The organism is Aeromonas sp. 102P (genome assembly GCF_051920345.1).
GTDB lineage: Bacteria > Pseudomonadota > Gammaproteobacteria > Enterobacterales > Aeromonadaceae > Aeromonas > Aeromonas veronii.
This window is the reverse complement of record NZ_JBQBCZ010000001.1, coordinates 15001-72018: the sequence shown is the minus strand read 5'-3', so window position 1 is coordinate 72018 and position 57018 is coordinate 15001. Positions and strand designations below refer to the sequence as shown.

48 protein-coding genes and 1 pseudogene (2 of these 49 cut by a window edge) are annotated in these 57018 nt (G+C 58.6%); 16 read left to right on the top strand and 33 right to left on the bottom strand.

What is annotated here, in order from left to right; translation table 11 throughout:
- The 5 genes from argH to argC form a co-directional block, all read right to left on the bottom strand.
- A protein-coding gene (gene argH / locus ACTG1K_RS00310) for an argininosuccinate lyase (protein WP_440004689.1) crosses the window boundary here: on the bottom strand, positions 1-235 show its start. 1151 nt of this gene lie to the left of the window's left edge; 235 of the gene's 1386 nt are visible here — the first part of the coding sequence; its start codon is at positions 233-235; its stop codon lies beyond the left edge, outside the window.
- A 210-nt stretch (positions 236-445) separates the two neighbouring features.
- Positions 446-1681, bottom strand: a complete 1236-nt coding sequence (locus tag ACTG1K_RS00305) for an argininosuccinate synthase (protein WP_440004688.1) — start codon at positions 1679-1681, stop codon at positions 446-448.
- Positions 1682-1749: 68 nt separating this feature from the next.
- Positions 1750-2661: an ornithine carbamoyltransferase gene (locus ACTG1K_RS00300; RefSeq protein WP_421388006.1), complete on the bottom strand. Its 912-nt coding sequence runs from the start codon at positions 2659-2661 to the stop codon at positions 1750-1752.
- Between the two features lie 25 nt (positions 2662-2686).
- Positions 2687-3466: an acetylglutamate kinase gene (gene argB, locus ACTG1K_RS00295; RefSeq protein ID WP_421388008.1), complete on the bottom strand. Its 780-nt coding sequence runs from the start codon at positions 3464-3466 to the stop codon at positions 2687-2689.
- 23 nt (positions 3467-3489) lie between these two features.
- Entirely contained in the window at positions 3490-4497 is a 1008-nt protein-coding gene (gene argC, locus ACTG1K_RS00290; RefSeq protein WP_440004687.1) for an N-acetyl-gamma-glutamyl-phosphate reductase, read from the bottom strand.
- A 271-nt stretch (positions 4498-4768) separates the two neighbouring features.
- On the opposite strand from argC, the gene argE reads away from it, so the two are divergent.
- Positions 4769-5914: an acetylornithine deacetylase gene (gene argE / locus ACTG1K_RS00285; protein ID WP_440004686.1), complete on the top strand. Its 1146-nt coding sequence runs from the start codon at positions 4769-4771 to the stop codon at positions 5912-5914.
- Between the two features lie 231 nt (positions 5915-6145).
- Positions 6146-8779: a phosphoenolpyruvate carboxylase gene (gene ppc, locus ACTG1K_RS00280; protein WP_440004685.1), complete on the top strand. Its 2634-nt coding sequence runs from the start codon at positions 6146-6148 to the stop codon at positions 8777-8779.
- 371 nt (positions 8780-9150) lie between these two features.
- On the opposite strand, the gene ACTG1K_RS00275 is transcribed toward ppc, so the two are convergent.
- Both ACTG1K_RS00275 and ACTG1K_RS00270 read right to left on the bottom strand, forming a co-directional pair.
- On the bottom strand, positions 9151-9726 hold the full coding sequence (locus ACTG1K_RS00275) for a hypothetical protein (RefSeq protein ID WP_236288798.1): 576 nt from the start codon (positions 9724-9726) through the stop codon (positions 9151-9153).
- A gap of 225 nt (positions 9727-9951) precedes the next feature.
- Positions 9952-10269, bottom strand: a complete 318-nt coding sequence (locus tag ACTG1K_RS00270) for a DUF6968 family protein (protein WP_005355042.1) — start codon at positions 10267-10269, stop codon at positions 9952-9954.
- A gap of 349 nt (positions 10270-10618) precedes the next feature.
- On the opposite strand from ACTG1K_RS00270, the pseudogene ACTG1K_RS00265 reads away from it, so the two are divergent.
- Positions 10619-11508, top strand: a pseudogene (locus ACTG1K_RS00265) (diguanylate cyclase).
- Positions 11509-11979: 471 nt separating this feature from the next.
- Positions 11980-13254, top strand: coding sequence for an amino acid permease (locus tag ACTG1K_RS00260; protein WP_101530032.1), 1275 nt, complete (start codon positions 11980-11982; stop codon positions 13252-13254).
- 66 nt (positions 13255-13320) lie between these two features.
- Here ACTG1K_RS00260 and ACTG1K_RS00255 read toward each other — a convergent pair whose 3' ends face one another.
- Positions 13321-13959: an exopolysaccharide biosynthesis protein gene (locus tag ACTG1K_RS00255; RefSeq protein ID WP_425854673.1), complete on the bottom strand. Its 639-nt coding sequence runs from the start codon at positions 13957-13959 to the stop codon at positions 13321-13323.
- A gap of 250 nt (positions 13960-14209) precedes the next feature.
- On the opposite strand from ACTG1K_RS00255, the gene ACTG1K_RS00250 reads away from it, so the two are divergent.
- Positions 14210-14833, top strand: coding sequence for an outer membrane beta-barrel protein (locus tag ACTG1K_RS00250; RefSeq protein ID WP_425854719.1), 624 nt, complete (start codon positions 14210-14212; stop codon positions 14831-14833).
- Between the two features lie 89 nt (positions 14834-14922).
- Here the strand turns inward: ACTG1K_RS00250 and ACTG1K_RS00245 are convergent, their stop codons facing one another.
- A complete protein-coding gene (locus tag ACTG1K_RS00245; RefSeq protein ID WP_440004684.1) occupies positions 14923-15846 on the bottom strand; it encodes a GGDEF domain-containing protein in 924 nt (307 codons plus the stop codon).
- Positions 15847-16351: 505 nt separating this feature from the next.
- Between ACTG1K_RS00245 and amt the strand changes: the two genes are divergently transcribed.
- On the top strand, positions 16352-17779 hold the full coding sequence (gene amt, locus ACTG1K_RS00240; RefSeq protein ID WP_440004683.1) for an ammonium transporter: 1428 nt from the start codon (positions 16352-16354) through the stop codon (positions 17777-17779).
- A gap of 83 nt (positions 17780-17862) precedes the next feature.
- Here the strand turns inward: amt and ACTG1K_RS00235 are convergent, their stop codons facing one another.
- The 9 genes from ACTG1K_RS00235 to ACTG1K_RS00195 all read right to left on the bottom strand — a co-directional run bounded on the left by ACTG1K_RS00235 (position 17863) and on the right by ACTG1K_RS00195 (position 25998).
- The gene (locus tag ACTG1K_RS00235) at positions 17863-18330 is read right to left on the bottom strand and encodes a glycine zipper 2TM domain-containing protein (protein ID WP_005340126.1); all 468 of its coding nucleotides are present in this window, start codon (positions 18328-18330) and stop codon (positions 17863-17865) included.
- A 97-nt stretch (positions 18331-18427) separates the two neighbouring features.
- Entirely contained in the window at positions 18428-18925 is a 498-nt protein-coding gene (locus ACTG1K_RS00230) for a GNAT family N-acetyltransferase (RefSeq protein WP_005356536.1), read from the bottom strand.
- A 112-nt stretch (positions 18926-19037) separates the two neighbouring features.
- Complete coding sequence (locus ACTG1K_RS00225; RefSeq protein WP_440004682.1) at positions 19038-19442, bottom strand: nitrous oxide-stimulated promoter family protein; 405 nt, start codon at positions 19440-19442, stop codon at positions 19038-19040.
- Between the two features lie 87 nt (positions 19443-19529).
- Complete coding sequence (locus ACTG1K_RS00220; RefSeq protein WP_440004681.1) at positions 19530-21332, bottom strand: aminopeptidase P family protein; 1803 nt, start codon at positions 21330-21332, stop codon at positions 19530-19532.
- A 33-nt stretch (positions 21333-21365) separates the two neighbouring features.
- On the bottom strand, positions 21366-22031 hold the full coding sequence (locus tag ACTG1K_RS00215; RefSeq protein ID WP_005340138.1) for a GntR family transcriptional regulator: 666 nt from the start codon (positions 22029-22031) through the stop codon (positions 21366-21368).
- A 193-nt stretch (positions 22032-22224) separates the two neighbouring features.
- Complete coding sequence (pckA, locus tag ACTG1K_RS00210) at positions 22225-23850, bottom strand: phosphoenolpyruvate carboxykinase (ATP) (RefSeq protein WP_005340139.1); 1626 nt, start codon at positions 23848-23850, stop codon at positions 22225-22227.
- Between the two features lie 149 nt (positions 23851-23999).
- A complete protein-coding gene (gene hslO / locus ACTG1K_RS00205) occupies positions 24000-24884 on the bottom strand; it encodes an Hsp33 family molecular chaperone HslO (RefSeq protein WP_335848673.1) in 885 nt (294 codons plus the stop codon).
- 77 nt (positions 24885-24961) lie between these two features.
- On the bottom strand, positions 24962-25360 hold the full coding sequence (gene hslR / locus ACTG1K_RS00200; protein ID WP_005340141.1) for a ribosome-associated heat shock protein Hsp15: 399 nt from the start codon (positions 25358-25360) through the stop codon (positions 24962-24964).
- A gap of 257 nt (positions 25361-25617) precedes the next feature.
- On the bottom strand, positions 25618-25998 hold the full coding sequence (locus ACTG1K_RS00195; RefSeq protein ID WP_005340143.1) for a hypothetical protein: 381 nt from the start codon (positions 25996-25998) through the stop codon (positions 25618-25620).
- A gap of 185 nt (positions 25999-26183) precedes the next feature.
- Between ACTG1K_RS00195 and ACTG1K_RS00190 the strand changes: the two genes are divergently transcribed.
- Positions 26184-27572, top strand: coding sequence for a phosphatase PAP2 family protein (locus ACTG1K_RS00190; RefSeq protein WP_440004680.1), 1389 nt, complete (start codon positions 26184-26186; stop codon positions 27570-27572).
- The gene (gene ydiK, locus ACTG1K_RS00185; RefSeq protein WP_167566667.1) at positions 27569-28654 is read left to right on the top strand and encodes an AI-2E family transporter YdiK; all 1086 of its coding nucleotides are present in this window, start codon (positions 27569-27571) and stop codon (positions 28652-28654) included. Before ACTG1K_RS00190 ends, ydiK begins: the two co-directional genes overlap by 4 nt.
- Before the next feature lie 176 nt (positions 28655-28830).
- On the opposite strand, the gene ACTG1K_RS00180 is transcribed toward ydiK, so the two are convergent.
- Positions 28831-29490, bottom strand: a complete 660-nt coding sequence (locus ACTG1K_RS00180) for a hypothetical protein (protein ID WP_440004679.1) — start codon at positions 29488-29490, stop codon at positions 28831-28833.
- A 150-nt stretch (positions 29491-29640) separates the two neighbouring features.
- A complete protein-coding gene (locus tag ACTG1K_RS00175) occupies positions 29641-30471 on the bottom strand; it encodes a TIGR02391 family protein (protein WP_440004678.1) in 831 nt (276 codons plus the stop codon).
- A gap of 470 nt (positions 30472-30941) precedes the next feature.
- On the opposite strand from ACTG1K_RS00175, the gene dhaR reads away from it, so the two are divergent.
- Complete coding sequence (gene dhaR, locus ACTG1K_RS00170; RefSeq protein ID WP_421284426.1) at positions 30942-32843, top strand: dihydroxyacetone kinase operon transcriptional regulator DhaR; 1902 nt, start codon at positions 30942-30944, stop codon at positions 32841-32843.
- A gap of 88 nt (positions 32844-32931) precedes the next feature.
- Here dhaR and ACTG1K_RS00165 read toward each other — a convergent pair whose 3' ends face one another.
- The 8 genes from ACTG1K_RS00165 to ACTG1K_RS00130 form a co-directional block, all read right to left on the bottom strand.
- On the bottom strand, positions 32932-34014 hold the full coding sequence (locus tag ACTG1K_RS00165) for a glycerol dehydrogenase (protein ID WP_167557495.1): 1083 nt from the start codon (positions 34012-34014) through the stop codon (positions 32932-32934).
- Positions 34015-34139: 125 nt separating this feature from the next.
- On the bottom strand, positions 34140-34856 hold the full coding sequence (gene dhaM, locus ACTG1K_RS00160) for a dihydroxyacetone kinase phosphoryl donor subunit DhaM (RefSeq protein ID WP_042032198.1): 717 nt from the start codon (positions 34854-34856) through the stop codon (positions 34140-34142).
- Between the two features lies 1 nt (position 34857).
- The gene (gene dhaL / locus ACTG1K_RS00155) at positions 34858-35487 is read right to left on the bottom strand and encodes a dihydroxyacetone kinase subunit DhaL (protein WP_021231630.1); all 630 of its coding nucleotides are present in this window, start codon (positions 35485-35487) and stop codon (positions 34858-34860) included.
- A 15-nt stretch (positions 35488-35502) separates the two neighbouring features.
- A complete protein-coding gene (gene dhaK / locus ACTG1K_RS00150; protein ID WP_005340163.1) occupies positions 35503-36573 on the bottom strand; it encodes a dihydroxyacetone kinase subunit DhaK in 1071 nt (356 codons plus the stop codon).
- A gap of 239 nt (positions 36574-36812) precedes the next feature.
- Positions 36813-38171 carry an NCS2 family permease gene (locus ACTG1K_RS00145; protein WP_440004677.1) on the bottom strand — a complete coding sequence of 453 codons (1359 nt, stop codon included), beginning with the start codon at positions 38169-38171 and terminating at the stop codon, positions 36813-36815.
- Between the two features lie 305 nt (positions 38172-38476).
- A complete protein-coding gene (cspE, locus tag ACTG1K_RS00140; RefSeq protein WP_005316548.1) occupies positions 38477-38689 on the bottom strand; it encodes a transcription antiterminator/RNA stability regulator CspE in 213 nt (70 codons plus the stop codon).
- A gap of 595 nt (positions 38690-39284) precedes the next feature.
- Positions 39285-39569, bottom strand: a complete 285-nt coding sequence (yjbD, locus tag ACTG1K_RS00135) for a DUF3811 domain-containing protein (protein WP_005340165.1) — start codon at positions 39567-39569, stop codon at positions 39285-39287.
- A gap of 146 nt (positions 39570-39715) precedes the next feature.
- A complete protein-coding gene (locus ACTG1K_RS00130) occupies positions 39716-40618 on the bottom strand; it encodes a cation diffusion facilitator family transporter (protein ID WP_440004676.1) in 903 nt (300 codons plus the stop codon).
- A 464-nt stretch (positions 40619-41082) separates the two neighbouring features.
- On the opposite strand from ACTG1K_RS00130, the gene ACTG1K_RS00125 reads away from it, so the two are divergent.
- Positions 41083-41205 (top strand): hypothetical protein, encoded by a 123-nt coding sequence (locus ACTG1K_RS00125; RefSeq protein ID WP_005306071.1) that lies wholly within the window; start codon positions 41083-41085, stop codon positions 41203-41205.
- Between the two features lie 72 nt (positions 41206-41277).
- Here the strand turns inward: ACTG1K_RS00125 and ACTG1K_RS00120 are convergent, their stop codons facing one another.
- Both ACTG1K_RS00120 and ACTG1K_RS00115 read right to left on the bottom strand, forming a co-directional pair.
- Entirely contained in the window at positions 41278-42021 is a 744-nt protein-coding gene (locus ACTG1K_RS00120; RefSeq protein ID WP_270820893.1) for a substrate-binding periplasmic protein, read from the bottom strand.
- A 149-nt stretch (positions 42022-42170) separates the two neighbouring features.
- The gene (locus ACTG1K_RS00115) at positions 42171-42758 is read right to left on the bottom strand and encodes a single-stranded DNA-binding protein (RefSeq protein WP_058059298.1); all 588 of its coding nucleotides are present in this window, start codon (positions 42756-42758) and stop codon (positions 42171-42173) included.
- A 370-nt stretch (positions 42759-43128) separates the two neighbouring features.
- Here ACTG1K_RS00115 and uvrA point away from each other — a divergent pair, with 370 nt between their 5' ends.
- The 5 genes from uvrA to ACTG1K_RS00090 all read left to right on the top strand — a co-directional run bounded on the left by uvrA (position 43129) and on the right by ACTG1K_RS00090 (position 52506).
- A complete protein-coding gene (gene uvrA / locus ACTG1K_RS00110) occupies positions 43129-45957 on the top strand; it encodes an excinuclease ABC subunit UvrA (RefSeq protein ID WP_005356491.1) in 2829 nt (942 codons plus the stop codon).
- A gap of 121 nt (positions 45958-46078) precedes the next feature.
- Positions 46079-47752 (top strand): diguanylate cyclase, encoded by a 1674-nt coding sequence (locus tag ACTG1K_RS00105; RefSeq protein WP_440004675.1) that lies wholly within the window; start codon positions 46079-46081, stop codon positions 47750-47752.
- Positions 47753-48210: 458 nt separating this feature from the next.
- On the top strand, positions 48211-48825 hold the full coding sequence (locus ACTG1K_RS00100; RefSeq protein WP_440006778.1) for an OmpW family outer membrane protein: 615 nt from the start codon (positions 48211-48213) through the stop codon (positions 48823-48825).
- A 223-nt stretch (positions 48826-49048) separates the two neighbouring features.
- Positions 49049-51028, top strand: coding sequence for a HAMP domain-containing methyl-accepting chemotaxis protein (locus ACTG1K_RS00095; protein WP_005341553.1), 1980 nt, complete (start codon positions 49049-49051; stop codon positions 51026-51028).
- 8 nt (positions 51029-51036) lie between these two features.
- Positions 51037-52506, top strand: coding sequence for an ABC transporter substrate-binding protein (locus tag ACTG1K_RS00090; protein WP_257688022.1), 1470 nt, complete (start codon positions 51037-51039; stop codon positions 52504-52506).
- Between the two features lie 74 nt (positions 52507-52580).
- Here the strand turns inward: ACTG1K_RS00090 and ACTG1K_RS00085 are convergent, their stop codons facing one another.
- A complete protein-coding gene (locus ACTG1K_RS00085) occupies positions 52581-53381 on the bottom strand; it encodes a GNAT family N-acetyltransferase (RefSeq protein ID WP_330125708.1) in 801 nt (266 codons plus the stop codon).
- A gap of 329 nt (positions 53382-53710) precedes the next feature.
- Between ACTG1K_RS00085 and metF the strand changes: the two genes are divergently transcribed.
- Positions 53711-54601, top strand: a complete 891-nt coding sequence (metF, locus tag ACTG1K_RS00080; protein ID WP_005340191.1) for a methylenetetrahydrofolate reductase — start codon at positions 53711-53713, stop codon at positions 54599-54601.
- A gap of 69 nt (positions 54602-54670) precedes the next feature.
- Here the strand turns inward: metF and ACTG1K_RS00075 are convergent, their stop codons facing one another.
- Positions 54671-55735 (bottom strand): DUF3103 family protein, encoded by a 1065-nt coding sequence (locus ACTG1K_RS00075; RefSeq protein WP_425854706.1) that lies wholly within the window; start codon positions 55733-55735, stop codon positions 54671-54673.
- 122 nt (positions 55736-55857) lie between these two features.
- On the bottom strand, positions 55858-57018 hold the 3' portion of the coding sequence (locus ACTG1K_RS00070; protein WP_440004674.1) for a benzoate/H(+) symporter BenE family transporter. 15 nt of this gene lie beyond the right edge of the window; the window shows 1161 of its 1176 coding nt (coding positions 16-1176); its start codon lies beyond the right edge, outside the window; it ends in the stop codon at positions 55858-55860.

The following is a 57018-nucleotide window of genomic DNA, read 5'->3' as shown; positions in this document are numbered from 1 at the left end:
AATTGAGGATCTGCTGGGGATCCTGCTGCACCGAGGCGAGAAGCACTTCCATCGCCTGTTGCAACTTGCCCTGCTCATCGGCGGTCAAGACGCCCACCTTGACCAGCGCTTTGGCCCAGGCCATGGAGCCTTGAATATCCTGCTCCGCCAGCCGGTAATCGAACCGCAGCGAATCGTTGAACTGCTTGAACCGGCTATCGGCTCCCTGACTGAAGCGTCCACCCCAAAGTGCCATACTGCTCTCCTTGAATGCGTTGTCGGCGGCGCCCTGGCCACCGAGCTTGAAATCGTGCCCTGTTTTTCTGCGAGTCTGTTATCTCACAGAAGCGGCCGGGGCGCTGCCGCTCTTGTCACACCCGCTGATGATGGGTCAGGGGCTATGCCCTCTGCCTGTAGAAGAGGGGGCCATGCCCCCTCAACGGAATCAACGGGTTATCTCGTTTGCTTAGCCGTGGGTATGGTCGCCACCGATGGCCTGATGCTGCTCCTTCATGGCGCGGATCCGGCTGGCCAGGGTGTAGAGACGGATAAAGCCTTCGGCATGGCTCTGGTCATACACTTCATCGGCGCCGAAGGTGGCGAAGTCTTCGGAGTAGAGGCTGTTCGGCGACTTCTTCTGCACCGCTGTGACCTGACCCTTGTACATCTTCAGCACCACTTCACCGTCCAGATCTTCGGCGATGGCGTTGGCCGAGGCGAGGATCGCCTTGCACAGCGGGGTGAACCAGCGACCGTCATAGACCAGATGGGAGAACTCGGCACCCAACTTCTCCCGCCAGGCGCGGGCCGGGCGATCCAAGACCAGCTCTTCCACGGCGCGCAGCGCGGCGACCATCACGGTACCGCCCGGGGTCTCGTAGCAGCCACGGGACTTCATCCCCACCATCCGGTTTTCGGTGATGTCGATGCGGCCCACGCCGTGCTTGCCAGCACGCTCGTTCAGGGTCATCAGGATCTGGTGCGGGCTGAGCGGCTGGTCGTCAACGGCCACCACTTCACCCTGCGCCACGGTCAGCTTGACGTACTCCGGCTGATCCGGAGCCTGCTCGGCCGGTACGGTCCACTGCCAGACCGCTTCGGAGGGCTCGTTCCAGGTGCTCTCCAGCTCGCCACCCTCGGTGGAGATGTGCCAGGCGTTGGCATCGCGGCTGTAGATCTTCTTCAGGGTCGCCTTGCAGGGGATGTTGCGGGTCTCCAGATAGGAGAGCAGATCTTCCCGGGAGCGCATGTCCCAGATCCGCCACGGGGCGATGACTTTCAGCTGGGGCGCCAGCGCAGCGACCGCACCTTCGAAACGCACCTGATCGTTACCCTTGCCGGTGCAGCCGTGGGAGATGGCATCAGCCCCTTCCGCCAGCGCCGCTTCGACCATCGCCTTGGCGATCACCGGACGGGCCATGGAGGTGCCCAGCAGATAGGTGCCCTCATAGACGGCGCCGGTCTTCAGGGTCGGGTAGACGTACTCTTTGACGAACTCTTCCCGCAGATCCTTGATGATGCACTTGGTGGCGCCGGAGGCGATCGCCTTCTGCTCGATCCCTTCCAGATCGTCGCGCTCCTGACCGACGTCGGCCACGAAGGCGATGATTTCGGCGTCATAGTGCTCTTTCAGCCAGGGAATGATGGCCGAGGTATCCAGTCCACCCGAATAAGCCAGTACGATCTTGTTGATTCCGCTCATGTTACTTCTCTCCGTGATGATTCGATGATGATTCAATAAAAGTGTCGTGATTCAGGTTGAGTACCGCGTTACTTGCCACCCAGAAGGGTCAGCAACACGGCGTTCTGGATATGCATCCGGTTTTCGGCCTCGTCCATGATGAGGGAGGCGGGGCCATCCATCACCTGCGAGGTGATCTCCAGCTCGCGATGGGCCGGCTGGCAATGCAGCACGTGCTGGATGCCGGTGCGGTCGAGCAGGGCCTGGTTGATCTGGTAAGGCATAAAGAGGTCTTTGACCTGCTCCATCGGGGTGTTGTCACCCATGGAGACCCAGGTATCTGTGTAGGCCACGTCGAACCCTTCGATATCCGCCACGTCATCGCTGATGTGGATGGTTGCCCCCGACTTGGCAGCCAGTGCCTGCGCCTGCAGGAAGATCTGGGTATCCGGGCCGTGGCCTTTCGGGCAGATCAGGGTCACGTCGGTGCCTAGAGTCGCCCCCAGCAGCAGCAGAGAGTGGCTGACGTTGTTGCCATCACCGAGGTAGGCAAGCTTCACCTTCGACAGGTCGTCGTAGTGCTCGGCAATGGTCATAAAGTCGGCCAGCCCCTGACAGGGGTGGTAGAGGTTGCACAGGCTGTTCACCACCGGCACTGTGCCGTGCCCCGCCAGCTCGACCAGAGTCTGGTGATCGAACACCCGAGCGACGATGGCATCACACCAGCGCGACAGGTTGGCGGCGAAATCTTTCACCGACTCCCGCTTGCCCAGCGCGCCGTTTTGTTGATCCAGATAGACGCTGTGGCCGCCCAGTTTGGCGATGCCGATGTCGAAGGTGACCCGGGTACGCAGGGAGGGTTTCTCGAACAGGGTGACCACGCTCTTGCCGGCCAGCGCCTGGCTGTACTTCTTCGGGTCGGCTTTCACTGCTTTGCCCAGCGCAATCAGCGCTTCAATCTGGGCTTTGTTCAGATCACTGTCTTTCAGAAGATGTTGCATCGGATATTCCTTGTTCCGGTGGAGATCAAATGGCTACCTGGGTGCCGACCGCGCCGCCAGCCAGCAGCTTGAGCAGCTGATCCGGGTAACGCCAGCTGGCGACACAGACCGGCTTGCCGAGGGTCTCGGCGGCGTGCAGGGCCGCTTCTACCTTGACCGCCATGCCGTCCGTGATCACCCCTTTCTCCATCAGATCCAGCGCGGTCAGCTTGTCGAGCTGGGGCACCAGCTTGCCCTTGCCATCCAGGATGCCGCTTACATCGGAGAGCATCACCAGATCGGCACCGAGCGCCTCGGCAATGGCGGTGGCCGCCTGATCTGCGTTGACGTTCATCAGCTGCCCCTCGGCTGTGATGCCGATGGAGCTCACCACCGGCAAGAAGCCCTGACCGAGGATGCCTGCTACCAGTGCCGGGTTGCCCGGTTTGCACTCGCCGACCGCGCCGAGATCCGGGTCGAGCTGGGTCACCTGACACAGGCCGCCATCTGCCAGACAGAGCCCCACCGCCGGAATGCCGGTGGCGATCGCCTTGGCCATCATCTGCTTGTTGGCTGTGCCCGCCAGCGCCCCGGCAATAAAGGGGATCTGCTCGAACGGGGTCACCCGCAAGCCATTCTTCTTGGTGGAGGTGAGACCCAGCCCCTTGAGCAGGTCATCCACCAGACAGCCACCGCCGTGCACCAGCACCAGCGGACGGTGCTGATCGTCGAGAAAGGTTTTGAGGGTGGCGAACAGGGCGGTCAGCGCCTCGTCGTTCTCGATAAGGGCACCGCCCAGCTTGATTACCAGAGTCTGCTTGTTCATCGTTGCAATCCTTCCTTGAGTCCTTAAATCAGGCCGGTGGCCGGTTCAAATCCGAATTTGATATTTATGCACTGCATGGCCTGGGAGGCGGCGCCCTTGAGCAGGTTGTCGATGGCGGATACCACCACCAGCATGTTGCCCTGCTGTTGCCAGGCGATATCGCAGTAAGGGGTGTTTGCCACACCGCGAATAGAGGGCATCTGGCCGGTGAGGCGCACCAGCGGCTTGCCTTCGTAAGCCTTGAGGAAGGCCTGATCCACCTGGGTCGGCGTCACGCCGTCCGCCAGCTGCACATAGATGGTGGCCAGAATGCCGCGCACATAGTTGCCAAGGTGGGGCTGGAACAGCACCTCCTTGCCGAGGTGGTGGCTGATCTCCGGCTGGTGTCTGTGGTTGAAGGTGCCGTAAGGGTTGAGGCTCACTTCGCAGAAGCTGGTGTTGATGGCCGCTTTGCGACCGGCGCCGGAAACCCCGGAGACGGCGTTGATGATGGGCTGCCACCCCTTGGCAATCAGGCCATCCTGCTGCAGCGGCTTGAGGGCGCACAGCGATGCTGTCGGGTAGCAACCGGGTACGGCTACCAGCTGGGCGCTGGCGATGGCATCGGCATTCCACTCGGCCAGACCGTAGGCGGCCTGATCCAGCCACTGTTCGCTGTCGTGGGTGAATCCGTAGAAGCTGTCGTAAAAGCCCTGATCCTTGACCCGGAAGGCGCCGGAGAGATCGAACACCGGCAGCCCCTTGGCGAGAAACTTGGGTGCGAGCTCGGCGCTCACCTCGTGGGCGGTGGCCAGCAGCACCAGATCGGCCTGGGTCAGGATCCGGGTCATGCCGTCGTCGTCCAGCGGCAGCAGCGGCTGATCGAGGGCACCGACCCACTGGGGATGCAGGGAAGAGAAGCGCTTGTGGGCATCCTGACTGCCGGCCGAGACATAGAGGCCGAACAGTTTGAGTTGTGGATGATTCTGTACCAGTGCGGCCAGTTCGGCTCCCGCGTAGCCACTGGCACCGACGATAACGGTGTTAAGCATGTTGAATATTCCAAGTCAGAGTTCGAGATTCACAGCATGACGCTGCAGTGCACAAGGGTGTTCGATCGCCCCTTTGCACAAGTGCGGAGGGGCAATTCAGGCGGGTGTGTGTCGTCGGTTATAGATCAGGTGACAGAACATTAACTTTCCCTTACAACTAGAAGCCTTTGTTGATGAGCCAGATATTCAGGTAAAATTACAGAATATTCATGCACTCACTTTGCATTTGTATTTTCTAACAGAAACATTCCGGGGACGCAAGGAGGAGCTGATGGCCAATCTGGATTTTTTTTCACTCTACAAGAATATTATTGCGATTCCCTCTATCAGCAGCACGGATCCCAAGTGGGATCAGAGCAACGAGGCGGTGATCCGGCTGCTGGCTGACTGCTTCGGTCAACTCGGTTTTCAGTGCGAGGTGACGGCGCTTCCTGATCTGCCGGGCAAATTCAATCTGGTGGCGACGATCGGTCAGGGAGAGGGCGGTCTGCTGCTGGCGGGCCACACCGATACGGTGCCGTTCGATGAGGGGAGCTGGAGCAAGGATCCCTTCAAGGTGACCGAAGAGGGCAACCGTCTCTATGGCCTCGGCACCATCGACATGAAGGGCTTCTTCGCCTTTATCGTCGAGGCGCTCAAAGAGATTGAACTCACCAAGCTCAACAAGCCGCTGCGTATTCTCGCTACCGCCGATGAAGAGACCACCATGGCGGGGGCCCGCGCCATCGCCGCGGCGGCCGAGCTGAAACCCGACTACGCCGTGATTGGCGAGCCGACCGGACTGGTGCCGGTGGTGGCCCACAAGGGGCATATGTCGGAGGCGATCCGCATTACCGGCAAGAGCGGTCACAGCTCGGATCCCGCCAACGGCGTCAACGCCATGGAGATCATGCACAAGGCGATGGGGCAGGTGCTGCGCTTGCAGCAGGATCTGAAAGATCGTTACGCCGACCACCGCTTTGCCGTGCCGCAGCCGACCCTGAACCTGGGTTACATTCAGGGGGGCGACAGCCCGAACCGCATCTGCGGCTGCTGCGAGCTGCATATCGACCTGCGACCCACCCCGCAGGTGGGGCCAGACGAGTTGATGGGGATGCTCAAAGAGGCGCTGTCGCCCATCGAGATCCACCAGCCCGGCTGCCTGCATCTGCAACACCTGCACGAGCCGATCCCCGCCTACGCCTGCGCCGATGACTCTGTGCTGGTACGCGAAGCGGAGAAGGCGAGCGGTCGCGCCGCCGAGTCGGTCAACTACTGCACCGAGGCGCCGTTTATCCAGCAGCTTGGCTGCGAGACCATAGTGATGGGCCCCGGTCATATCACCCAGGCGCACCAGCCGGATGAGTATCTCGACCTCTCCTTCGTCAAGCCGACCACCTCGGTGTTGCAGCACCTGATCAGACGTTTTTGCCTGTAGCGGCGGCGGTGAAAGGGGCGTAAAAACTGTAAGTAAGTTACATAACAAGCCGGTTGTGGAGTGGTGATGGAAATACATGTTCTGAATCGGCCTGTTATTTGACCTTGCGCAGACAATCTGGGTAGATTGTCACCCTAAGATGACGGAGCATATGTTGTAATCGCACAACAATAAGTGAGGTCGTCTAGCACCCCGGATGGGTGTCAGGCACCAACAAGATAAGGATGTGGAATGAACGAAAAGTACGCCGCACTACGCGCCAACGTAGGTATGCTGGGTCAGCTGCTGGGTAAATCCATCAAGGATCATCAGGGTCAGGCCTTTCTCGACAAGATCGAAACCATTCGCCAATTGGCCAAGTCCTCCCGCAAGGGCAATGAATCAGACCGGGAACGTCTGCTCGATACCCTGCGCACCCTGAGCGATGATGAACTGCTGCCGGTGGCCCGCGCCTTCAGCCAGTTCCTCAATCTGGCCAACGTGGCGGAACAGTTCCACACCATCTCCCGTCGCTGCGAAGAGCAGGTCTGCACCCCGGATCCGCTGGAGCAGATGTTCGACAAGCTGAAAGCCTCCAACCTGTCGCAAGAGGCCATCATTCAGGCCGTGCGCGAGCTGGATATCGATCTGGTGCTGACCGCTCACCCCACCGAGGTGACCCGTCGCACCCTGATCCACAAGCACGTACAGCTCAACGACTGCCTCGAGGCGCTGGAGCTTTCCGACCTGCTGCCCCGCGAGCGGGACAAGATCCTCAATCGCATCGAGCAGCTCATCAATCAGGCGTGGCACACCAACGAGATCCGCGAACAGCGCCCGACTCCGGTCGACGAGGCCAAGTGGGGCTTCGCCGTGGTGGAGAACAGCCTGTGGCCCGCCATTCCCGAATTCATGCGCAATCTGGACGAGCGTCTGCAACACCATCTGGGTGTGCGGCTGCCGCTGGATGCCGCGCCGGTCAAGTTCACCTCCTGGATGGGCGGTGACCGCGACGGCAACCCCTTCGTCACCGCCAAGGTGACTGCCGAAGTGCTGGAGCTGGGCCGCTGGATGGCGGTGAGTCTGTTCTACAAAGACATCAAGGAGCTTACCTCCGAGCTCTCCATGTCCGACTGCACCGACGACGTGCGTGCTCGCGTTGGCGATCACCCCGAGCCCTACCGTGCGCTGGTGCGCGAGCTGCGTGAAGCGCTGCGCGAAACCAAGGAGCACCTCACCGCCAAGGTGCAGGGCCAGGTGAGCGAGAGCCAGGATCTGGTCAAGACCACCGCTCAGCTGCGCGAGCCGCTGGAGCTCTGCTACCACTCATTGCATGCCTGCGGCATGGGCAACATCGCCGACGGCATGCTGCTGGACGTGCTGCGCAAGGTCGCCTGTTTCGGCATCCATCTGGTCAAGCTCGATATCCGTCAGGATGGCGAGCGTCACGGGCTGGTCTTCTCCGAGCTGACCCGCTATCTGGGTCTGGGTGACTACGCCGAGTGGAGCGAAGATGACAAGCAGGCCTTCCTGCTTAACGAACTGAACTCCCGTCGCCCGCTCATTCCCCACGACTGGGAGCCGAGCGCCGAGGTGCGCGAGACACTGGATACCTGTCAGGTCATCGCCCAGTACGACCCCGATGCGTTCGGTATCTACATCATCTCCATGGCCGGTGCGCCGTCCGATGTGCTGTCGGTGCAGCTGCTGCTCAAAGAGGCTGGCTGCAAGTTCCGCATGCCGGTCGCCCCGCTGTTTGAAACCCAGGATGACCTGATGGCAGGTACCGCCGTGATGGAGCGCCTGCTCTCGGTAGACTGGTATCGCGGCTACATTCAGGGCCGTCAGTACGTGATGATTGGTTACTCCGACTCTGCCAAGGATGCGGGCATGATGGCCGCTGGCTGGGCCCAGTACGCCGCCATGGAATCCCTGGTGGGGCTGGCCGAAGCCAACAACATCCGCCTCACCCTGTTCCATGGCCGTGGCGGTACCGTCGGTCGTGGTGGTGCGCCAGCACATCAGGCCATCCTCTCCCAGCCGCCGGGATCCCTGCGCGGCGGTTTGCGTACCACCGAACAGGGGGAGATGATCCGCTTCAAGTTCGGTCTGCCGAAAGTGGCGATCAAGAGTCTGGAGCTCTACACCAGCGCCGTGCTGGAAGGGAACCTGCTGCCACCGCCCAAGCCGAAAGAGTGCTGGCGCGAGGTGATGGAACAGCTGGCCGCCGACTCCTGCGATCACTACCGCAGTATCGTGCGCGGTCATCCGGACTTCGTCCCTTATTTCCGTGCCGCCACCCCGGAGATGGAGCTCGGCAAGCTGCCACTCGGCTCCCGTCCCTCCAAGCGCAAGCCCAACGGCGGTGTCGAGAGCCTGCGCGCCATTCCGTGGATCTTCGCCTGGACTCAGAACCGGCTGATGCTGCCGGCCTGGCTCGGTGCCCACAAGGCTCTGCAACAGGCGATCGACGGTGGCAAGCTGGCGGTGCTGGAAGAGATGAGCGCCCAGTGGCCCTTCTTCCGCACTCGCCTCGAGATGCTGGAGATGGTGTTCCTCAAGGCGGACGTCTGGCTCGCTGAGTACTACGACACCCGTCTGGTACCGCAGGAGCTGTGGGGCCTTGGCAAACAGCTGCGTCAGGAGCTCGCCGAATCCATCGAGGTGGTGCTGAAGCTGAGCCCGCGCGGGGATCTGCTGGAGGATCAGCCCTGGATCAAGGAGTCCATCAAGCTGCGCAACCCCTACACAGACCCGCTCAACGTGCTGCAGGCCGAGCTGCTCAACCGCTCCCGCAACCACCCGGAGACCCTGCACCCCGAGCTGGACAAGGCGCTGATGGTCACCATCGCCGGTATTGCCGCAGGGATGCGTAATACGGGTTGATAAATATTACCAAACAGGTCTTAAATAAAAAGAGCGCATAATATGCGCTCTTTTTATGGCTAGTTTATTTTGTCAGCTTCATTTAAATAGAGAGTTTTAAATCATCCTGAAAACTAATGGCTGGATGTAGAAAATTATATAGCAACCTAGTATTGCATCATCACAACGCACCAGAGTAGAACGATAGTTAACCTTTAAAATAACTGTAAATACAATAAAGGTTAAACATATCCAGGCTGAGAAAGTACCCGAGAGATAATTAAATAGTATTGAACCGCTTGAAATTAGTAGCAGTGCAATTCGATGGGCAAGGTTGTTGCTTAAAAGAAAGGGTGCTACAACGGCCGCTATCAATGTGACGATCATCATCACTAGTGACATGAGGCACAGCCACCGCTTGCTGCCAGGCCAGCACTGCCTGAAGCCATCATGCCTGCGACACCACTTCCCATGATGGGGCTTAACCTACCGGTAACGGCACCACCAAATGCACCTGCAGCAATCTCTCTCATGCTGGCATCAGGATTGTTGGCAATGACGCCCATCGCCCCCATAACGGCCCCGCCGCCTGCCCATACCAATGCGGGTGCCGCTCTCTTGTTACGCTTGCTTTCATTTATATCTCTTATAACGATAAAGCTATCGTGCTCTATGCTGATAACTACCTTGGTTGAATTTGCGATTGTTGATATGGTATCGACATCAACAAATTCACCAGGGTATATAACAGTTGGATTTGAATTTTTGTCTTCTATTTCAATGTATCGACTCGAAAGGTTTACCACCGTGATGTTTTCTTTGTTGAAATTGATGCAATACTTTCTATCGGCATTAATAGAGTAATTTTCACCAGCGTGTAGTGTGTTGCAGTTACTCAATGGGCAAGTATTGGCATTGGCACTTGAAATACTGCACAGCAATAATGCTGTGGTTAAACAGAGCTTCATCCACTATCTCCAGAGTGGTTCATTTGGAAATTAACCATTGATTAAATGAGAATTATTGTCAATTGTTTTTTGGATGCATGCTATTGATTTAATTGTCAAATTTTCTGACAGTACCCTTGGCATTGCGGGTTGTGGGGCAGCACTTGCCTATGATGAGCTCGTTGTCGATGAAAGGGATATTGTGGGAGCTGGGCTGCACCCCATGCTCCCTGAGTTGACCTTGGGCTAGAGCGCCGGGAAGTAGCAGGCGCTCATGTCGATGGGGTGATCGGGGCAATTGGGCAGATAGAACTGCCAGCCCGCATCGGAGAAAGCGCGCAGTTCGGTTTCGACAAACTTGATGGCGAGGCTCAGGGCCTGCAGGCTGTCGATGCCGTAGATAAAGGTCTTGTCGCTCAGCCCTGCCAGCTTCACCTTGCAGCGCCAGTCACCGCTGGCGGACTTGGGATCCGGCTCGGGGGCCTTGATGGCGATCTTGAGGGTGAGCTGTTCCCCTTCGGTGCTGATAGCGTCGAAGCGGGCGGTAACGATGGCGTTTTTCATCTGGCGATTCCTTTTCCGTGGTACAGCCCCTGCGGTTGCGGGTGGCTGGCATTCCTGATGGCTGATGAGGTGAAAACTGGACTCAGGACGGCCAGCGTAAATGAACTTGTGAGTTGAAACAATGGGATATGCGTGACCGGGTGAGGGGGCTTTCGCCGCCGTGAGCGAGCGCAGTGGCGGGAGTAGCAACGCGCTGGCCACAGGTGGTGGCCGAGAGGCTGGCAGGCTGCTAGATGTAAAGGATTGTTGGCTGTGGCCGCAGATTTTTCTGTTCTGCCGATGAGGGCGAGTGAGTCCTCTTGAGGCAGAATATCTCCCCCCTGTTTGACGTTGAAGTACAGGAGTCTCCGTGGCGCTTTCGGTAACCCAGCTTTATGAAGTGATGGCCCAGCTGCCAGATCCCGTCTTTATCCTCAGTGAAGATGGCTATTACGTGGAATATATCGGCGGTATGGAGCAGCAATCCTATCACGACGGCAATCCGCTGGCGGGCAAGCAGCTGGCCGATGTGCTGCCACCCGAGATGGCCATATGGGTCAAGGCGCAGGTAGCCGAGTCGCTGGCGAGCGGTCAGGTGCGGGTGGTGGAGTATGAGCTCTCAGCAGCCGAGGTGGGGGGATCAATGCCGCCGCCGGGCCGCAAGGGATACAGCGTTTTGAGGGCAAGATTGCGCCGCTGCCCTCCCTCTATGACGGCAAGCGGGCGGTAGCCTGGGTGACCCGCAATATCACCCGCCAGTACGAGTTGCAGCAGCGACTGCTGCGCCAGAGTGAAACCGACCAGCTGACCGGCCTCTACAACCGTCGCTACTTCTTCGAACACTGTCAGCCGCTGCGGGCAGGGGAGGTGCCCTGTGGTCTTATCATGCTCGACATCGATCACTTCAAGCAGCTCAACGATCGTTACGGCCATCAGCAGGGAGATCGGGCCTTGCAGCGCTTCAGTAGTTGTATCGATGCCCTGTTGCGGGCGGACGACCTCTTTGTACGCAGCGGTGGTGAGGAGTTTCTGATCCTGCTGCCGGGGATCGATGAAGCCGGTTTGCAGCAGATGGCGGAGCAGATCCGCGCCGCCGTCGAAGCGCTGCCTGCCGATCCGGTCGCCATCACGGTCAGTCTGGGCACAACCCTGGTGCAGCCGGAGGAGGATATCAATCAGGCGCTGGCTCGGGCCGACGAGTGGCTCTATCGGGCCAAGCGGGCAGGCCGCAACCGGGTGGCGCACTGCCCGGCAGGTTGAAAGTGCCGCTCCGGTCGCTGTTGGAAATAGCCTGCGCTTTTACCCTGAATAAATTGGCTGACATCACTATCAATTAGTAGAAAAGTTGGCCGTATTATTTAACTCATATTCCACAGCTTAAGGTGTTAATATTATCGGCCTGATCGCTGGTCTTATTTATGTTGTTGGGCAACAGCATGAGGTTTTATCGGTATGTTATCAAACAGGTTTGAATCGGGTTTTGGGTGACGAATGTGATACATCCTGTTGTCTTTTGAAACATTCCGATTCAAACAGTCATGAATTATTAACCTTGACCCGGATTGCGATTTCAACGATGGTAGCGTGGCAGCTCCGTTTCTCTCCGGTGGCCCTGTTGGCCGCTGGCGGCGTTGTTTTTTCATGTGCAGGGCGATATGCAACGACATATCTCCAGCCTGTTATTCGGGCCAATAAAAATAATGATGACAGATTAATAAGGTATATATTGCAATGAGTGTTTCTATTGCTGAAAAGAGTAACCCTGTTTCAAAATTGAAATGGGAGAAAAGCGATTCGGTATGGACCATGGGCCTATATGCCACTGCTGTCGGTGCCGGTACGTTATTTCTCCCTATTACTGTTGGCAGTAATTCCCCAGTTATTTTGCTATTTATTTTATTGCTGGCTTTTCCGCTCTCTTATTATTCCCACCGGGCATTGAGCCGCTTTGTGCTCTCCAGCTCCCATCGGGAAGGGGATATCACCCATGTGGTGGAGGAGCACTTCGGTGCCAAGGCGGGCAAACTGCTGATGCTGGTCTATCTGATGGCCTTCTACCCCATCATTCTGGTCTACAGCATCTCCATCACCAACGCGATCCAGAGCTTCGTGGTTCACCAGCTGGGGGATGCCGAGCTGCCGCGCGGCTTGCTGGTGTTGGGGGTGATGCTGGGTCTGCATCTGGTGCTGCTGGCCGGCAAACAGATCGTGGTGTCGGCCATCAGCGTGCTGGCGCTACCGATGGTCGCCTTTCTGATTGGCCTCTCCATCTATCTGCTGCCACAGTGGAGCCTCTCCTATTTCAGCGAGAGTCAGGCGGTGGACTGGCGTGATCCGGCGTTCTGGAAATCACTCTGGCTGATCGTGCCGGTGATGGTGTTTTCGTTCAGCCATGCGCCCATTATCTCCTCCTTCAGCGCGGCGCAGAAAAAGCGCTGTCAGGAGAGTGCCGACCTGCGTGCCAAGCGGATCATCAAGTACAGCAGCATGCTGATTTGTGGCAGCGTGCTCTTTTTCGTGGTGAGCTGCGTGATGAGCCTGAGTCAGGCCGAGATGGCGCTGGCCCGCACCGACAATATCTCCGTGCTGTCGGCGCTGGCGAACAAGTTCTCCAATCCGCTGATCGCCTATGTGGGGCCGCTCATCGCCATTCTGGCCATGTCCAAATCCTTCCTCGGCACCTCCATGGGGGTGAGCGAGGGGACGGTGAGCATGGTGAGCGGTGCCTGTCAGGGGCTGGGGCTCTCCCTCAAGGAGTCAACCATCGCCCGGGTGTCATCGGTGATCCTGTTTATGGTGACCGCCGTCATCACCTATCTGAACCCCAACGTGCTCGACATCATCGAGCGCGTCAGTGGCCCGCTGATCGCGGTGATCCTGTTTCTGCTGCCGGCCTGCTCCATCTATCGCTTGCCCGCACTCAAGCGTTATCGCGGGCCGAGTACCCTTTTTGTGTTGGTGATGGGGCTGCTTGCCATCTCGGCCCTTATCTACGATCTGCTTTGACCGGGCGGTATCCCGCACAAATCAAAAAGGGCGACCATCTGGTCGCCCTTTTCCTGTGCATCGGGGTTAGCCGAGCAGGCCGCTGGCGCTCTGGCCCGCCATCAGCAAGCCGATGGCCAGCACGCTGAACCAGACCAGGGTTGCGCTTACCAGCAGATAGCCGCTGGCAACGAACAGACCGTCCCGCTGCAACATGCCGGTGGCCAGCAGCAGGATGGCCCAGGCAGGCATGGCGTTGGTGAACGGGATGGCGCCCAGGGGCAGCATCAGCAGCAGGGCTGCCAGCATGATCAGCAGGCCGTTGCAGCGGTTGACCGTGTTGCTGCCGGTCAGCACCAGCAGGCGTGGGCGGATAACGCGATCGACCCGGGCCAGCAGATCCGCCCCCTTGTGCAGGGTCGGCTTGAGCTGGTCGGCGGCGAAGCGGCGCTCCATCAGCATGGCGGGCAGCCAGGGCACCCGATTGAGGGTGATGCCGATCCCGATAAAGAGGATCAACAGGCCAAACGGGGTGCTGACCCCGGGAATGGAGATCGGCAACAGAAAGGGGACGGTGAGCAGCACGCAAAACAGCAGCATCCCCTGCTCGCCCACCAGCGCGAGCATCTGGCGCAGGCTGATGTGGCTCTCGTCGATGGCGTGCGCGGTGGCCCGCAGGGTATCCGCAAGGGTAGTTTTGGGGTCGTTGAGTTGCGCGGCAACCATTCCCTGATGTCCTTTTGAGTAGTGATAACGGGCCCCGATGACCCGATTTGGCGCCAGCATACGTGGCAGAGGTTAACCGTCGATGAATGGTGGCGGGGCGCATAGCGGTGCCAGTGGGGCGGCTCGGCGGAGGTTCCGGCGAGAGGGAAATCCCGCGATGAAAGTGATCCGGTACAGCCGCCGTTTAGGATGGGCCTAGGACGCCTCTGGTATGCTTTCTGCACAATCACACAGGGAGCAGGGGATGATGATGAAGAGAGCCGGGATAGCGATGATGGGGCTGTTGCTGCCACTGGGGCAGGCCTGGAGTAGCGAGGCCTCGACCACATCCGGTTGGCAGGTGACGCCATTTTTCGGCTACAGCTCAGCCATCGACTTCGAGAAGAGTGACGATGTGGTGCAGCCGGTGCCGCTTTCTGCATCGTTTGATTCACTGCAGGGACAGGGCTCCGGCAGCTGGGGCCTCTTTATCAGCAAGGAGGTAGATGATCCTGGCATGATCGAGCTGCTCTACAGCCATCAGTCCACCACCCTCTCTCCCGACCTGCCGGATCGCCTGACGGTGGATACTTTGCACTTTGCCGGTGCGCTGACCCTCTCTGACAACCTGATGGCGCCCTACATCGGCGCCGGGATCGGGGTGACCCGATTTGCCGCCTACGACAGCGAGGTGACCCCTTCCATGTCGCTGGCGCTCGGGGTGCAACCGCGCCTCGCCGAGCATCTGGCCCTGCGGGCCGAGGTGCGCGGTTATGGCTCGCTGGTCAACGACAACAACCAGTTTCTCTGCAACCCGGAGCAGTGCGTGTTCAAGGTGCGCGGGGAGCTGGTAACCCAGTGGCAGGCCAATATCGGTCTTACCTTCCGCTTTTAGACGGGGGACTTTCCCCATGAAACAGGGGCCCTTGGGCCCCTGTTTCAGCAGCAATGTTCCGTCTTGATCGGTAATCAATCGGTAGCTCTTCACGCCTCTTTATTAGTCGGCGTCGCCCATACCGCACAGTTTCTACCCGCCTCCTTGGCGCCATAAAGCGCCTGATCCACCCGCTTGAACAGCGAGACTGCCGGCTCCCCGGGCTCGCGTACTCCCACTCCCAGACTGACCGTCATGGTATGGGCCGGGTCGGGGGCTATGGTGCGGGTCGCAGTGAGCAGGGTGTTGGCCAGTTGCTGCAAGTCGGCTTCGTGGGCGACGGGCAGCAGCAGGGCAAACTCTTCACCCCCGACACGGGCCGCCAGCGCACCGGGCGGGCAGTGCTGTTGCAACAGCTCGCCAAACTGCTGCAACACCCGATACCCGATATCGTGGCCGTAGTTGTCATTGATCACCTTGAAGTGATCGAGATCCAGCAGGATGAGAGCGTGGCAAATCCCCTGCTCCAGAAACAGCTGCTGATGAAAGTAGCGCCGGTTTGGCAGCCGGGTCAGATCGTCGAACAGCGCCTGCTGTCTGAGCTGGGTATTGATGTGGAAGAGGTGGTGTATGGTGCTCAGGATGCCGATGCTGCTGAGCAGGATGCCGCTGGATCGCAGCAGATCCTCGGCATAGATGGCGAGCCAGAGTGGCTGAGCCACCAGCTCATCCATGATGTCGGCGGTGGCCCCCATGATCCACAACATCAGACCGCAGGAGAGCATGCGGTAGGTGTGGGTGGGCAGGTGGGCACACTGCACCACCCAGAACAGGAACAGCATGGTGAGCCAGTTGATCACCTCGAAGCCAAAGCTGACGGCGTAAAAGCGCTCGTAAGGGAAGTGTGGCAGCAGCAACAGATGAAGGGACATGATGGCCAGCATCACTATCCCCAGCAGCGCGATGTGGGCGCGATGCTCCCGGTCGAGATGACGGTAGTGGGAGAGGCTGATGTCGAGACGATCGAACTGCATGGTGTTCCTCGGATTGGGACTGCCATCACCTTGCAAACAAGAGGCTGCGTAATGGCATGCCGTGGTCGGATAACAGGAAACGGCTGGTCTGTCAGTGTAAACGAGCGGGCCCGCAGCGCGCGATATCGATGACGTCAGCTTGTGGGCTGGCTCAGGGTTTGCGCACTTCTGGTGCGCGACGTATCGCCTGCCCTGTGACAGGGCGCCCCTGGGCAGGTTAGCGCAGCTCATGCGCCAAATTGGTGCATTGATGATGCGCGTTCTTACTAATGCAATGATTTAAAAGGATTTATATTTGTGGCCCGCTTTATGCTTTTTACATGTCAGACGGTCTCTTGCGGTCATCGGCGGCAGACGCAGTGATGAGGAAGTGGCAAGAGGCATCCCCGTGCCGGGCGCGGGTGTGATTCTGGCGGGTTGCAGCAACACCTTGCGGTTCGCCACAGATTCAATCAGGGAAACGGAGCCGGTCTTGTACCGGTACGACAGGGAAGGAGAGTGCTCTATGGTCAAAAAATGGATGATGGCGGGTCTGACGATGTTGCCTGCCTTGCTGGTTACCCCAAGTTGGGCCGAAGAGGTCGCTCAGGTACAGGCGGCGGTGGCACCGGTTGCCGCCATGACAATCAACAAGGGTGACAACACCTGGATGCTGCTCTCGGCGGCGCTGGTGATCCTGATGTCGATCCCCGGTCTCGCCCTCTTCTACGGTGGTCTGGTGCGGGCCAAAAACATGCTGAGCGTGCTGATGCAGGTCTTTACCCTGTTCTGCCTCATCTGCGTGCTCTGGGTGATCTACGGCTATTCGCTGGCCTTTACCGAAGGGGGCAATTTCTACGGCTCCTTCAGCAAGGTGCTGCTCAAGGGGGTGACCCCTGACTCCATCGCCGCCACCTTCAGCAAGGGTGTCGGGATCAGCGAGCTGATCTATGTGGTGTTCCAGGGGGCCTTTGCCGCCATCACCTGCGGCCTTATCGTGGGGGCGTTCGCTGAGCGCATCAAGTTCGCTGCCGTGCTGCTCTTCTCGGTGATCTGGTTCACCTTCGCCTACATCCCGCTGGCTCATATGGTGTGGTACTGGGCGGGTCCGGATGCCTATACCAGCGCCGAGGCTGCGGCCACAGCGACCGCCACTGCCGGTTATCTGTTCCAGCATGGTGCGCTGGATTTTGCAGGCGGCACAGTGGTGCACATCAACGCCGCCGTGGCGGGTCTGGTGGGTGCCTATCTGGTGGGCAAGCGTCTGGGCTACGGTCGTGATCCCATGACCCCCCACAGCCTGACCATGACCATGATCGGCGCCTCCCTGCTCTGGTTCGGCTGGTTCGGTTTCAACGCCGGCTCCGCGCTGGAAGCCAACGGTATCGCCGCACTCGCCTTTATCAACACCTGGGTGGCGCCGGCTGCGGCAGCTCTGTCATGGACGCTGGCCGAGTGGGTGATGAAGGGACGTCCCTCCCTGCTGGGTGCGGCATCCGGAGCTGTGTCCGGTCTGGTGGTGATCACTCCGGCAGCCGGTTTCGTCGGTGTGGGCGGTGGTCTGGCGATGGGCCTTATCAGTGGCGTGGCGGGTCTGTGGGGTGTCCACGGTCTCAAGCGCCTGCTGGGTGCCGATGACAGTCTGGACGTGTTTGGCGTACACGGGGTGTGCGGCATTCTCGGCGCCCTGCTGACCGGCGTCTTTGCCAGCCCGGATCTGGGCGGCACCGGGGTGTGGGACTATGTCACCAATCAGGTTGCCGAGGGCTACTCCATCCTGACTCAGGTGAAGATCCAGGCTATCGGGGTCGGTGTCACCCTGCTCTGGTCCGGTGCCGTGGCAGCGATTGCCTTCAAGCTGGTTGACCTGGTGGTGGGTCTGCGGGTGAACGGCGATGCCGAGCGGGAAGGGCTGGATGTCACCTCCCACGGCGAGAAGGCTTACAGCATGTAATCCCGAATGCCAGACAACAAAAAAACCGCCGGAACCGGCGGTTTTTTTATGACTCTAAAGCTGCACAGCCTGAGTTCACACTCTTAGTTCACGACGGCCACGTTGATGCTGCCATTGCCCTGGGTCATGCGCACGCGAGCACCCGGGGTGAAGGTGGGGCTGGCTTTCTGCACGACCACGATGGCTTCGCCGTTCTCTTTCTTGATCTCCAGCTCGACGCCGTCGACCTGATTCATCTTGTTGCCGATGGCGTTACCTGCCGCTGCACCGGCGATGGCGCCGCCTGCGGCTGCGATGTCACGTCCGGTGCCGCCACCGACTGTGCTGCCCAGCAGGCCACCGACTACGGCGCCGCCAATGGTGCCAATCAGGGAGTTCTCATCGGCCTGGATCTTCACCGGGCGGGTGGAGATGATGGTGCCGTAGCTGACTGTCTGCACCTGTTTGGCGCGGTCTTTGGTGTAAACATCGCCAGAGTAAACGTCACTGTTGGCGCATCCAGTGATGGTGGTCGCTGCCAGCAGGGCAATAAGGGTCATACGCTTCAACATGGTGGGCCTCCTGGGCTGCACGTAATTTGAACAATCCGGTTGATGAGTGAACTTTACTCCAACCCCGTCACACATGAAATCGGCAAAATGTAACCAATTATGCGTTCTGTAACCGGTTTTGTCCTTGAATCGCAGCTGTACCGGAGAGGGTTTTAACCAGCAGCAGACGGTCTTCTCCGGGGCCGAAATAGTCGGCGACCTCCGCCTGCAATGTGTAACCGAGCCGGTAGTAGAGGCGCTGGGCCGGATTGGCCGGATCGACCGTGAGCCGCAGTTCGCTGATCTGCAGCGCCTGCTGGTTGGCCTCCATCTGGCGCATCATTCGCTCGGCCAGACCAAAACCGCGCGCCTCGGGCAGCACCGCCAGCGAGAGCACCCAGCCTTGCGACCGCTCCTGACCGAATCCCCCCAGCACATAACCCACCAGCTGCCCCTCGTATTCGGCCACCAGCAACAACTCGGGCCACAAATCCATCGCCTGACGGAAGAAGAAGGCGGGATAGACATCTTCGCCAAACACCTTGGCATCGATCTGCCAGATGGCGTGCATGTCATTGTGGGTGGCGGGGCGTAGCAGGGGCGGGTTGTGGTGCATCAGGACTCCATCGGCAGCAAACGGATCGGCAACGCCGCTGACCTTGGGGTCAACGGCAGAAAAGGAGTCATAGGGTAGTGGTCATCCCCTGCCGGATGCAAGGGATTGGCGGTTATGGCGGCAGGGGGCGGCTCTGGGGCAGTTTGGGCGCTTTGCGCAAGCCGTCGAGCAGGTGGCGGAGGGTGAGCCAGGGGTGGCGCAGCAACATGCGCGGGCCGCTCCACTTCATCACCTGCTGGATTTGTTTGCGCATCGCCGGTGCGTAACAGTGGATATTGCAGTTGGCGCAGGTGGGTTTGTGGCCGTGGCCATAACGGCAGCGACGTAGGCGCTGATGGGCGAAATCCCGCAACTGGCGACAGTGGCGGCAATGGGGATCCTGATGATGGTGCTGGCAGTAGAGGCGGATCATGGCGCTGACCGTCTGCTGCTCGCGCATGAGTCTGGGATGGTCACTCGCCTTTTTGCTGGCTGCGGCGTGTGAGCTCCGGGCTGGGCTGGCATGATGACTTTTCATGGCCGCCATTCTCCTGACCTGCTCGCTTTGGGTGTTGATACAGGTCAAAAGGGGGGATAAAAAACAGGGCCCGCAGGCCCTGTGTTATCAGATGAGGCTGGTTGCCTGCTCCAGCCAGGCGAGATCTTCGCCCTCGAGCAACGGGCTCAGGCGGCGGAACACCTCGACATGGTATTCGTTGATCCAGCGGAATTCGGCCGGGCTCAGCAGACTGCGGTCGATCAGGCGGGTATCGAACGGTACATAGGTCAGACGCTCGAAGCCCAGCATCGGCAGCTCGCCAACCTGTTCCAGCTCGGTCACGACTACCAGGTTCTCGCAGCGGATGCCGAAGCCATCTTCGCGGTAGTAGCCCGGCTCGTTGGAGAGCACCATGCCCGGTTGCAGGGCAACAATGCTCCCTTTCGGCGCGATGCGCTGGGGCCCTTCGTGGACACTCAGGAAGTGGCCGACGCCGTGACCGGTGCCGTGGTCGTAGTTGTAACCGGCTTGCCACAGCGGCATGCGGGCCAGCACGTCGAGCTGGATACCGGCGGTGCCGCGGGGGAAGCGGGCCTGATCCAGCGCGATATGGCCCTGCAGTACCCGGGTAAACATCGCCTTCTGCTCGTCGCTCACCTCACCAACCTTGATGGTGCGGGTGATGTCGGTGGTGCCATCCATATACTGGGCGCCGGAATCCAGCAGATAGAGGCTGTCCTGGCCAAACGCGCGTGGGGTGCCGTTGGTATGGTGGTAGTGGCACATGGCGGCGTTGGGGCCGAGCGCGGAGATGGTATCGAAGCTCGGCTCGACGTAGTGCTCCTGCTCGCGGCGGAACGCTTCCACCTGATCGGCCAGAGTGCCTTCATCCACCCCCTCGAACTCGCCGGAGGCGACCAGCCGATCCAGCCAGGCGAGGAAGCGGGTCATGGCCACGCCATCACGCAGGTGAGCGGCACGCATGCCGGTCAGTTCGATTTCGTTCTTGCATGCTTTCGGCAGCATGGTGGGGTCTTGCCCTGCCACCAGAATGGCGCCCGCCTCTTCCATGACGAGCTGGGTCCAGGCGTTGGCGCTGTCCGGATCGGCCAGCACCTTCTGCTGATCTTCACCGATGCGCTGCAACACGTCGCCCAGCTTGTCGATGGGGTAGACGGAGACATCCTGGCCAACGTGTTGGGTGAAAGCAAAGCAGTCAATTTTGTCGGTATCGACGAAGAAATCCATGCTGGTATTGGCGTAGAGCACCGCAAAGCCCAGCACCACCGGCAGCCGGTCGATGTCGCGGCCACGCAGGTTGAGCAACCAGTTGATGGGCTCGGCCTGGGTCAGCAGCACGGCATCCAGCCCGCGCTTGCGCAGGTCTGCTGCCAGCTGTTCACGTTTGGACTGGCTGGACTGGCCCGCCAGCTCCTCGCTGTAGAGGATGACCGGGCTCTTGGTCGGCTCCGGGCGCTCGCTCCAGTTTAGGTCGATAGGGTTCTGCTCGACGCGGATCAGCTCGATACCGCGATCGGCCAGCACGGCCTTGGCGTTCTTGTACCAAGTCAGGCTGTGCAGGCGGGCATCGAAGCCAACCCGGGAGCCGGAGGGCAGCTGCTCGGCCAGCCACTGTACATGGGGATCTTCAATGAGGTGGAGACATTCGAACAGCTCGGACGGCGCCTGCATGCGGGCCTGCACCGTGTAGCGACCATCGACGAAGAGGGCGGCACGCTGGGCCATGATGATGGCAACGCCGGCGGAGCCATTGAACCCTGTGATCCAGTCCAGCCGCTCGGCGTAGGCGGGGATGTACTCGCCGAGGTGCTCATCATCGTGGGGGACGATAAATGCGTCCAACTCCTGCATGGCCAGCTCGGCCCTGACTTGGGCGACGCGGGTTTCAATTATCTCGAAATTATTCATGTCGTTAGTGCCAGATGGTTGCTATATGAGTGTTCAGTTTTTATGGCCGCTGGCCAGGATCCGCTTGATCGACTGACCCGCTGCTTCGATATGCTGCCTGAGCAGCACCACCGCCTCGTGCTTGCGCCGGGCGCGGCACAGTTCCAGCAATTGGGCGTGTTCACGCTCCGCCTTGTCCACCCCGTCGCTGGCAAAGAGCAGCTCGAAGCGGACATAGCGGTCACAGCTCAGATTGATCTGGGCGATCAGTTCAAGTGCCTGGGGGCGACCGGCTGCCTGATAGAGGGTGGCGTGAAAGCTGTGGTTCAACTCGGCCCAATGTTCGATCTGGGTGCCTGACTCCAGGGCGTGATCAAACTGGGCGAGGATCGCCTCCGCTTGCGCGAAGGTGGCTTCCGTCATCTTGTCGACGGCGTGAAACAGGGTATCGGCTTCCAGCAGCGCTCGCAAATAAAAGAGCTCTTCAATGGCCGAGGCGTCCAGCATGGTGACCACGGCGCCGCGATGGGCTTCGAACTTCACCAGCCCCTGCGCTTCCAGTTGCATCAGGGCTTCGCGCACCGGGATGCGGCTCACGGCCAGCTCTTTGGCGATGGCATCCTGACGCAAGGGGGCGCCAGCGGGGAACTCCCCACGGAGGATCCGGCCACGGAGGTTTTCCATCACCATCTGGGTTCGGGTCTTGTAGGGTGGGGTCATGGTCGGGTCACGATTGCGCGTTACAGAATTGTATATTGTATAAAGTTTGGCTGAATCTAACCTGTCACAATGGGCAAAGGCAAGGTTTTGGCCCCTTTAACGGGGGTGATGGCGGCGTTCGGGGCTCCACAAAAACAAAAATGCCGGTCAGCGTGGCTGACCGGCATGATGTCACTGATACGAAGCGAGCCTGTTACAGCTGCGGGCCTGCCGCAACCAGACGTTTGCCTTCGTCGTTATCGGTGAAGCGCTCGAAGTTCTTGATGAAGCGGCCTGCCAGATCGACGGCCTTGGCATCCCACTCGGCCTTGTCGGCGTAAGTGTCGCGCGGGTCGAGGATCGCCGGGTTCACATCGTGCAGCGCGGTCGGGATCTCCAGATTGAAGATCGGCAGCACCTTGGTCTCGGCCTTCTCGATGGAGCCATCCAGGATGGCGTCGATGATAGCGCGGGTATCCTTGATGGAGATGCGCTTGCCGGTGCCGTTCCAGCCGGTGTTGACCAGATAGGCTTCTGCACCTGCCGCTTCCATCCGTTTCACCAGCTCCTGACCGTACTTGGTCGGGTGCAGGGAGAGGAAGGCTGCGCCGAAGCAGGAGGAGAAGGTCGGAGTCGGCTCTGTGATGCCGCGCTCGGTACCGGCCAGTTTGGCGGTGAAGCCAGACAGGAAGTGGTACTTGGTCTGCTCCTTGGTCAGTTTGGAGACCGGAGGCAGCACGCCGAAGGCGTCGGCAGTCAGGAAGATCACCTTGGTGGCGTGACCTGCCTTGGAGACCGGCTTGACGATGTTGTCGATGTGATAGATGGGGTAGGAGACGCGGGTGTTCTCGGTCTTGGAGCCATCATCGAAGTCGATGGTGCCATCGGCAGCAACGGTCACGTTCTCCAGCAGCGCATCGCGACGGATGGCGTGGTAGATGTCCGGCTCCGCCTCTTCGGAGAGCTTGATGGTCTTGGCGTAGCAGCCCCCTTCGAAGTTAAACACGCCGTGATCATCCCAGCCGTGCTCGTCATCGCCGATCAGCTGGCGCTTCGGATCGGTGGATAGGGTGGTCTTGCCGGTGCCGGAGAGGCCGAAGAAGATGGCAACGTCGCCGTCCTGACCCACGTTGGCGGAACAGTGCATGGAGGCAATGCCGCGCAGGGGCAGGAAGTAGTTCATCATGGAGAACATGCCCTTCTTCATCTCGCCACCGTACCAGGTGCCACCGATGAGCTGCATCTTCTCGGTCATGTTGAAGGCAACAAAGTTCTCGGAGTTGAGACCCTGCTCCTTCCAGTTCGGGTTGGTGCACTTGGCACCGTTCATCACCACGAAGTCAGGCTTGAAGGTTTTCAGCTCTTCATCACTCGGGCGGATGAACATGTTTTTCACGAAGTGTGCCTGCCAGGCCACCTCGGTGATGATGCGCACGGCCAGGCGGGTATCCGGGTTGGCACCGCAGAAACCGTCGACCACAAACAGGCGCTTGCCGGAGAGCTGTTTGGTGACCAGCCCTTTCAGATGTGACCACACTTCCGGGGTAATGGCTTTGTTATCGTTTTTACCCTGGTCAGACCACCACACAGTATCCTGGGTAGTGGCATCTTTGACGATATATTTATCTTTCGGGGAGCGACCGGTGAAGATACCGGTGTTTACGTTGACGGCGCCCAGCTCGGTCACCACACCGCGCTCGAACCCTTCCAGGTCAGGGCGTGTCTCTTCCGCGAAAAGCTGCTCGTAAGAGGGGTTGCGAACGATTTCTTGGCTGTTTTTGATGCCGTACTGGTCCAGTCCTAATTGTTGGGCCAGGGTGGGTTCTGCCACGATTGTCATTGTATTCTCCTGGGTTCAGAGGTTGGTAGGGTTCTATCTGACGGTCATACTATCACTTAGGTGGTAGAGTTTAGCGATCGCCATCAAACTTTATAAAATAGGGTATTTTTTTGTTATTAAAGTTAAAGGCGGGTTTTGCCCGCCTTTAATTAGTGTAACTGGTTTGCATCATTGCCGGGAGCCCTGCTGAACAGGGTTTCGACATCGATCCCATTAAATTGGTACTGGGCGCCGCAATAATCACAGTGCATGTCGATCTTGCCGAGCTCCTGCACCATCTCCATGACCTCTTCCTTTTCTATCTGCAGCAGAGCCCCTTCACAGCGCTCGCGGGAGCAAGTGCAGCGGAACTCGACCGCCTGCGGATCGAACACTCGCACCTTGTCCTGATGGTAGAGACGGTAGAGGATCTCTTCTGCCTGCAGGCCGAACAGCTCTTCATCCTTGATGGTGCAGGTGAGCTGGGTCAGGTGATCGAAATCGTTGCTGTGATCCTCGCTCTGGGCGGGCAGCTCCTGCAGCATGATGCCGGCAGCGCGCGGCGTACCTTCGTGATAGCCGGTGCGGATCCACAGTTTGGTGGCCAGCTGTTCGGAGCGGGCGAAGTAGTGCTCCAGGCAGCCTGCCAGGGTATCGGCGTCCAGCGCGATGATGCCCTGATAGCGCTCGCCCTGCTCCGGGGTGATGGTGATGATCAGCTGGCCGTTGCCAATCAGGCTCTGCAGCTTGCCATCGCTCGGCAGTTCGCCTTCATAGCGGGCCACGCCGCGCAGCTGCTGGTTGTTGTCACCGTTGATCACGGCCAGACGCACCGGGCCATCGCCCTGCAGTTGCACTGTGATGGAGCCTTCAAACTTGAGGGTGGCGGTCAGCAGGCTGGTGGCGACCAGCAGCTCGCCCAGCAGTTTTTGCACCTGCACCGGGTAGTTCTGGGCTTCCACTACGTGGCGGTAGGTGTGATCCAGCTGGACCAGCTCGCCACGCACTTCGTACTCTTCAAACAGATAGCGATACAGCAGATCTTGGTTGCTCATCATGTATTCCTGGCTTTTCGGTGAGGTAAATCGGGCGGGCTGGGGTTGATGCCAGCCCGGTATCAAATCGGGGTCGGTCAGTACTGTTTGACCTTGAGCAACTGGCGTCGCTCCTGCTTGTCGGGGCGGCGCTCGGGGCTGGGGGCAAACTGGCTGTTGAAGCGGCGCGCCTCGCTGTTCTCGGCCCGTTTTTTCAGGCTCTCGGCGGTCTCTTCATAGAGCTGCTGGGCCAGCGGGGCCGATTTGCGCTGCTCGCTCAAGGCCAGCACCCGCACTTCGCGTTCGTCCTGCCCCTGCCAGAAGCGGATCAATGCACCCACTTCCACCTGTTTGCCCGGTTTGCTGCGCTGACCATTGTAGTGCACCTTGCCCCCGTCTATCTGATCCCGCGCAATGGAGCGGGTCTTGTAGAAACGGGCCGCCCACAACCACTTGTCGAGACGAACCTCGAGGGCACTTTCTGCATGATTGGGCATGAACAGGCTCCATAACGGGGATAAAGAGGTGGTCGATTATACCAGAGCACGGGGTCGGGATAGAAACCGGGCAGCCGCCGCGCGGGGCGCAAACCATGTCAAGGTGATGCAACATATGGGCAGTTTGCTGATTCACAAGGGAAAGCCGGTGCTTTATCGGGTATTCATGGGGGCTGGGAAGGGCCTTCATACCGCGCATATAACACTGCCGCCCCGGTTGGGGGCGGCAGCGTTCACATCAATCGACCATATCAGAGTCAGAAGTGATCGTGCTGATCCGGCTTCTTCTGGTCGTGGGGGCCTTCGCTGTGGGCGATGGCGGTGCGGATGAGATCAACCCCGGCGCGGATAATCAGAACCCCCATGTTGACCAGCTTGACGCAGACCCACATGAAGGTGATGAGCAGGATCAGCTTGAGCACGGTCTGGAACGCTTCCAGGAAGTTCTGCTCCAGCTGGGCGGTCAGGCCGTTGGCGCTGGTCATCAGCCAGGTGTAGACCTCGCGCACGAACGGGATGCGGCTTGGCATCTCCAGCACATCCAGTGCGGCAGGGAGGGCCTGGAAGATGACGATGCTGCCGAACAGGATCAAAATGACACCGATGGCGATGCCGAGGAAAAAGCCGAACTGTCTCATGGAGGGCTCCAGCGTTTGCTGCATGAAATTGAAGATAGCCGCCAATAGTAGGGAGTGCCCTGCTTCATCGCAATCTTCCGTGCACCGCCAGCGCGGCGGGAACGGCGGCGATCCGGCCGCTACCGTTGCCCAACTATCTGATTTCTGGGAGGCTTGTCGCCATTGTGCATAGGGAAAGCAAATTGATGTCGAGAACCCTCTTTTTACTCTTGCTGGCGCTGTTTGCCGCTCTGCCAGCCCTGAGTGCCGAACCGGCTGGCCCAACGGCGGCGGCCTGTGCCATCCGTCATCAGGATCAACTGCTGCTGGTACAGGATCGCATCTCCTCCCGCTACAGCCTGAGCGGTGGCTATATCGATGGCGACGAGCGCCCCGAGCAGGCGGCGCTGCGCGAGTTGTATGAAGAGACCGGCCTGCGCGGGGAAATCGTCGCGGATCTTGGCCGCTGGCAGAAAGCGCAGGTTTTTGCCTGCCGCACTCTGGAACCCATCGTCGCCCAGCAAGATTCCGATTTTGTCTCGCTGCTGAAGGCCCCCAATCTGGGCGGGGAGATCCTAAATGCCCGTTTGATCGCGGTGGACAAGCTGCCCCGCGAGCAGCGCCGCTTCCCGGATCAGCTCGACTGGCTGCAATCCCGACTGGATAAGGTGCCCGAGAGCGAGGTGCACTGGCAGGCCGATTTCGTGGCGCAGGGCAATGCGCTGCATCAGGTCGAGATCCCGCTGATGCTGCGGCTGCAGCAGTGGCTGGGGCCCGATGTCTGGTGGCTGTCGGTCAGCAATCTGTTTGGTTCAGGCGGCTTTCAGCTTGCCCTGATACCTTTGCTGCTCCCGCTGCTGGGGTGGCCGCGGCTGCGCCAGTTGCTCTTTGCCATGCTCTGGCTTGGGCTGCTGGTGCAGGCGAGCAAGGAGGGGATCGGCTGGCCGCGCCCCTTCCATCTGCAACCTGAACTGGCGACTCACAGTGCCCAGGGCTTTGGCATGCCGAGCGGCCATACCGCTTCGGCCCTGCTGTTCTGGGGGGCGCTGCTTGGCTGGCTCTGGCCTGCCCGGCGCGGGTTGGCCTATTCGTTGGCGCTGTTGCTGGCCCTCACCACAGGTCTGGCGCGGGTCTGGCTCGGGGTGCACTTTATCTCCGATGTGGCGGTTGGCCTGCTGATTGGAGCCTTGCTGCTGGCCGCTCGCCCCTGCTGGCGTGCCGACAGGCAGTCGGCGGCTTGGCTGCTGCTGATTGCATCTGCGCTGGCGCTCGGGGGGCTGACCCAATCGGCCCATCTGGCCGGGATCGGGCTGGCGGCCCTCGGGCTCTGGGTTGGCGGTTTGCTTACCCTGACCCGCGGCGGTTATCCCCCCATCCTGACCGGCGCGGTCACCCTGGCGGGGGGCGCGGTCATAGGGGCAGGACTTTGGGCGCTGCCGCTGCTGACCAGCAGTTCGCTGGCCATACTGCTTGGTCAGTTTGTGCTCTTTTTCGGGCTGGGGCTCTGGTTGAGCGCTGGCCTCTGGTGGATACTCTCTTTCTTGAAATGCGACACACGACCCAAGGGCAACGGCTCTGACAAGGGAACTCTATGAATGTGAAAAAAGTGGATTTGGCCAAGATAACCCTGGGGGTGCTGTTTCTCAGCATCCTGATTATCTCCTGTTTCCTGGTGTTGCAGCCCTTCCTGCCTGCGCTGGTGTGGGCCACCATGATCACCATCGCCACCTGGCCGCTGATGCTGATGGTGCAGCGCCTGTTGTGGGGCAAGCGCACCCTGGCGGCCCTCTTTATGACGCTGGTGCTGCTGTTGATGTTTGTCATCCCGCTCTTTATGACGCTGGCCAATGTGGCGGAGAAGGCGCCCATGCTGATCGAGCTGGGTACCCATATCAGCCAGTCACCACCGCCAGAGCTGCTCTGGCTGCAACAGATCCCGCTGGTGGGCGACAAGCTCTATGACTTCTGGCAGCAAATTCTGGCGAGCGGTGGTCAGGTGCTGTTTGCCAAGCTGGCCCCCTATTTCGGTCAGACAGCCCGCTGGCTCGCCTCTCAGGCCGGTAATCTTGGCTTGCTGTTCGTCCACTTCCTGCTGACGGTCGGTATCTGCGGGGTGCTCTATCACTCGGGTGAAGTGGTGGCGACCGGCATTCGCCGCTTCGCTCACCGGCTGGCGGGTCAGCGTGGCGACAATGCCACTGTGCTGGCTTCACAGGCGATCCGTGCCGTGGCGATGGGTGTGGTGGTGACTGCGCTGGTGCAATCCTCGGTGGCCGGTGTCGGCCTGCTGATTGCCGGTATCCCTTATGCCATGGTGCTGGTGGTGGTGATGTTCCTGCTGATCGTCGCCCAGATCGGCCCCTTCCCGGTGCTGTTGGCCTGTATCGGCTACCTCTACTGGAGCGGCGACACCACCTGGGGCACCTTCCTGCTGGTGTGGTCACTGATTGCGGGCACCATGGACAACTTCCTGCGCCCCTTCCTCATCAAGCGGGGCGCCGACCTGCCGCTCATCCTCATTCTGGTGGGGGTAATCGGTGGCTTGCTGACCATGGGGATCATCGGTCTCTTTATCGGCCCCGTGGTGTTGGCGGTGGGCTACACCCTGCTGGATGCCTGGATCAAGGAAGATGACCAACCGGTGGCCGCGGCGGTGGAAGCGCCCAAGGCCCAATAACGATTCAGTAAAAAGACGATTCAGCCATCCATCGCTGATGCCAGGAGCCGCCCATAAGGGCGGCTCTTTGGTTTATGGCGATAGCGTCAGGCAGGTTGATGCCACACCCTCAAAAAGAAGATTCATCTTTGTTATGCTGTGACTAGCTCAGAAAGGCGGGTGTCCTAATTTCACTCTTACCCACCAGTTCTCAGGTCTGAATAGTAATACTCGGGAGTGTCAGTATCGATAAATATGCCTAGCTCTTTACATTTACAGATGAATATAAAATGAAACCTATCGAGCATTCTACATGTTTGGGGATTTAGATAGGCTATAACTTTGTTTTTGTTTGATGCGAAAACGACTTTATTATAAACGCTTTGGTTAGAAATGTTTTCTAAGACTGTGAGACATGTCATGACCTCACTCCACATTGAGTAAAGTCTATGATTACATTGATTGAATTTCATTATTGACTCGGCAGAAATATCTTTAATTTTATCTTTAGATATATCTCGACATAGACTCACAAGAAAATCACGAGAGCTCACGTTATCTATATTAATGGTTAGCGCTTCTTCTAGGGCAATCAAGTACTCTTTGATTTGTTCTTCTTGGTGCTGAATCAACGAGTGTTGATACTGCTGATGTTGTATAAATATTTGCAGAGATATAACAGTCAGTGTAATCAGCGAAAGAATTGGGGTATATACACCACCTACATAACTACCTAAATCAGCCCATTCATTTGGTTGTTCCCAAAACCCCAAACCAAATTTATACATATAAGCTAATATTGGCACCAGTAAAACAACAAACAAAGACCCCAAAATAAATTTTGTTTGTTTATTCAATTCTCACCCCTTTTATTAAAGATGTTGTACACTAACGCATACTTAAAGGACTGACAACACAAAACACTGAATTTAAGTTTGCTGCCGTAAACACAAATGATCATATTAACTATGAGCGCCATGCTTTGGCTGTCCACATTGATGAGTTGGTTAGTGATGCTCTCGGAATTTAGCAGACTCTTCCAAAATAAAAAGTTGATTCAATAGCATGAATTCTCTTAAATCTTCATGGATATCGCCATCTGGTTCTTGATGAGCACGTCGATTTCTGTAAGCCATAAAAACACTTGAAAATAGTGTCGCGCGTCCTTTAACCTCACTTCCATCTAGGCCATCCCAGTATAAAGGAGCATCGTCACCCTGAAATGCTTTAGAGAATAGCTTCGCCCCAGTTTCCTGAGTTAGACCAGATTTGTCTTTGATCAAGCGCTCTAATAATCTATAACCTGCTAATAGAGCATTGTCTGGATTTGTTTTAAATGAAAAAGCAATTTCATGTAAGCGAGGGTCTAGCAATGACAGTGGGACCTCTGCAGGAAAGTATTGCATTATATTTAATTCAGGATAGTGCCGTTCATAAATATAATCATACCATCGATGAGGTATGACAGGGTGTTGTTCTGATAACCATTTTAGGTCTTTTTCGGAAAGCGCTGATTTATCTACTCTTTCAATGAGTTCACAAGGGACTAAATATTCATAAATTTCTTGAGTGAATTTTTGGAGTGTTGATAATACGTAAGAGAAAGATCTTGGGCCTTCTCCAGAATAGCCTGATGTAAATCCAGACTTTATTGCAATGGTTACATCGGAATCAACGTTCAGTAGAAGAACATGATGACAGTCGTACCCACTTCCTGAAGTTAATATTTTAACTTCATTTATTTGTCTTCCGAAGTGAATAATTTCTACAACTGCATTTATGCAGTGTCGTGAAACTCCACATCTTCCTCGATATTCTATATCTGCTAATTTTATCATCATAATCCATTATATCTACTGAATGTATAACTGTAATTAGATAGTGAATGTAATTAGGTGTGCCATAGAGCTCTATATAAAGCCAAGAAACCATCTAAATAATCGCTACGAAATTTAATTTATAGCAATTATATTGTTGGCCTACCTTTGGCGCTAAATATGTTTATTCGAAACTTGCCTTTGGCTCCGCTTACCCACTGAGCAAAAATACACTTAAGGGGCGGCAATGGAAAGAGCCACCCGGCCTCCTCTTCATAAACAAGTCAGTAGTGTGATCGAGGTGACATATCAGAAGTGCGGGGTAATGCCGATGTGCCTCGCCTTTTGCCACAGGCTCGATCAGCAATTTGCCGGGGGCGAACCCGACCTTGCAGAGGATAGGGTTGCCACCCTCTGAGGCAGGTCACTGAATCGGGTGCGCTGGCGTGGTTAAATGGTCAGCTCACATCTTGCCGGATATTGCTGTGACCATGCCATCTGACCTTCAGCCGCTGCTCGCTTGGCCTGACTATCTGCAGGCATCCTGGCTGCGCTGCGCTCACCAGACCAGTGCCACCCTCTGGCATCCGCCCCACAGCGCCAAGGGGCAGACCTTGCAGAGCCTGCGCCAGCGCAAACGGGACCTGCTCACCACCGGCGAGATGGCCCTCGAGGATCTCTACGAATTTATGGAGGGGCGCCCCTGTGCCCTGCTGCTCACCGACGAGAGCGGCTGCCTGCTGGCCCGGACCGGCCACCCCGATACCCTGCGCGAGCTGGCGGCGCTGGGGTTTGGCCCCGGCGCCTTTTTCAGCGAGGGGCGCATCGGCACCAATGCCATCAATCTGGCGGCGCTGGAGGGAGTGCCGCTCTGCGTCAGCGGCCCCCAGCACTTCAACCAGACCCTGCACCCATGGCACAGCTGCGCCAGCCCGGTCTACAACAGCAATGGCCGTCAGGTCGCCATCATCGCTTTGATCTGCAAGGTGGAGGAGGCGAGCGCCGGCGATCTGGCGCTCACCGTCAGTGCCGGGCGCGAGCTGGCTCATCTGCTGCAGATGGAGACCCTGATGCAGGAGTCCCAGCATCACCTGAGCGAGCTTTACGCCCTGCTCGATGGTATGGATGACGGCGTGCTGGCCTGGGACCCGCAAGGGCGGCTGCGCTACCTCAACGCGCTGGCGGCCCACCGGCTGCGGCTCGATCCCGCGCTCTGTCTCGGCCAGCCGCTGGAGCAGCACCTGCTGCTGCCCCAGCGGTTGCAGCTGGCCATCAGGGGGCAGACGCCACTGAGTCATGTGGAGGTGACGCTGGAGCGGCTCGGCGCGCAGGAGGGGGAGTTTATCAATGCGCTGGTGAGCCTCAAGCCGCTGCCGGGGCCGGAGGGGGTCAGCTTTATCGCCCTGCTGCACCCGGTCGATCGGCTGCGGGCCATTCACCAGCTGCGCCAGACGGTGCCCGAGCTGTCGGCGCTGGTGGGGGAGTCGAGCGCCATGCGCAAGCTGCTGCGCTATGCCCGGCAGGCGGCCCAGAGTCAGGGGCCGATCCTGCTGCGCGGCGAGGAGGAGGTGGGCAAGGCCCAGCTGGCGGAGGCTATTCACTTTGGCAGCGAACGGGCCACCGGGCCGCTCATTACCCTCAACTGCAAGGCGCTGCCGAGCGAGCGGATGGCGCTGGAGCTGATGGGTTCCGACGAGGCGGGGCAGGAGCGGGCGGGCAAGTTCGAGCTGGCCCACGGCGGCACCCTGGTGCTGGAGCAGGTGGAGTGTCTCTCTGCCCCCATGCAGGCGGCGCTGCTGCAACTGCTCAAGACCGGCCGCATCCAGCGCTTCGATTCGGCCCGCATCCTGCCGCTCAAGGTGCGGATCATCGCCACCAGCAGCGCCCCGCTGGAGCAGCTGGTGCAGGAGGGGCTGTTTGGCCGCCAGCTGCTCTATGCCTTGCAGGCGTGCGAGCTGTGGCTGCCGGGGCTGCGGGAGCGCGCGGCGGATCTGCCGGGCCTGATCAGCCAGCAGTTGGCAGCGCAGGGGCGCGAGCCGGTACGCCAGTTCAGTCCGGCGGCCCTCGATTGTCTGCTGGCCTATCCCTGGCCCGGCAATCTGGGGGAGCTGCGCAGCGCCGTCGAGCATGCGCTGCTTCACGCCGGTCAGGGGCCGATCCCGCCCGAGGCGCTGCCCGCCGCCATTCGCCACGGCTATCAGCGGGTGGCGGACGAGGTGGTGGGACAACCGCTGCTCACGCTGGCGGAGCTGGAGCGGCAAGCCATCTTGCGCTGCGCTCACGCCTGCAAGGGACAGGTGAGCCAGATGGCCCAGCATCTTGGCATCAGCCGCACCACCCTGTGGCGGCGGCTCAAACTGCTCGAGATCGATCCCGCCGACTATCACGGCTGACGGCGAGCCGTTGCGAACCGGCCCGCAGAAAATGAAAAGGCCCCGCAGTTGCGGGGCCGTGTTATATGGCAGGTCAGTGGTGGCGTGGTTACAGCCCCAGCTGGTGGGCGGTGACGATGGCCGCCAGCACATCCTCGGCGGTGACCTTGAACGGCATGTTATGGATGGTTTCGCCCTCGGCAGTGGAGGCTTTGGCCACCTCCATCAGGCGCGCCATATCCAGCTCCTTGACCCCCATCATATGCAGGTTGGTCGGCAGGCCCACCGAGCGGCAGAAGGCCAGCACGGTTTCGATCTCCGCCATCGGGGCATTCTCCAGCACCAGCTGCACCAGGGTACCGAACGCCACTTTCTCACCGTGGTAGAGGTGGTGGCACTCGGCCAGCTGGGTCAGGCCGTTGTGGATGGCATGGGCGGCGGCCAGACCGCTGCTCTCGAAGCCGATACCGCTCAGATAGGTGTTGGCCTCGATGATGTTCTCCACCGCCTTGGTGCAGAGCCCCTGCTCCACCGCCAGCTTGGCCTTGTAGCCGTCGGCCAGCAGAGTCTTGTAGCAGAGCTCGGCGATGGCTTGCGCCGCCAGCGTGGAGGCGCCACCGGCCATGGTCTGGCAACCGGAAACCTTGTTGGCGCGCGCCTCGAAGTAGGTGGAGAGCGCATCCCCCATGCCGGAGACCAGCAGCCGCACTGGAGCGCGGGAGACCACGCCGGTATCCATGATGACCATATTGGGGTTGGTCGGGATCATCAGGTATTCGCTGAATTGCCCTTCCGGGGTGTAGATGACCGCCAGCGCGCTGGTGGGGGCATCAGTGGAGGCTATGGTCGGCACTATGACCACCGGCACCTTCTGGTAGAAGGCGACCGACTTGGCGGTATCCAGCGTTTTGCCGCCGCCGATGCCGATGATGACGTCAAACGGGGTCTGCTGGCAGCGGGCCAGCAGGCGGTCGATCTCGGGGCGGGAGCACTCGCCGTTGAAGCAGTCGAACTCGGGCTTGATACCGGCGCCGTGGAAGCTGGTGGCCACGGTATCGCCGACCAGCTTGGTGACGAAGGCGTCGGCCAGAATAAGCGGCTTGCTGCCGAGCGCTTTGACGTAGTTGCCGATATTGGCGAGGGCCCCGTTGCCTTGCACGTATTTGCTGGGGCTGATGATGATGCGGTCCATATTTTATCCCTCTCTCTTTATGAATTAAGAATCGGGGCGAAGGGGCGGCAGTGCCGGGGACTCCTTCGTCTTGAATGGTGCTGCACAGGCTCAGCGAGCGAGTGCAGCCCCTTGAAGCAGTGGCGTCAGTCGCCGAAGCGCTCGGCGGCCAGCTGCTGGAAGCAGGTCAGGGCGGCGGTGGCATCCTCGCCGCGCGCCAGCAGGGTGAGCTGGTCGCCCTGACGCACGTTGAGCATGGCGAGCCGGGTCAGGCTACGGGGATTGGCCTCTTTGTCCCCCTTTTGCAACTTGAGTTCAGCGGCAAAGGGCTTGAGGGCGGCCACCAGCCGGGCGGCGGGGCGCACATGTAGGCCGTGGGGGTTATCCACCACCACCTCACAGCGCAGCCAGCCGTCGTCGGCAACGGGGGCGGTCTCGGTGGCGGCCTGCGCCGCGCTGGCAGGCAGCATCGCCTGTTTTGGGCCCAGCGCGCCGAGCGCCTCGGCGGCCACCTCATCCAGCGTCAGGCCGGAACCGGCCGCCACCACAGCGGCCAGAGTGCCCTCGACCAGCGGGGCGGGGCAGAGCCGCACCCTCGCGCTCAGCTCCGGGGGTAGCAGTTCGAGGGCGGTCTCGGCGCTGAGCAGAGCGCTGCCCAAGTCCATCAGCACCAGCACACCGCTGCCGTCATCCGCTTCTTCAATCGCACTCATCACCGCGATGGCATCGGTGCCGATGGGGTGGTCGGGGTCATCGACCCCGGCCGCCAGCAGCAATCGGGCCGGGCTGCCGAGCTGGTCGGCCAGCGCTTTCAAACCGGCCGCCAGCATGGCGCTGTGAGAGACAACTACGATTCCGATCATGTCACAACCTCGCTCTGTCACGCAGGGCAGTCAGCAGCAGCAGGGTCGAGGTGGCCCCGGCATCCTGATGGCCGATGCTGCGCTCGCCAAGATAGCTGGCGCGCCCCTTGCGGGCCTGCATCTGGATGGTGGCCTCGGTACCGGCTGCTGCGGCCGCTACTGCCTTGTCCAGCGCTTCATTGAGGGGCAACTCTTGCTGCTGTGCCTGCTGCAGGGCTGCCAGAGCCGGCCACCAGGCGTCGCACATGGTCTTGTCGCCCGGCTCGGCACGGCCGCGGGAGACGATCCCCTCCACCCCGTCGCTCAGCATCTTGCACAGCTGGCTGAGGCTTAGGCTCTGGCAGGCATCGCTGCTGGCCGCCGCCCGGATAAAGAAGGTGCCGTAGAGCGGGCCGCTGGCACCGCCGACCGAGGAGAGCAAGGTCATGCCGGTGGTTTTCAGTACCTGCCCGATATCCTTGTCCGCTACTGCCGGCAGCTTCTCGGCCACCTTGGCGAAGCCGCGTTGCATGTTGAGGCCGTGGTCGCCGTCGCCGATATCGGTATCCAGCGCGGTGAGGTAGTCACGCTGCTCGGTAAAGATGTGTTCGCAGTCGAGCAGCCAGTTGACGATGTGGTGTTTGCTTAGCATGGCTATCGGCACTCCTTAGCAGCCGCGACGCAGGGCTGGGGTGTGAACGGGGGCATCCCACAGGGTCATCAGTTCGTCATCCACCTTGAGCAATGTGATGGAGATGCCGGTCATGTCGAGGGAGGTGCAGTAGGGACCGATCAGGTTGCGCACCAGATGGATGCCCGCCTCTTCGCACAGGGTGGCAAGGCGACCATAGACGCCATAGAGCTCGGAGATGGGGGTGCCGCCCAGGCTGTTGACCAGCGCGATCACCCGATCGCCCTTGTTGAGCGGTTCGATAAAGGTGTGCTCTTCCTGCCAGCTGCCGCTGGTGCGATCCCAGTGGCGCAGGGTGCGGCCATAGGGGGTGTTGTCAGCAAGCTCGCTGAACATGTCGTCCACCAGGGTATTGAGGTCGGTGAAGGGGCGACGTTCGATGCCCGGTTCGCCGTGGATACCGACGCCGAATTCCAGCTCGTTGTCCGCCAGGGTGAAGGAGGGCTTGCCTGCGGCCGGCACGGTGCAGGCATGCATGGCCACGCCTATGGTGCGGCTCTGGTTGTTGATGCGACGGGCCAGCGCCTCGCAGCGCGCCAGATCGTAGCCCGCCTCTGCGGCGGCACCGACCAGCTTCTCGCACAGCACGGTCGTGGCAACCCCACGGCGACCGGCGGTGTAGAGGCTGTCTTTGACCGCCACGTCGTCATCGATCAGGGCGAAGCCCACCTTGACCCCGTCGCCGTGCAGCAGCTCGACCGCGGTCTCGAAGTTGAGTACGTCGCCGGTGTAGTTCTTCACCAGAAACAGCACGCCCGCGCCGCCATCAACGGCCTGACCGCACTCGTACATCTGATCCGGGGTGGGGGAGGTAAAGATCTCGCCGGGGCAGGCGCCATCCAGCATCCCTTTGCCCACCAGCCCGCCGTGCATCGGCTCGTGGCCGCTGCCACCGCCGGAGACCAGCGCCACCTTGCCCATCACGGGGGAGTCGGCGCGGGTGATGTAGTGGGGTTCGATACGTACCTTGAGCTCCGGGTGGGCGGCTGCCATCCCCATCAGTTGTTCACGGACCACGGCATCGACGGCATTGATCAGTTTCTTCATGGCTCACTCCTTGGCTTGCCACCGCTCGGGTGGGCAAATGGTTGATGGAGCCAGTCTAACGACAGAAAAAGGGATAAAAATGACGGGCGATTTGGTTCGGATTTGAAACAGCAGAAGGGGTATGGGTGTTTCAATCTGAAACGGCGCAGGGCTGGCGGGCGGGAAACTGTTAGCTGACTCACAGCCATGAAAAAGGGCCCCGCAGGGCCCTTCGCTATAACCGGAATAAAACGGACGGGTTAGATGGCCCAGCCACCGGCATAGAAGATCACCAGCGCCAGGGCGATGATGACGGTGCCGATGTTCAGCTTCTTCCACTCGGCAGCGAAGATGCGGCCAACGACCAGCGCCACGAAGCCCAGCATGATACCGGTCACGATGTTGCAGGTCAGCACGATGAAGACGGCGCACAGCATGCCGGCGAGGGCATCGACCGAGTCGCTGAAGTCCAGCTTGGTGACGTTGCCCAGCATCAGCAGACCGACGTACATCAGGGCTGGTGCGGTGGCGTAAGCCGGTACCAGATAGCTGAGCGGGGAGAGGAAGATCATCAGCAGGAACAGCACGCCGACCAGCGCGGCGGTCAGACCGGTCTTGCCACCGGCCGCGGTGCCTGCGGCGGATTCGATGTAGACGGCAGCCGGAGCACCACCTACGGCGCCTGCCACCATGCTGCTGACGGAGTCGGCAGTCAGGGCCTTGCCGCCGCTGATGATGTGGCCACGTTCGTTGATGAGGCCTGCCTGACCGGCCACGGCACGGATGGTGCCGGTGGCGTCAAACACGGCGGTCATCACCAGCGCCAGTACGGTCGGAATGACTACCGGATTGAGGGCGCCCAGCAGATCCATGCTGCCTACCAGAGAGCCTTTCTCGCCAGTCAGGCTCGGCATGGCGAAGAAGCCCTGCCAGGTCACTTTCGGGTCGAAGATAAGGCCGAGGATGGAGATGGCGATAATCACCATCAGGATTCCGCCTGGCACCTTGCGACGCTCCAGACCGAAGATGGCGGCCAGACCCAGCACCGTCATGATGACCGGGAAGGCGGTCACTTCACCCAGCTGAACCGGCAAACCGGCCCCTTCGTTCTTGATCACCATGCCGACGCCGTTGGTGGCGATCAGCAGCAGGAACAGACCGATACCGATGCCGGTGCCGTGAGCGATGCCGGAGGGGAGGTTATCCAGGATCCACTGGCGCACGCCGGTGACGCTGATCAGGGTAAACAGCACACCCATCAGGAAGATGGCGCCCAGCGCGACCGGAATGCTCAGTCCCTGACCCAGTACCAGACTGAATGCGGTAAAGGCGGTGAGGGAGATGGCGCAACCGATAGCCATTGGCAGCTTGGCCCACAGCCCCATCAGCAGGGAGCCGAAGGCGGCGATCAAGCAGGTGGCCACAAACACCGGGCCCTGCTCAAAGCCGGCGGCACCCAGCATGTTCGGCACCACTATGATGCTGTAGACCATCGCCAGGAAGGTGGTCAGCCCCGCGACCAGCTCCTGGCGCACGCTGCTGCCGCGCGCAGAAATGGAAAAATAAGAGTCCAGAAAGCCGCCTGTCCCTGTTTGGGCGGCCATATCTTGCTTTGCCATAACTAATCCTGAAAGTGTGAAGGAAATCGTTTGCGTTGGTGGCGCGCAAAATAGCAAGAATTCGCGGCAAATACAGCGGATAACCTGACTTTTTCGTCACTATTTTACATTTTGAGTCCATTCGGAGCTCATTGTGAGACTCAAGCGGTGAGAGCGTGTAAGGCAGGGATCAAGCGGTCGGGGGAGGGGAGATCAGTGAGGAAAAAGCGGGGAAAAACAAAAAACCCGCCGAAGCGGGTTTTTTTAAATTCTTGCAGAGCTGTCAGCAGTTGGCATAAGCCATCAGCAGCATGCTCCGGCTTGAATTACAGACCAACTACGTTGGCAGCAGCCGGGCCTTTCTGGCCTTGCTCGATGGTGAACTCAACGCGCTGACCTTCGTCCAGGGTTTTGAAGCTGGTGGACTGGATAGCGGAGAAGTGTACGAACACGTCTTTGCTGCCGTCAGCCGGGGAGATGAAACCAAAACCTTTCTCAGCGTTGAAGAACTTAACGGTACCAGTCATTTTGTTAGACATAATAATTTCCTTAAATAGTGTTGAATGCCACCTAAATGGCAATTTTTGATTTTTCGTCAGCAATACGTATGGGGAGCACTAAAGAAGGAGAATTATTTGATAAGAATTATCCGAGGATAACGCTTATGCTAATCACTGCTTTACTAAAATGACTGCCTAACATAATCAGGTCTGAACTGCCGAACCATCGAGAAAGATTAAAACACGCTCTCATTTTTAAAGCAAACTTTATCTCGATATTAATGTTTTGTAACAGCCAAAAATATCATTTTTTATAGTAAACATGATGCATTTCAACGGCATAGAAAAATCAGTGCAGACTCATATCACCCTGTGGCAAGCCAGATTCGGCTTTTTTGTCCTGACTATGTAGCCAGTTCTGGCAAAAAATATGAGAAAAAATGAAAAGCTGGCGATAGATGGGGATTGTCAGTTGTCGTTCTCTCTAACTCACAATGTAAATCACTTCTTTGCTGCTGCGATTAGCTTCTGAGCGGCAAATCAATGGCAGCGCCAAATCTGGCGCATCGAGCATCGCCCAGACATGCAAACGCCCGCATGCACCAAGTGCCAGCGGGCGTTTTGCAAGAAGGGATCAGCGCTTGCTGCGAAACTTGTTGCTGACCGAATCAATCCAGCTGAAGGTTTCCGGCAGTACCTGATTCTTGGCACGCTCTTTGGCTTTCTCGCGAGCCAGCTTGGAGGCTGCCTTGGCCGCTTCGGCGCGGTCGGCCACAATTTTCAGGCGACCCTCTTCGCGGATCTTGTTCCGCTCTCCGTTGGTCAGCTGGTGGTCTGCATTGGCTTGTGCCTTTTGCAATAACAAGGCTATCTCGGCTTTTTCGGCCTCGGTCAGATCTTTCATTTCCAGCTTTTTCACGGCGCGCTCCTGCGGCAGGGTGGTTAGACACCCTAACACAGTTGTGCCGATCACTTCTTATGCAATCGGCTTTCCGGCAGTAAAAATGCGGGTTTGTGCCAACTTTCTGTTATTTCGCGGCCACTTTCCCGCCTGTTTGCCACATTTCAATTTATGGCGAGCGGTGAGGGCAGCTCTTGCTCCTCCGGCTCGACGTGGATCAGCACGATGGCGTGGGGCAGTTGCTCCATGATGGCGTGTTCGATGCGATCACAGATATCGTGGGCTTCGCCGATGCTCATCTCCGGGGGCAGGGTGAGGTGGAAGTCGATATGGCGACGACGACCGGCACGACGGCTGCGCAGATCGTGAAAACCGCTGGCAGCAGGGCAGCATTCGGTGATGATGCGGCTGGTCATTGCCAGCTCTTCCGGGCTCATGCTCTGGTCGATCAGCGGCTGGAAGGCCTCGTTGAGCATGCTGATCGCCTCTCTGACAATAAAGATGGCGACCGCAATGGCGACCATCGGGTCGAGGATGGCGAGTGAATGGCCGAACAGACCGGCCAGCCAGATCCCGCCAAGACCGACGGCGACCCCGGTGGAGGTGAGCACGTCCGCCTTGAGATGAAGCGCATCGGCAGCCAGCGCGACCGACTCCTCCTCTCGGGCCACCTTGTAGAGGTAGGCAGAGACGCCGCTGTTGACCAGCGCCGAGATCACCATCACCAGTACGCCCCAGCCAATGCTCTCGATGGGGCTGGGGGTGATCAGCTTGTCGACGGCTTCGAAGATGATCCAGCTCGCGGCCAGCAAGATAAGCAGTGCTTCGATGACGCCGGAGACATTTTCAATCTTGTCGTGACCATAGGGGTGGCGCTCATCAGGCGGGAGATCGGACTTTTTCACCGCGAACAGGGCGATCAGGGCCGCCACCAGATCCATGGCGGAGTGGATCGCCTCCGAGATGATACTGACCGAGCCGCTGGCGAACCCGGCCACCATTTTCATGATGATCAGACTGATATTGGAGCAGACCGACACCATGGCGGCTCTGGTTTTTCTGTTCATGTCACAGCTTCCTGAATAAAAACGGATATTTCGGTGCGGCGCGTATTATATCCGGCTGACCGGAAATAACCTATTCGGTGTTGTAACCTGATGTTTCCGATGATATTGCGAATGCTTATTAAAATGGTGACCTCTTGCGCGGCAATAAATAATGAGAGGGATTTATATTTCTCCGTGAAAATATCTAGCCAACGATGACTTAATATAAGCGTGACAACATTTAATAATGCGAATTACTCTTTTTGGGTCTTTCCTGTCGAGGTCGTTTGGCCTCCCCTCTCAAGGGGCTGCGCGCGACATCTTTTGGACGAGAATGAGGCTGGATCCGGATGCCGCTGGAGGGTATGCTGGGTCTGGTGATGGTCTTGCACCATCCCACCAAGCGTACTGAAGTTGATGATTCGGATGGCATGCTGGCTCCCATGAGGAACCAACTGTCTGGGTAACATTTTTGGAGTTTGATGATGAGTAACAAAGAACATCACAACGGCAAAGATGCCAAGAAAAAACCGCAGATGTCACTGAAAGAGAAACGCGAAGCCAAACGTCAGAAAGCAGAACTGAAAAACGGCAGCGCAATGAAGTAACGCTCCCCTACTGCTGTTCCTTCGGAGCCAGTACAAAGCCAGCCCTTACCGGCTGGCTTTTATGTTTGTGGCTCACGGCGTGGCGCCGTAAGCCGCGAAAATCTGGTGATAACGACCATCCTGACGCATCGCCTCAAGGCGCTTATCAAACAGATTGCGAGCATCGGCCGTTCGGAAGGCAAAGTGATAGACGGTGGGCGGGAAGAGGTCTGCTTGCCTGACCTGATTGCGCTCGTAGTGCTCGCCTGCCTGGGCGGTGGCAATCAGCTGGTCGAGGTAGTAGTAGAACACCCGCTCCTCCAGTACGACGGCATCTACCCTGCCGCGCATTAGCTGATGTACCTGCACCTGCTGCTTGGCTACCTCCTCATAGTGGGGATTCTGGTTGGCCATGGTGGCGAACGCGCCCCCCAGAATGATCCTTGCCCGTTGAAAGGCGGTGACCCGTTTTGAATGCAGGTCGTCCAGAGTGCTGATGTGGGTGCTGCGCAGGGTGAAGATCCGGTTATGGAAGGTGATAACTGGCTGGGTCAGAACGTGAGGATCAACCATACCGGGTCTGACGTTGATGATGGCATCCAGCTTTCCTGACTCGAACAGGCGGAAGGTACGCTCCAGTGGCAGAAATTCAAAGCTGGGCTCATAGCCGCTGCCAGCGAACGCCTCTTTCAGCAGATCCAGCTCAATGCCACGCTGATTACTTTCGATGACATAAGGGGGGATGGCAAAGCTGACCCCGACCTTGAGTGGCGTTGCCAGCAACTGGCCGGAGAGCATGCTGGTCAGCATTAGCAATAAAGGGGTGAGCAGTTTCATTGCACTTTTCACAAAGCGCTCCTGTGGAGGATATCCATCACTGTAGGGGAGGCAACCATAAAGCGTTATATCCCTTTCGGGCTGAGAGGTTCAGCCTGAGTGCATAAAAAAAGACCCTGAGTTATCAGGGCCTTTTCAATATTCTGTTCTTAGAACGGGATATCGTCGTCGAAATCCATCGGCGGCTCGTTATATACCGGCGGCGCAGATTGCGGCTGCTGGGCAGGACGGCCATAACCGCCTTGCGGCTGCATATTCTGCTGCGGAGCCGGTGCCGGGCGCTGCTGATTCATCGGCTGCTGGGCAGGCATGCTCTGCTGCGGCTGACCCCAGCTACCCTGGGATTGGCCACCCATGTTCTGGCCCATGCCCTGACCGCCTTGCGGACGACCACCCAGCATCTGCATCACGCCAGTGAAGCTGTCGACCAGCACTTCAGTGGTGTAGCGCTCCTGGCCGCTCTGATCTTGCCATTTACGGGTCTGCAGTTTGCCTTCCACATAGACCTGGGAGCCCTTCTTTAGGTACTCGCCAGCCACTTCGGCCAACTTGCCCATGAAGACGACGCGGTGCCATTCGGTACGCTCTTTCTGCTCACCGGTCTGCTTGTCGCGCCAGGTTTCGGAGGTAGCCAGAGTAATGTTGGTCACAGCACCGCCACTCGGCATGTAGCGTACTTCCGGGTCTTGCCCGAGGTTACCGATCAGAATGACTTTATTGATGCCTCGACTGGCCATAATCTCTCTTCCACCTTTATATTCCGGTCAGGCAAGGCCTGGACCCACTAAATAAGTTACCGCGCTTTTTTCATGACCATGTCGTTATCATATTGAACAGCATGGTTTTTCTATAACCGTTGCAGCAATCAGAGTGCTCGTTTCGCGTGTTCTGATTCAGGTTTAGCCCCCAATAGTAACAGTTGATCACTCTGCGGGCGAGCGCTTGCTGGTGTGGATTGGGGGCAAACTCGCCGCCTTGGTCAGGGTGTGACGAAGGGGCTATCCATCGTAAAAAAGGATAACGGCGATAGATAATGCCTGTCTATTCATCCAGTAGTCTCTATGCCATACTGACTCGCTCAGGTTTCTGTATCGAGCGTGCAACAAGATGGAAAAGATCGTGGTCCGGGGTGCTCGCACCCACAACCTCAAGAACATCAATCTGACCCTGCCCCGCGACAAGCTGATCGTGGTCACCGGCCTCTCCGGTTCGGGCAAATCCTCTCTGGCGTTCGATACCCTCTATGCCGAGGGACAGCGCCGCTATGTTGAGTCCCTCTCCGCCTATGCCCGCCAGTTCCTCTCCCTGATGGAGAAGCCGGACGTCGACCATATCGAGGGGCTCTCGCCCGCCATCTCCATCGAGCAGAAGTCCACCTCCCACAACCCGCGCTCGACCGTCGGTACCATCACCGAGATCTACGACTACCTGCGTCTGCTGTTTGCCCGGGTCGGTGAGCCCCGCTGCCCGACTCACGCCATTCCGCTCGCCGCCCAGACCATCAGCCAGATGGTGGATCAGGTGCTGGCCCAACCGGAGGGGAGCAAGCTGATGCTGCTGGCCCCGGTGGTGCGTGATCGCAAGGGGGAGCACACCAAGCTGCTGGAGAATCTGGCGGCCCAGGGCTACATCCGTGCCCGTATCGACGGCGAGGTGTGCGACCTCTCCGATCCTCCGACTCTGGAGCTGCACAAGAAGCACACCATCGAGGTGGTGGTGGATCGCTTCAAGGTGCGCGAGGACCTTGCCTTGCGTTTGGCCGAGTCGTTCGAGACGGCGCTGACCCTCTCCGGCGGCATAGTGCTGGTAGTGCCGATGGACGGGGAGGAGGGCGTCACCCCCATGACCTTCTCCGCCAACTTCGCCTGCCCAGAGTGCGGCTACTCCATGTCGGAGCTGGAACCGCGCATCTTCTCTTTCAACAATCCGGCCGGTGCCTGCCCGACTTGTGACGGCCTCGGGGTGCAGCAATATTTCGATCCTGCCAAGGTGATCGGCGATCCGGCCATCAGTCTGGCCAACGGCGCCATCCGTGGCTGGGACAAGCGCAGCTTCTACTACTTCCAGATGCTGAAATCCCTCTCCGAGCACTACAAGTTCGATCTGGAGACGCCGTGGGAAGATCTGCCGGTCAAGACCCAGGAGGTGATCCTGCGCGGCTCCGGTCGCACCGAGATCGAGTTCCGCTACATGAACGACCGCGGCGACGTTGTGGTGCGCAAGCACCCGTTCGAGGGGATCCTGCACAACATGGAGCGGCGCTACCGGGAGACCGAATCCAACTCGGTGCGTGAAGAGCTCTCCAAATATATCGCGAACAAATCCTGTACCAGCTGCGGCGGCAGCCGACTGCGGGAGGAGGCGCGTCACGTCTTCGTCGACAACCGCAACCTGCCGGCCATCGCCGAGCAGTCCATCGGCGATGCGCTCGCCTTCTTCGAGGGGCTTAACCTCACTGGCCAGCGCGCCCAGATTGCCGAGAAGATCTTGAAAGAGATCGTCGAGCGGCTCGGCTTCCTGGTGAACGTCGGTCTCAACTACCTGAGCCTGTCCCGCAGTGCCGAGACCCTCTCAGGCGGCGAAGCGCAGCGCATCCGACTGGCGAGCCAGATCGGGGCCGGGCTGGTGGGCGTCATGTACGTACTGGACGAGCCCTCCATCGGTCTGCATCAGCGCGACAACGAGCGGTTGCTCAAGACCCTCACCCATCTGCGCGATCTCGGCAACACGGTGATCGTGGTGGAGCACGACGAGGATGCCATCCGCCTCGCCGACCATGTGCTGGATATCGGCCCGGGGGCGGGTGTACACGGTGGCGAGATTGTTGCGCAGGGCACCCCCCAGCAGATTATCGACAATCCGGAATCGCTGACCGGTGACTACCTCTCCGGTCGCAAGCAGATCGCCATTCCGGCCGAGCGCACGCCGCTCACCGGCAAGTGGTTGAAACTCAAGGGGGCAAGCGGCAACAACTTGCGCAACGTCAATCTTGATCTGCCCATCGGGGTGATGACCTGCGTCACTGGCGTCTCCGGCTCCGGCAAGTCGACCCTGATCAACGACACCCTGTTCCGCATCGCTCATCGCGAGCTCAACAAGGCCACCGAGTCCACCCCGGCGCCCTATCGCAGCGTCGAGGGGCTGGAGCATCTGGACAAGGTGGTGGATATCGACCAGAGTCCCATCGGTCGTACCCCGCGCTCCAACCCGGCCACCTATACCGGTTTGTTCACTCCGATCCGCGAGTTGCTCTCCGGCACCCAGGAGGCGCGTTCGCGCGGCTACCAGCCGGGCCGCTTCTCCTTCAACGTGAAGGGGGGCCGCTGCGAGGCGTGCCAGGGGGATGGCGTCATCAAGGTGGAGATGCACTTCCTGCCGGATGTCTACGTGCCGTGCGACGTCTGCAAGGGCAAGCGCTACAACCGCGAGACCCTGGAGGTGAAGTACAAGGGCAAGAACATCCACGAAATCCTCGAGATGACGGTGGAAGATGCTCGCGAGTTCTTCGATCCGGTGCCGGCAGTGGCGCGCAAGCTGCAGACCCTGATGGACGTGGGCCTCTCCTATATCCGTCTCGGCCAGTCTGCTACTACCTTGTCGGGCGGCGAGGCGCAGCGGGTCAAGCTGGCGCGCGAGCTCTCCAAGCGGGATACCGGTCAGACTCTATACATTCTGGATGAGCCGACCACCGGGCTGCATTTTCACGATATCCAGCAACTGCTCAAGGTGCTGCACCAGCTGCGGGATCGCGGTAACACCATCGTCATCATCGAGCACAATCTGGATGTGGTAAAAACTGCCGACTGGATCGTCGATTTGGGACCGGAGGGCGGCGCCGGTGGTGGCCGCATTCTGGTGACGGGGACGCCGGAAGAGATTTGCACCAATAAAGAGTCTCATACAGCTCGTTTTTTACGACCGCTATTGGCGCGATAAGCCGTTATAATCGAGGGGCCTTTGGCCCCTTTTTGTTATAAAAATCGGGAGCATAGGGGGAAGCTCGTCAAGTGTGGGCAGGCTTGGCATCTCAGCATCATGGTAATGGATATATCGGGTTATGGCTCAGGCTCCGCGCACGATTGATCATCAGTTAGCTTACTCCATGTTCCCCATCTGGCTGGGGGCGATCCTGCTATTGCTGGTCCTGCTGGCGTGGGCCCAGATCCCGGCTGCCAGCCGGATTGAAGAGCAGCGAATGAAGGAGCATCTGCTGCGCGTGACCAAGGCGGTGCAGGCGGATGTGGCCGCTCTGGATGCATTCAGTCGGGATTGGGGCATCTGGGATGACAGTCACCGTTTTATGGACAACAAAAGCAGGGCGTACATCGAATCCAACCTGTTCAGTGATATGCCGATGAGGGATTTTAGTCTCAACCTGATGAGCTTCATGGATCTCACCGGCTACGAAATCTGGACGCGCACCCTGCTACCCGATGCGCCGGGGATCAATCCGGACCAGTTTCCCTACTTCCTTGATGAACTGAAAAAGCAGTTAAGGGCGCGCTCGGTGGCGCAAGGGGGCATCAATCTGCACGGGATCCGTGCTTCCCAGTGGGGGCCGCTGATGTACTCGTGGCAGCCGATCAGAAACAGTGACGAGTCGGCACCATTCAACGGTTTCTTGCTGGTTGTACGTTGGCTCGACAAGGCCTATCTAGAGCAGGTATCGGAGCGTACCGCGCTGCCTCTGGCGATTTCCCACGCCAATCTGGATGTCACCGCTACCTTCAAACCACTGAAACCGCAAATAACGTATCGTCTGATCGACCTTGGGCTGACCCGGCTCAGGGGAGAGGTGCGACTGCACAACAGCGATAACCAGCCGGTGCTGACTCTGGTGATTGAGGAGGAGAGAAAGATCTTGAGTGGCGTCATGGAGGGGGCGCTCTGGACCTTTATCGGCATGCTGTTTATCAGTTTTATCTGCGTCATGATCGCCATGTACCGGCTCAACAGCATTGTGCTCACCCCGTTGCAGCAGCTGGTGTCGGCGCTGCAACGCTTTGGCGATCGGCCAGATGCCACCTTGATCCCCTATATCGACAGCAGCGCCGAGATGGCGACCCTGAGCGGCAAGTTCAAGGAGATGGCCAGCAAGGTCAGTCAGCAACACGATGATTTGTTGGAAAAATCCAGCCAGATGGAGATGGCTGCATTCACCGACCCCTTGACCCGTTGTTTCAATCGTCGCTATCTCGATGGTTGGTTGCAGGCCAACCGGGCCAAACCTTGTCTGTTATTGCTGCTGGATCTGGATCATTTCAAGCGGATCAATGACCGCCTTGGCCATGACATCGGGGATCTGGTGCTGAAACAGTTGGCGGATCTGCTGCGCAAGGTGGTGACTGGAGAGCGCGAGCCTATCATCCGGCTGGGTGGGGAGGAGTTCTTGTTGCTGCTACAAGTGGATGACGAGCAAGAGTTGGCGTTGCGGGTCGAATATCTGCGCCAGCGTGTCGCTCAGCACCGCTTTGGCAGAGAGGATGCGCCACTCTGGTTGACGGTGTCGCTGGGGTTCTGCCGCTATCCGTTGCACCCGGAGTACCCGGATTCATTCTGGAGTCACAGCTTCAAACTGGCGGACATGGCGCTGTATCAGGCCAAAGTCGGCGGGCGAAATCGGTGGTGTGGCTACGCTGGTACCCTCTCTGCGGAGGGCATGGGCCAGACTCCGGAGCAGCTTGCTGAAGGGGGGAATATCACCCTGCTGCACTCTGTCAACCCGGATTAACCCTGCCGTACCAATACCAGATAGGCCAGGGCGACAATAAAACCGAGCAGGATAAAGAGAAAGGATCCGATTCCCCACACGGCCGCGAGAAAGGCCCCCACCTTTTGCCATTTCGACTCATTTTTCATAAATAAACCATTACTTCCCAGTAACTTGTATGGCGCAAAAAATACGCTGATTTGCCCATATAAACAACAATTAATAGCCGCACTGCCGTGCAATAAGGTGTGGTTTGTTTGCTCCTTTTGGCGCTGGATGCGGGTAGTTACAACCTGTCTAAACAGGTATTTCAGCTTGTTGTCTGGGGACTCAACGAGATTGGGAGGGTGCAAAAAGATGTCACACCAATCGATTTATTTCTGTGCAACCTTTGCTCCAAATCAATAACTTTGCATTTACAAGGGCATATAGTCAGCGGGCTTACAGCATCAAATGAAAACAAAAAAAGGGATTACGTGATGAAAAAATTACTTCCTCTGATGATTGCCGCTGCAGTGACCTCTCCTTTCGCCATGGCCCATCAGGCTGGTGATATTCTGGTTCGTGGTGGTTTGGCCATCGTTTCTCCTCAGGAGAGCAGTGATGACGTGGCGGGTCACGGTGAGTTCGAGATTAACAGCAACCAACAGCTTGGCCTGACCCTCGGTTATATGATCACCGACAACTGGGGTGTTGAGTTGCTGGCTGCAACCCCATTCTCCCATCGAGTGAGTACTCGCGATCTTGGTGAGATTGCCAAGGTTAAACATCTGCCTCCAACATTGATGGCCCAGTTCTATTTTGGTGATGCCCAGAGCAAGGTTCGCCCGTATGTTGGTGTGGGTGTGAACTACACCACCTTCTTTGATGAGAAGGGGGTGGGAGCACTTGATGGTGCAAATATCAGCCTTGACGACTCTTGGGGTCTGGCAGGTCAGGTCGGTATCGATATGGCGGTTACAGATCGCTGGTTTGTAAACGGTTCAGCCTGGATCATGGATATCGATACAGATGTTAAAGTTGATGGTGTTGGCACCTTCAAAACGCATATCGACCCGATGGCCTTTATGGTGGGTGTTGGCTACCGCTTCTAATGATTCTGATTGCGGTTCTGAACGGACCGCGGAAGATAGCAAAGTACGTCTCTTTCAGCCCGGCTTGTGCCGGGCTTTTTTCGTATGGCTGATTTTGTCTGTACTGTGATCCAACCCGATACAAATCAATTAAATACCTGCCGCTTGATTTCAGTTATTCGCCACCCCTGCCGATAGTGACTATGTTCACTTTACCTTCCCCCCAATGAGTGAGGATGTCTCCATGGGCTTATCTATCGTGCAGCGGATCATCGCCGGATTCGTGTTGATGCTGCTGTTGCTGATCCTGCTTGGTGTGATCAGTACCTTTAAAATCAAGGGTATAAATGACGGCCTCTCTGCCGTATCTGATCGGGCAACCCCGCTGGTAGTTGCTGTCGCAGGTCTCAAGGGGGCACTGCAGGATAGTAACCGCTGGGTGCTGGTCTACCGCACCAGTGAAGATGCCGCCCAGTTGCCGCAGCTGGCCAATCAGTTCAAGGAGCAGCAGAACCGCTTCGCCCAGCTGAGTCAGGAGATGGGTAAATTTACCGACGTAGCGGATGCTCGTGCCCGCTTCCAGCAGGTCGAGAGTGCTACCACCCAATTTTATGGCTTGGCGGATCAGGTGTTGGCCCAGCATCGGCAGTGGGTCAGTGCACTGGAGCAGCGCCACAAGTTGGAGATGGAATTTATCCGCCTTGAGGATACCTACCAGTGGGCGGCGGATTTGCTGCTGCAACAGACCGCCAGCAAGCGCTCCATGCGCAACAAGGCGGAGCTTATTACCTCGGGTATCGCCCGCGACCTGAAGAATATCCGCCGTGCCGATGCCAAAACCGACCTGAACGAGCTGGAAAAGGTGTTGAGCAAGGACATCGAGATGGCCCGCAAGCGGTTGGAGCGGGTGCTGGTGCCCGATGATGTGAAAGCGCGGTTTGTCTCCAATCTCGATCGGATGCAGGAGCTGGCACTTGGCGCTCAGGGCTTGCTGGCAACCATGCGTCAGGCTCAGCAACTGGCGCTGTCGCTGGCCACGCAAAATCAGCAGCTGGATGCCAGTCTGGTCAACAGCCTCAATTTGCTTGATGAGATGGGCAAGTCCGCCGGTGCCATCGCCAGTGATAGCCGGATTAACGCCGATGCGGCGGTCAGCAGTGCCAGCTTCTGGATCCTGGTGGTTGCCGCTATGTCGGCCGCTGCGGCGCTGGTGATCGGTTATACCACGGCGCGCAGCATTCAGCGCCCGTTGCAGATGATCAACAAGGAGCTCGATTACATGGCGGCCGGCGACATGACACGCCGCATCAACTACCGCAGCAGTTGCGAATTTGGCAGCCTCTCTCGCTCCATCGATACGCTGGCGGGCAAGACCGGCGAGCTGCTCTCTCAAATCAATGCAGGCTCCCGCCATCTGGTGGATGAAGCGAGCCGCGCCGCCGAGATCAGCGAACGGGCCATGTCCCGGGTACAGGAGCAGAAGAGCCAGACCGATCAGGTGGCCGCCGCCATTACCGAGCTGGAAGTGAGCGCCACCGAGGTGGCCCGCTCTACCGATGGCACCAAGCGGGAAGTAGATCTGGCCGATGAAGAGGCGCGCAATGGTCGCCAAAAAGTGGCCACCACTCGCCGGATCACCGAGCAGCTGGCTGGCGCCATGGAAGAGGCGGTCGGGATCACCTACAAACTTGGGGAATTCAGCAACAACATCGGCAGCATTCTCGATGTGATCCGCAGTATTGCCGAGCAGACCAACCTGCTGGCCTTGAACGCCGCCATCGAAGCGGCTCGTGCTGGCGATGCCGGTCGCGGTTTTGCGGTGGTGGCCGATGAGGTACGGGCGCTAGCAAATCGCACCCAGACTTCGACCGAAGAGATCCAGGGGATGATTGAGAACCTGCAAAGCTCCAGCAAGCATGTGGTTGAAGTGATGGGGCGTAGCCAGGAGCAGACCCAGAGCTGTGTCGAGCAGACCCGCGAGATGGATGTGGCGCTGCAATCCATTGCCGATCGGATGGGGGCCATCAAGTCGATGGCGGATCAGGTGGCCCATGCTGCTCAGGAGCAGATCTCCGTCAGTCAGGGGGTTGCTCGTCATATCGCCGGTATTGCCGATGTGGCATACGAGACCGAGCGGGAGGCGCGCGAATCCGCCAGCAGCAGCGAAGTGCTGGCCGACCTGGTCGCCAAACAGCAGCAATTGATCGCACATTTCAAGGTCTAGGAGGGCTTATGTCTAAAAAGTGGATTGGAGCCCTGAGTCTCCTGTTGTGTGGCCAGCTGATGGCCAGCGAGCTGGTGATTGAAAGCTGGCGAACCGATGACAAGGCGTTGTGGGAGCAGAAGATTATCCCGGCGTTTGAAGCGGCTCATCCCGGCATCAAGGTGAGTTTTCATCCAGTGCAAAACGTCAACTACATGCCCACTCTGTGGGAGAGCCTGAAAGGCGGTAAGGCGGGGGATCTTATTACCTGTCGTCCGTTTGATGACTCGCTCGCCCTGTTCAAGGCGGGCCATCTGGCCGAGCTGACCGAAATGGCAGGGATGGAGAACTTCCCGAGTTTTGCCCAGTCACCGTGGCAGACTGACTCCGGAGCCCAGACCTTCTGCGTCCCCATGGCCTCGGTGATCCATGGCTTCTTCTATAACAAGAAGATCTTCAGTGAGTTGGGACTCACCTTGCCGCAAACCCGCGATCAGTTCTTCGCCGTGCTGGACAAGATCAAGGCCGACGGTCGCTATGTGCCGCTGGCCATGAGTGGTTCCGAGAGCTGGGTTGCCTCCGAACTGGGGTTCCAGAACATTGGCCCCAACTACTGGAAGGGGGAGGACGGCCGTCTGGCACTGATCGGCGGGCAGGAGCGGCTGGACAACCCGCAATATGTGAAGGTGTTCGACGAGCTGGCCCGCTGGCGTTCCTACCTCGGTGAAGGTGGCGAGAGCCGCGATTATGCGACCAGTAACGAGCTGTTCACTTCGGGCAAGGCCGCCTTCTACGTGGCGGGCTCCTGGGAGATTGCCCCCTTCACCGGCAAGGTCGATTTTGGCGTCATGCGTCCGCCGGTGGCCAAACAGGGTGATGGCTGTTTCTTTACCGACCACACCGATATCGGTATGGGGATGAATCCGGCCAGCAAGAACAAAGAGGGTGCAATGGCCTTCCTGCAATGGCTGACGACGCCGCAATTTGCCGAGCTCTATACCAACTCGCTGCCGGGATTCTTCTCCCTCTCCAACCACTTTTTCGATGTCACCAATCCGGCGGCCAAAGAGATGATGGAGTGGCGCGATCAGTGTGACTCGACCATTCGGGTGGCGACCCAGATCCTCTCCCGTGGTACGCCCAAGTTGGGGGATGAACTGGCAGAGGTGAGTCAGGCTGTGCTGCTTGGCAAGATGGAGCCCAAGGCTGCCGCGGATCGACTGGAAGGTGGCTTGAAGGGTTGGTATGCCCCTCATCAGGGCAATAAGGCCAAGAGCGCGGATTGTCAGTGTGATGCGGTTGCCCCTGCTCCTGTTTCGGCGCCGACGACTGAGGTGTCCGCAGCTCCCGCGACCAGTGAAACATCGGCCGTGGTGTCACCGGCTGTGACTCCCGCAGAACCCGCATCAGCGGCCGCTGCCCCATTACCGGCGCCGTCGGATGAGGTGGAGCAGGCGCTCTCCAACGAGCTGGAGGCGCCACAGCAGCCACAGCAATAGGTCATCGGCATCAATAAAAACGGGAGGTATCAGCCTCCCGTTTTTTTTATGGCTCGTGGCCAGTATGTATCGCTTTATTGTGCTTCGTGGGGCCAGCGGCAGAGGCTGCCGATGCGGGCAACCGGGGCAAACCCCAGAGAGCGGTAAATGCGCTGGGCATGGTAATGCTCGTCAGCCACTATGATTAGCTGCTTGGCGCGGGATAATCCTGCGCGAGCCACTTGACTCAGCAGCTGGCGGCATAACCCCTGGTTGCGCCACGCATGGTGCGTGCGTACCAACTGGAAGCGCCCAAGTGTGCCGCAGAAGAAGAGGCCACAGCTGGCGACCAGTTGTCCCTCTTTCCAGATCCCCCACCAGTCCCCGAGACCATCGGCAATCATGGCCTGATAGAGCGCCTGGCGGGATCGCAGATAGGGGAGATAGCTCTGTTCCGAGTGTCCCTCATCCCGCTCATGGAGTTCGAAGTCGAGCCACTCAGGCCAATCAGCAGTGGTGAAAGTACGCGCCTTAACCTTGTTCATGTCGTCGTGAGGGGGTGGGCAGCTCTGCTCATCCAGCGCCAGCACCACGCACTCCATATATTGGTATCCCGTTGCGACAAAACCGGCGATCCGGCTGTTTTGCCCGGCTGCTAGTGGCCATTGGAAGGTGCGGTGGCGCACTCGAGGATCCTGGCCGATCAGCTGATCAAATGTGGCTTCCAGCCAGCCTTTGTCATGGTCGCTGGGCGGGGTGGGGAGTAGCAGGTAGTTGCCGAAGTAGTAGTCGGGAGCATCCGGCGTGCGAACCGCCCAAAACTGCTCATGCTGGATGACCTCGCCCTGGTAGCGATCAAACAGCAAGTCGGTGGCAAAGCCGGGGTGGGTATCCATGATGGTGCTCCTGCAAAGACTCATTCTGTTATCGGCAGGAGTGGGAAATAGATGAAAAGGGGCCGGAGAAACCTCCGGCCAAACAATCACACGCAGATTCAGAACGTCCAGGACGATCTGCCCCCATCATAACTCGACTGGGGCGATTTTGGGATGGGCACTTTTCGGTTACGTACCGTTAATTTTGTAAATATGAAGTTCGTCAGATCGGATGTGAGGTAAATCCCTGTTGACTTTGTGTCGTTTTGCTCATAAATATAAAGACGTTTAGACGTCCAAACATCCGTTTTGACGTAGGCAGATGGATTGCAGGACAGGGAGAAGAGCAGATGGGATTTCACAGTGCACGTCAGGTTGAGGCGCTCAACCAGAGCTTGGCAGATTTGAATGGCGATATATCGGTCAGTTTCGAGTTTTTTCCGCCCAATAGTGAAGGGATGGAAAATACCCTCTGGCAGTCCATCGAACGGCTGAAAGTGCTGGAACCCAAGTTCGTCTCCGTCACCTATGGCGCCAACTCCGGCACCCGTGATCGCACCCACAAGGTGATCAAGGACATCAAGGAGCGGACCGGCCTGATTGCGGCGCCTCACCTGACCTGTATCGATGCCAGCCGCGACGAATTGCGCACCATCGCCCGCGATTACTGGAACAGCGGTATTCGTCACATCGTGGCTCTGCGCGGTGATTTGCCGCAGGGGTTGGAGAAGCCGGATATGTATGCCACCGATCTGGTTGCCCTGCTCAAGTCAGAGGCGGACTTCGATATCTCGGTTGCCGCCTATCCGGAAGGTCACCCGGAGGCCAAGAGTGCGCAATCCGACCTGCTCAACCTCAAGCGCAAGATCGATGCCGGTGCCAACCGTGCCATCACCCAATTCTTCTTCGATGTGGAAACGTATTTGCGCTTCCGGGATCGCTGCGCCGCCATCGGCATCGATGCCGAAATCGTGCCGGGGATCCTGCCGGTCTCCAACTACCAGACCCTGGCCAAGTTTGCCGGTTTTACCAACGTGAAGATCCCGCGCTGGATGCATCAGCGTTTCGAGGGACTGGATAACGATCAGATGACCCGTAATCTGGTGGGGGCGAGTATCGCCATTGATCAGGTGCGCGTGCTGAGTCAGGAAGGGGTGAAGGATTTCCACTTCTATACCCTGAACCGCTCCGAGCTGACTTATGCCATCTGCCATACTCTGGGGGTTCGTCCCAAGGGTTGACCGGTGGTCACCGCGATAAAAGCAAAAAGCCAATGAGTTGCTCATTGGCTTTTTCGTTATGGCCGATTATCAAGGTCTGGTCGGGGCGATCTCTTTTGGCTCAAGATCGATAACCGCATTACCTGCAGCCCCCGGATACTGGCGATAGACCTGATCCTGTTCCAGTGTGTAGAAGGTATCCAGATAGTCGTCGTTGTTGGTCATCCATGAGTCGGGCAGTGCCTTGACGATGCGACCGCCGAGATCGAGGAAGGGCAGGGCTTCCGGCACGCCACCCGCGGTAAAGCCGAGTTTGAGAGCTTCAATCAGCAGGGCGCTCAGCTCCTTGTAGTTGACGTTGTCATCCTGCTCCATCATCACCACATCGACGGCACCCCAGCGATAGCGATCCCAGTAAACCAGGATCTGGTTGGGGGTGTAGTCTGTGTTGTCATAGTCGAGGTAGGGCATGTCGACAATATCGACCACAGGCTCATCCCGGCTGGGATTGACCCCTGCGACCACCGCATACACTTCGGCTGCGCCGAGCAGCCAGGGCTCCTGATCATCCTTCAATCTGATCTTTTTCAGGATACTGGTCTTGAGTGGCGCCGTGCTGGCCGCCACTTGTGGAGCGCTTTGCAGATCCGCATCGGCCAGCGCCTTGCGCATCACCTTCAAGCCTGCGTTTTTGGCTTTGACGGGATCGGCTTCGACTACCAGAACCGGCCGGGCCGGTGCCTTGTCCACATCCAGATAGACGGGATTGCCAGCGCTATCGAACGCTTCAATGGCGCTCCAGCTCTTCTCATCCCCACTAGGAACATAGGCGACCAGCGGTTCGACCCCCTGTTGCAGTGCTGCGGCCTGATCGGTGTTGGCCAGTCGCAACTGCATCAGTTGCTTGACCTCGCCATCCAGTCCTTGCCGGCTGATGGCCGCCTGGTTGGCATCGGTCGCCTGCCGCTTAAGGCGCGGGCTGGCCTTCTGCAGCAGGTTGGGAAGCGGGCTCTGGTATTGCTGATTGCTCAGTAGGGGCAGCAGGTTTTTCTGCTGAAGTGCGAGCTGGCGAGCCAGCTCTCGATCCGTATCGGCAGCCTGGACGCTCGTGGCACCCAGTATGGCCAGTAGTAACAAGACAGCCTGATTTTTCATTTTTATTCTCCGTTGCATGGAACCTGACAGGGCACCATGTCCGGGAAGATTGGTGCCCTGGCACCACTAGAAGGAAATTAGTTTCACTTGTGAATCATTTTATCTGGATAGTGTGCAGAGGTTCACGGTTTGAGGTTCAATTGATTCCTTTGTCGATATGATTGGAACTGATAGATAGCCAGACCAATCAGCAGACCCCAGCAGGCTGCCGCGATGCCGAGCAGGCTGATCCCGGACGCGGTAATGATAAAAGTGAGCAGCGCAGCTTCTCGCGCTTCATCCTGTTGCAAGGCAGAGTGCAGGCTGCTGCCGATGGTACCTAGCAGGGCCAATCCGGCGACGCAGGTGACAAGGGCTGCCGGAAAGGCGCTAAACAGGGCCGCGACGGTTGCGCCGAAGCAGCCGGTCACAAGATAAAAGCAACCCGCCCAAACCGCAGCAGGCCAGCGGCGCTTGGTATCCGGGTCGACCTCTTTGCCCATGCAAATGGCGGCAGTGATGGCGGCCAGATTGAAGGCATAACCGCCAAAAGGGGCGAGCAGCAGGCCAGTCAGGCCAGTCCAGCTGATCAGCGAGGAGGTGGCAGGCTGATAGCCATGGGCTCGCAAGATGGCAATCCCCGGCATGTTTTGCGATGTCATGGTGACAATGAACAACGGCAGCGCGATACCAAACAGAGCATCAAGGGAGAAGGCTGGCCATGTCCAGACCGGGCTGGCGAGTTGCCAGTGAAGGGTGCCCATTTGCAAATCCCCCCGCACGCTGCAGATCAGCATCCCCACTCCCAGTACCAACACCATGGTATAGCGGGGCCAGAGATGACGACCCAGCAGGAAGGCCAGCAGCAGGGTGCCAAGCAGCAAGGGATCTTGCGGGGCGACCTTGAACAGATCCAATCCGAATCTGAGCAGCACGCCAGCGAGCATGGCGGCGGCCAGTGGAGCCGGGATATGTTTCATCAAACGGTCGAACCAGCCGCTAATGCCACACAGAGTGATCAGCAGGGACGAGATCACAAAGGCGCTGATGGCTTCCGCCAGAGTGAAGTTGCCCAGCGTGGTGATCAGCAGTGCCGCGCCCGGTGTGGACCAGGCGGTTAGTATGGGTATGCGGTAATAGAGAGAGAGGCCGATGCAGCTCACCCCCATGCCGATCCCCAGCGTCCAGAGCCAGGAGGCGACTTGGGCAGTATCAGCACCCGCTGCCGTGGCGGCCTGGATGATCAGGATGACGGAGCTGGTGTAGCCGACCATCACGGCGATAAAGCCTGCGACCAGATGGGG

What these genes read in the sequence shown, in the direction of transcription:
- hslO (WP_335848673.1), bottom strand. Translation starts at nt 24,884, where the DNA reads ATGAGCAACCAAGATCTGCTGTATCGCTATCTGTTTGAAGAGTACGAA.
- ACTG1K_RS00230 (WP_005356536.1), bottom strand. Translation starts at nt 18,925, where the DNA reads ATGCACCACAACCCGCCCCTGCTACGCCCCGCCACCCACAATGACATG.
- ACTG1K_RS00145 (WP_440004677.1), bottom strand. Translation starts at nt 38,171, where the DNA reads ATGGCAAAGCAAGATATGGCCGCCCAAACAGGGACAGGCGGCTTTCTG.
- dhaR (WP_421284426.1), top strand. Translation starts at nt 30,942, where the DNA reads ATGCCATCTGACCTTCAGCCGCTGCTCGCTTGGCCTGACTATCTGCAG.
- pckA (WP_005340139.1), bottom strand. Translation starts at nt 23,850, where the DNA reads ATGACAATCGTGGCAGAACCCACCCTGGCCCAACAATTAGGACTGGAC.
- dhaM (WP_042032198.1), bottom strand. Translation starts at nt 34,856, where the DNA reads ATGATCGGAATCGTAGTTGTCTCTCACAGCGCCATGCTGGCGGCCGGT.
- ACTG1K_RS00275 (WP_236288798.1), bottom strand. Translation starts at nt 9,726, where the DNA reads ATGAAGCTCTGTTTAACCACAGCATTATTGCTGTGCAGTATTTCAAGT.
- argC (WP_440004687.1), bottom strand. Translation starts at nt 4,497, where the DNA reads ATGCTTAACACCGTTATCGTCGGTGCCAGTGGCTACGCGGGAGCCGAA.
- dhaL (WP_021231630.1), bottom strand. Translation starts at nt 35,487, where the DNA reads ATGCTAAGCAAACACCACATCGTCAACTGGCTGCTCGACTGCGAACAC.
- ACTG1K_RS00250 (WP_425854719.1), top strand. Translation starts at nt 14,210, where the DNA reads ATGAAGAGAGCCGGGATAGCGATGATGGGGCTGTTGCTGCCACTGGGG.
- ACTG1K_RS00195 (WP_005340143.1), bottom strand. Translation starts at nt 25,998, where the DNA reads ATGAGACAGTTCGGCTTTTTCCTCGGCATCGCCATCGGTGTCATTTTG.
- ACTG1K_RS00125 (WP_005306071.1), top strand. Translation starts at nt 41,083, where the DNA reads ATGAGTAACAAAGAACATCACAACGGCAAAGATGCCAAGAAAAAACCG.
- ACTG1K_RS00305 (WP_440004688.1), bottom strand. Translation starts at nt 1,681, where the DNA reads ATGAGCGGAATCAACAAGATCGTACTGGCTTATTCGGGTGGACTGGAT.
- ACTG1K_RS00245 (WP_440004684.1), bottom strand. Translation starts at nt 15,846, where the DNA reads ATGCAGTTCGATCGTCTCGACATCAGCCTCTCCCACTACCGTCATCTC.
- ydiK (WP_167566667.1), top strand. Translation starts at nt 27,569, where the DNA reads ATGAATGTGAAAAAAGTGGATTTGGCCAAGATAACCCTGGGGGTGCTG.
- ACTG1K_RS00300 (WP_421388006.1), bottom strand. Translation starts at nt 2,661, where the DNA reads ATGCAACATCTTCTGAAAGACAGTGATCTGAACAAAGCCCAGATTGAA.
- ACTG1K_RS00165 (WP_167557495.1), bottom strand. Translation starts at nt 34,014, where the DNA reads ATGGACCGCATCATCATCAGCCCCAGCAAATACGTGCAAGGCAACGGG.
- cspE (WP_005316548.1), bottom strand. Translation starts at nt 38,689, where the DNA reads ATGTCTAACAAAATGACTGGTACCGTTAAGTTCTTCAACGCTGAGAAA.
- ACTG1K_RS00225 (WP_440004682.1), bottom strand. Translation starts at nt 19,442, where the DNA reads ATGAAAAGTCATCATGCCAGCCCAGCCCGGAGCTCACACGCCGCAGCC.
- ACTG1K_RS00130 (WP_440004676.1), bottom strand. Translation starts at nt 40,618, where the DNA reads ATGAACAGAAAAACCAGAGCCGCCATGGTGTCGGTCTGCTCCAATATC.
- dhaK (WP_005340163.1), bottom strand. Translation starts at nt 36,573, where the DNA reads ATGAAGAAACTGATCAATGCCGTCGATGCCGTGGTCCGTGAACAACTG.
- ACTG1K_RS00190 (WP_440004680.1), top strand. Translation starts at nt 26,184, where the DNA reads ATGTCGAGAACCCTCTTTTTACTCTTGCTGGCGCTGTTTGCCGCTCTG.
- ACTG1K_RS00260 (WP_101530032.1), top strand. Translation starts at nt 11,980, where the DNA reads ATGAGTGTTTCTATTGCTGAAAAGAGTAACCCTGTTTCAAAATTGAAA.
- ACTG1K_RS00085 (WP_330125708.1), bottom strand. Translation starts at nt 53,381, where the DNA reads ATGGATACCCACCCCGGCTTTGCCACCGACTTGCTGTTTGATCGCTAC.
- ACTG1K_RS00095 (WP_005341553.1), top strand. Translation starts at nt 49,049, where the DNA reads ATGGGCTTATCTATCGTGCAGCGGATCATCGCCGGATTCGTGTTGATG.
- ACTG1K_RS00115 (WP_058059298.1), bottom strand. Translation starts at nt 42,758, where the DNA reads ATGGCCAGTCGAGGCATCAATAAAGTCATTCTGATCGGTAACCTCGGG.
- uvrA (WP_005356491.1), top strand. Translation starts at nt 43,129, where the DNA reads ATGGAAAAGATCGTGGTCCGGGGTGCTCGCACCCACAACCTCAAGAAC.
- ACTG1K_RS00255 (WP_425854673.1), bottom strand. Translation starts at nt 13,959, where the DNA reads ATGGTTGCCGCGCAACTCAACGACCCCAAAACTACCCTTGCGGATACC.
- ACTG1K_RS00075 (WP_425854706.1), bottom strand. Translation starts at nt 55,735, where the DNA reads ATGAAAAATCAGGCTGTCTTGTTACTACTGGCCATACTGGGTGCCACG.
- ACTG1K_RS00235 (WP_005340126.1), bottom strand. Translation starts at nt 18,330, where the DNA reads ATGTTGAAGCGTATGACCCTTATTGCCCTGCTGGCAGCGACCACCATC.
- metF (WP_005340191.1), top strand. Translation starts at nt 53,711, where the DNA reads ATGGGATTTCACAGTGCACGTCAGGTTGAGGCGCTCAACCAGAGCTTG.
- ACTG1K_RS00270 (WP_005355042.1), bottom strand. Translation starts at nt 10,269, where the DNA reads ATGAAAAACGCCATCGTTACCGCCCGCTTCGACGCTATCAGCACCGAA.
- argB (WP_421388008.1), bottom strand. Translation starts at nt 3,466, where the DNA reads ATGAACAAGCAGACTCTGGTAATCAAGCTGGGCGGTGCCCTTATCGAG.
- ACTG1K_RS00175 (WP_440004678.1), bottom strand. Translation starts at nt 30,471, where the DNA reads ATGATAAAATTAGCAGATATAGAATATCGAGGAAGATGTGGAGTTTCA.
- ACTG1K_RS00120 (WP_270820893.1), bottom strand. Translation starts at nt 42,021, where the DNA reads ATGAAACTGCTCACCCCTTTATTGCTAATGCTGACCAGCATGCTCTCC.
- ACTG1K_RS00220 (WP_440004681.1), bottom strand. Translation starts at nt 21,332, where the DNA reads ATGAATAATTTCGAGATAATTGAAACCCGCGTCGCCCAAGTCAGGGCC.
- ACTG1K_RS00105 (WP_440004675.1), top strand. Translation starts at nt 46,079, where the DNA reads ATGGCTCAGGCTCCGCGCACGATTGATCATCAGTTAGCTTACTCCATG.
- amt (WP_440004683.1), top strand. Translation starts at nt 16,352, where the DNA reads ATGGTCAAAAAATGGATGATGGCGGGTCTGACGATGTTGCCTGCCTTG.
- argE (WP_440004686.1), top strand. Translation starts at nt 4,769, where the DNA reads ATGGCCAATCTGGATTTTTTTTCACTCTACAAGAATATTATTGCGATT.
- ACTG1K_RS00100 (WP_440006778.1), top strand. Translation starts at nt 48,211, where the DNA reads ATGAAAAAATTACTTCCTCTGATGATTGCCGCTGCAGTGACCTCTCCT.
- ACTG1K_RS00090 (WP_257688022.1), top strand. Translation starts at nt 51,037, where the DNA reads ATGTCTAAAAAGTGGATTGGAGCCCTGAGTCTCCTGTTGTGTGGCCAG.
- ppc (WP_440004685.1), top strand. Translation starts at nt 6,146, where the DNA reads ATGAACGAAAAGTACGCCGCACTACGCGCCAACGTAGGTATGCTGGGT.
- ACTG1K_RS00215 (WP_005340138.1), bottom strand. Translation starts at nt 22,031, where the DNA reads ATGACCCCACCCTACAAGACCCGAACCCAGATGGTGATGGAAAACCTC.
- hslR (WP_005340141.1), bottom strand. Translation starts at nt 25,360, where the DNA reads ATGCCCAATCATGCAGAAAGTGCCCTCGAGGTTCGTCTCGACAAGTGG.